This is a genomic window from Sphingomonas ginsengisoli An et al. 2013, from assembly GCF_009363895.1.
Lineage (GTDB): Bacteria > Pseudomonadota > Alphaproteobacteria > Sphingomonadales > Sphingomonadaceae > Sphingomicrobium > Sphingomicrobium ginsengisoli.
The window spans coordinates 843745-897666 of the sequence record NZ_CP045434.1 but is presented as its reverse complement, the minus strand read 5'-3'; the positions used below and the strand labels follow the sequence as shown (position 1 = coordinate 897666).

Annotated in this window: 57 protein-coding genes, 1 tRNA gene and 1 pseudogene (2 of these 59 cut by a window edge); 27 read left to right on the top strand and 32 right to left on the bottom strand. The window is 67.7% G+C overall.

Annotation, left to right across the window (positions count from 1 at the left end):
- The 7 genes in view from ccmC to GCU42_RS04290 are tightly spaced (at most 26 nt apart) and all read left to right on the top strand, a layout consistent with a single transcriptional unit that may run on beyond the window.
- Positions 1–494, top strand: partial view of a heme ABC transporter permease CcmC gene (gene ccmC, locus GCU42_RS04315; protein ID WP_114226389.1) — the 3' portion only. It extends 253 nt beyond the left edge of the window; 494 of the gene's 747 nt are visible here — the last part of the coding sequence; its start codon lies off the left edge, out of view; its stop codon occupies positions 492–494.
- Positions 491–619 (top strand): hypothetical protein, encoded by a 129-nt coding sequence (locus GCU42_RS15500; protein WP_275887899.1) that lies wholly within the window; start codon positions 491–493, stop codon positions 617–619. Before ccmC ends, GCU42_RS15500 begins: the two co-directional genes overlap by 4 nt.
- Entirely contained in the window at positions 620–1069 is a 450-nt protein-coding gene (ccmE, locus tag GCU42_RS04310) for a cytochrome c maturation protein CcmE (protein ID WP_114226388.1), read from the top strand. It abuts the gene before it with no gap.
- Positions 1066–2985, top strand: a complete 1920-nt coding sequence (locus GCU42_RS04305; RefSeq protein WP_114226387.1) for a heme lyase CcmF/NrfE family subunit — start codon at positions 1066–1068, stop codon at positions 2983–2985. The genes ccmE and GCU42_RS04305 overlap by 4 nt, the downstream gene beginning before the upstream one ends.
- On the top strand, positions 2982–3515 hold the full coding sequence (locus GCU42_RS04300; protein ID WP_240309333.1) for a DsbE family thiol:disulfide interchange protein: 534 nt from the start codon (positions 2982–2984) through the stop codon (positions 3513–3515). Before GCU42_RS04305 ends, GCU42_RS04300 begins: the two co-directional genes overlap by 4 nt.
- A 26-nt stretch (positions 3516–3541) precedes the next feature.
- Positions 3542–3925, top strand: coding sequence for a cytochrome c-type biogenesis protein (locus tag GCU42_RS04295; protein ID WP_240309443.1), 384 nt, complete (start codon positions 3542–3544; stop codon positions 3923–3925).
- The gene (locus tag GCU42_RS04290) at positions 3925–4545 is read left to right on the top strand and encodes a tetratricopeptide repeat protein (RefSeq protein WP_152569441.1); all 621 of its coding nucleotides are present in this window, start codon (positions 3925–3927) and stop codon (positions 4543–4545) included. The genes GCU42_RS04295 and GCU42_RS04290 overlap by 1 nt, the downstream gene beginning before the upstream one ends.
- On the opposite strand, the gene GCU42_RS04285 is transcribed toward GCU42_RS04290, so the two are convergent.
- Both GCU42_RS04285 and ald read right to left on the bottom strand, forming a co-directional pair.
- On the bottom strand, positions 4542–4766 hold the full coding sequence (locus GCU42_RS04285; protein WP_114226385.1) for a DUF3072 domain-containing protein: 225 nt from the start codon (positions 4764–4766) through the stop codon (positions 4542–4544). The genes GCU42_RS04290 and GCU42_RS04285 overlap by 4 nt on opposite strands.
- A 62-nt stretch (positions 4767–4828) precedes the next feature.
- Positions 4829–5935 (bottom strand): alanine dehydrogenase, encoded by a 1107-nt coding sequence (gene ald, locus GCU42_RS04280; protein WP_114226384.1) that lies wholly within the window; start codon positions 5933–5935, stop codon positions 4829–4831.
- A gap of 138 nt (positions 5936–6073) precedes the next feature.
- Here ald and GCU42_RS04275 point away from each other — a divergent pair, with 138 nt between their 5' ends.
- Genes GCU42_RS04275 through GCU42_RS04265 form a run of 3 tightly spaced genes read left to right on the top strand, consistent with a single transcriptional unit; the run spans position 6074 to position 9146 of the window.
- Positions 6074–8026, top strand: a complete 1953-nt coding sequence (locus GCU42_RS04275; protein WP_114227720.1) for a potassium transporter Kup — start codon at positions 6074–6076, stop codon at positions 8024–8026.
- Between the two features lie 56 nt (positions 8027–8082).
- Positions 8083–8649: a PRC-barrel domain-containing protein gene (locus tag GCU42_RS04270; protein WP_114226383.1), complete on the top strand. Its 567-nt coding sequence runs from the start codon at positions 8083–8085 to the stop codon at positions 8647–8649.
- Positions 8646–9146, top strand: a complete 501-nt coding sequence (locus GCU42_RS04265) for a 2'-5' RNA ligase family protein (RefSeq protein WP_114227719.1) — start codon at positions 8646–8648, stop codon at positions 9144–9146. Before GCU42_RS04270 ends, GCU42_RS04265 begins: the two co-directional genes overlap by 4 nt.
- A gap of 15 nt (positions 9147–9161) precedes the next feature.
- On the opposite strand, the gene GCU42_RS04260 is transcribed toward GCU42_RS04265, so the two are convergent.
- Positions 9162–9581, bottom strand: a complete 420-nt coding sequence (locus GCU42_RS04260; RefSeq protein WP_162789126.1) for a DUF3775 domain-containing protein — start codon at positions 9579–9581, stop codon at positions 9162–9164.
- 109 nt (positions 9582–9690) lie between these two features.
- Between GCU42_RS04260 and GCU42_RS04255 the strand changes: the two genes are divergently transcribed.
- Together GCU42_RS04255 and GCU42_RS04250 are read left to right on the top strand one after the other, a co-directional pair.
- Complete coding sequence (locus GCU42_RS04255; protein WP_114226381.1) at positions 9691–10338, top strand: methyltransferase family protein; 648 nt, start codon at positions 9691–9693, stop codon at positions 10336–10338.
- 93 nt (positions 10339–10431) lie between these two features.
- A tRNA-Met gene (locus tag GCU42_RS04250) sits at positions 10432–10508 on the top strand.
- 31 nt (positions 10509–10539) lie between these two features.
- Here GCU42_RS04250 and GCU42_RS04245 read toward each other — a convergent pair.
- From GCU42_RS04245 to GCU42_RS04235, 3 genes are read right to left on the bottom strand one after another with little or no spacing between them, the layout of a single operon-like run.
- Positions 10540–11406: a DUF4886 domain-containing protein gene (locus GCU42_RS04245; RefSeq protein ID WP_240309442.1), complete on the bottom strand. Its 867-nt coding sequence runs from the start codon at positions 11404–11406 to the stop codon at positions 10540–10542.
- 5 nt (positions 11407–11411) lie between these two features.
- On the bottom strand, positions 11412–14546 hold the full coding sequence (locus GCU42_RS04240) for a TonB-dependent receptor domain-containing protein (protein WP_114226380.1): 3135 nt from the start codon (positions 14544–14546) through the stop codon (positions 11412–11414).
- Between the two features lie 17 nt (positions 14547–14563).
- On the bottom strand, positions 14564–15934 hold the full coding sequence (locus GCU42_RS04235) for a dicarboxylate/amino acid:cation symporter (protein WP_114227717.1): 1371 nt from the start codon (positions 15932–15934) through the stop codon (positions 14564–14566).
- 197 nt (positions 15935–16131) lie between these two features.
- On the opposite strand from GCU42_RS04235, the gene GCU42_RS04230 reads away from it, so the two are divergent.
- Together GCU42_RS04230 and GCU42_RS04225 are read left to right on the top strand one after the other, a co-directional pair.
- Positions 16132–17916 carry a sensor histidine kinase gene (locus GCU42_RS04230; protein WP_114226379.1) on the top strand — a complete coding sequence of 595 codons (1785 nt, stop codon included), beginning with the start codon at positions 16132–16134 and terminating at the stop codon, positions 17914–17916.
- The gene (locus GCU42_RS04225) at positions 17913–19271 is read left to right on the top strand and encodes a sigma-54-dependent transcriptional regulator (RefSeq protein WP_240309332.1); all 1359 of its coding nucleotides are present in this window, start codon (positions 17913–17915) and stop codon (positions 19269–19271) included. Before GCU42_RS04230 ends, GCU42_RS04225 begins: the two co-directional genes overlap by 4 nt.
- An 84-nt stretch (positions 19272–19355) precedes the next feature.
- Here the strand turns inward: GCU42_RS04225 and GCU42_RS04220 are convergent, their stop codons facing one another.
- The 8 genes from GCU42_RS04220 to pspA are packed head-to-tail and all read right to left on the bottom strand — an operon-like array spanning position 19356 to position 22236.
- The gene (locus GCU42_RS04220; RefSeq protein ID WP_114226378.1) at positions 19356–19649 is read right to left on the bottom strand and encodes a hypothetical protein; all 294 of its coding nucleotides are present in this window, start codon (positions 19647–19649) and stop codon (positions 19356–19358) included.
- 20 nt (positions 19650–19669) lie between these two features.
- Entirely contained in the window at positions 19670–19945 is a 276-nt protein-coding gene (locus GCU42_RS04215) for a hypothetical protein (protein ID WP_114226377.1), read from the bottom strand.
- Complete coding sequence (locus tag GCU42_RS04210) at positions 19942–20226, bottom strand: hypothetical protein (RefSeq protein ID WP_114226376.1); 285 nt, start codon at positions 20224–20226, stop codon at positions 19942–19944. The genes GCU42_RS04215 and GCU42_RS04210 overlap by 4 nt, the downstream gene beginning before the upstream one ends.
- The gene (locus GCU42_RS04205) at positions 20219–20485 is read right to left on the bottom strand and encodes a hypothetical protein (protein WP_114226375.1); all 267 of its coding nucleotides are present in this window, start codon (positions 20483–20485) and stop codon (positions 20219–20221) included. Before GCU42_RS04205 ends, GCU42_RS04210 begins: the two co-directional genes overlap by 8 nt.
- A 6-nt stretch (positions 20486–20491) precedes the next feature.
- Entirely contained in the window at positions 20492–20827 is a 336-nt protein-coding gene (locus tag GCU42_RS04200; RefSeq protein WP_114226374.1) for a hypothetical protein, read from the bottom strand.
- A gap of 27 nt (positions 20828–20854) precedes the next feature.
- Positions 20855–21244 carry an envelope stress response membrane protein PspC gene (gene pspC / locus GCU42_RS04195; RefSeq protein WP_114226373.1) on the bottom strand — a complete coding sequence of 130 codons (390 nt, stop codon included), beginning with the start codon at positions 21242–21244 and terminating at the stop codon, positions 20855–20857.
- Complete coding sequence (gene pspB / locus GCU42_RS04190; protein ID WP_114227715.1) at positions 21244–21558, bottom strand: envelope stress response membrane protein PspB; 315 nt, start codon at positions 21556–21558, stop codon at positions 21244–21246. Before pspB ends, pspC begins: the two co-directional genes overlap by 1 nt.
- A 9-nt stretch (positions 21559–21567) precedes the next feature.
- Positions 21568–22236 (bottom strand): phage shock protein PspA, encoded by a 669-nt coding sequence (pspA, locus tag GCU42_RS04185; protein WP_114226372.1) that lies wholly within the window; start codon positions 22234–22236, stop codon positions 21568–21570.
- Positions 22237–22399: 163 nt separating this feature from the next.
- Between pspA and pspF the strand changes: the two genes are divergently transcribed.
- On the top strand, positions 22400–23458 hold the full coding sequence (gene pspF, locus GCU42_RS04180) for a phage shock protein operon transcriptional activator (RefSeq protein WP_114226371.1): 1059 nt from the start codon (positions 22400–22402) through the stop codon (positions 23456–23458).
- Between the two features lie 156 nt (positions 23459–23614).
- Entirely contained in the window at positions 23615–24223 is a 609-nt protein-coding gene (locus GCU42_RS04175; RefSeq protein WP_114226370.1) for a superoxide dismutase, read from the top strand.
- Positions 24224–24330: 107 nt separating this feature from the next.
- On the opposite strand, the gene GCU42_RS04170 is transcribed toward GCU42_RS04175, so the two are convergent.
- The 5 genes from GCU42_RS04170 to dapF all read right to left on the bottom strand — a co-directional run bounded on the left by GCU42_RS04170 (position 24331) and on the right by dapF (position 28503).
- The gene (locus tag GCU42_RS04170; RefSeq protein WP_114226369.1) at positions 24331–25092 is read right to left on the bottom strand and encodes an ABC transporter permease; all 762 of its coding nucleotides are present in this window, start codon (positions 25090–25092) and stop codon (positions 24331–24333) included.
- A gap of 124 nt (positions 25093–25216) precedes the next feature.
- A complete protein-coding gene (locus tag GCU42_RS04165; RefSeq protein ID WP_114226368.1) occupies positions 25217–26152 on the bottom strand; it encodes an ABC transporter ATP-binding protein in 936 nt (311 codons plus the stop codon).
- A complete protein-coding gene (locus GCU42_RS04160; RefSeq protein ID WP_114226367.1) occupies positions 26149–26769 on the bottom strand; it encodes a septation protein A in 621 nt (206 codons plus the stop codon). The genes GCU42_RS04165 and GCU42_RS04160 overlap by 4 nt, the downstream gene beginning before the upstream one ends.
- Positions 26766–27680 (bottom strand): signal recognition particle-docking protein FtsY, encoded by a 915-nt coding sequence (gene ftsY / locus GCU42_RS04155; RefSeq protein ID WP_114226366.1) that lies wholly within the window; start codon positions 27678–27680, stop codon positions 26766–26768. The genes GCU42_RS04160 and ftsY overlap by 4 nt, the downstream gene beginning before the upstream one ends.
- Positions 27681–27699: 19 nt before the next feature.
- Positions 27700–28503, bottom strand: coding sequence for a diaminopimelate epimerase (dapF, locus tag GCU42_RS04150; RefSeq protein ID WP_114226365.1), 804 nt, complete (start codon positions 28501–28503; stop codon positions 27700–27702).
- A 61-nt stretch (positions 28504–28564) separates the two neighbouring features.
- On the opposite strand from dapF, the gene GCU42_RS04145 reads away from it, so the two are divergent.
- From GCU42_RS04145 to rimM, 4 genes and pseudogenes are all read left to right on the top strand, one after another.
- Positions 28565–29005: a hypothetical protein gene (locus GCU42_RS04145; protein WP_152569440.1), complete on the top strand. Its 441-nt coding sequence runs from the start codon at positions 28565–28567 to the stop codon at positions 29003–29005.
- A 138-nt stretch (positions 29006–29143) separates the two neighbouring features.
- Positions 29144–30607 carry a signal recognition particle protein gene (ffh, locus tag GCU42_RS04140; protein ID WP_114228898.1) on the top strand — a complete coding sequence of 488 codons (1464 nt, stop codon included), beginning with the start codon at positions 29144–29146 and terminating at the stop codon, positions 30605–30607.
- A 29-nt stretch (positions 30608–30636) separates the two neighbouring features.
- Positions 30637–31086 (top strand): annotated as a pseudogene (rpsP, locus tag GCU42_RS04135) (30S ribosomal protein S16); the annotation flags it as partial.
- Between the two features lie 134 nt (positions 31087–31220).
- Entirely contained in the window at positions 31221–31700 is a 480-nt protein-coding gene (gene rimM / locus GCU42_RS04130; RefSeq protein WP_114228900.1) for a ribosome maturation factor RimM, read from the top strand.
- A 107-nt stretch (positions 31701–31807) separates the two neighbouring features.
- On the opposite strand, the gene GCU42_RS04125 is transcribed toward rimM, so the two are convergent.
- Positions 31808–32785, bottom strand: a complete 978-nt coding sequence (locus GCU42_RS04125) for an NAD(P)/FAD-dependent oxidoreductase (RefSeq protein WP_114228901.1) — start codon at positions 32783–32785, stop codon at positions 31808–31810.
- A gap of 60 nt (positions 32786–32845) precedes the next feature.
- On the opposite strand from GCU42_RS04125, the gene trmD reads away from it, so the two are divergent.
- Positions 32846–33568 carry a tRNA (guanosine(37)-N1)-methyltransferase TrmD gene (gene trmD / locus GCU42_RS04120; protein WP_114228902.1) on the top strand — a complete coding sequence of 241 codons (723 nt, stop codon included), beginning with the start codon at positions 32846–32848 and terminating at the stop codon, positions 33566–33568.
- Positions 33569–33581: 13 nt separating this feature from the next.
- Positions 33582–33998, top strand: a complete 417-nt coding sequence (rplS, locus tag GCU42_RS04115; protein WP_114228903.1) for a 50S ribosomal protein L19 — start codon at positions 33582–33584, stop codon at positions 33996–33998.
- A gap of 153 nt (positions 33999–34151) precedes the next feature.
- Here the strand turns inward: rplS and GCU42_RS04110 are convergent, their stop codons facing one another.
- Entirely contained in the window at positions 34152–36368 is a 2217-nt protein-coding gene (locus GCU42_RS04110) for a M20/M25/M40 family metallo-hydrolase (RefSeq protein WP_162789341.1), read from the bottom strand.
- Positions 36369–36446: 78 nt separating this feature from the next.
- Between GCU42_RS04110 and GCU42_RS04105 the strand changes: the two genes are divergently transcribed.
- From GCU42_RS04105 to GCU42_RS04095, 3 genes are all read left to right on the top strand, one after another.
- Complete coding sequence (locus tag GCU42_RS04105) at positions 36447–38681, top strand: S9 family peptidase (protein ID WP_114228905.1); 2235 nt, start codon at positions 36447–36449, stop codon at positions 38679–38681.
- Between the two features lie 80 nt (positions 38682–38761).
- The gene (locus tag GCU42_RS04100; RefSeq protein ID WP_114229039.1) at positions 38762–39787 is read left to right on the top strand and encodes an aspartate-semialdehyde dehydrogenase; all 1026 of its coding nucleotides are present in this window, start codon (positions 38762–38764) and stop codon (positions 39785–39787) included.
- Positions 39788–39791: 4 nt separating this feature from the next.
- Positions 39792–40244 carry a GFA family protein gene (locus GCU42_RS04095; RefSeq protein WP_114228906.1) on the top strand — a complete coding sequence of 151 codons (453 nt, stop codon included), beginning with the start codon at positions 39792–39794 and terminating at the stop codon, positions 40242–40244.
- Here GCU42_RS04095 and flgH read toward each other — a convergent pair.
- The 3 genes from flgH to GCU42_RS15590 are packed head-to-tail and all read right to left on the bottom strand — an operon-like array spanning position 40241 to position 41468.
- A complete protein-coding gene (gene flgH / locus GCU42_RS04090) occupies positions 40241–41017 on the bottom strand; it encodes a flagellar basal body L-ring protein FlgH (RefSeq protein ID WP_335341025.1) in 777 nt (258 codons plus the stop codon). The two genes, GCU42_RS04095 and flgH, sit on opposite strands and share 4 nt — an antisense overlap.
- A complete protein-coding gene (gene flgA / locus GCU42_RS04085; protein ID WP_114228907.1) occupies positions 41017–41421 on the bottom strand; it encodes a flagellar basal body P-ring formation chaperone FlgA in 405 nt (134 codons plus the stop codon). The genes flgH and flgA overlap by 1 nt, the downstream gene beginning before the upstream one ends.
- Positions 41421–41468: a hypothetical protein gene (locus GCU42_RS15590; protein WP_425505006.1), complete on the bottom strand. Its 48-nt coding sequence runs from the start codon at positions 41466–41468 to the stop codon at positions 41421–41423. Before GCU42_RS15590 ends, flgA begins: the two co-directional genes overlap by 1 nt.
- A 276-nt stretch (positions 41469–41744) precedes the next feature.
- Here GCU42_RS15590 and GCU42_RS04080 point away from each other — a divergent pair, with 276 nt between their 5' ends.
- On the top strand, positions 41745–42116 hold the full coding sequence (locus GCU42_RS04080; RefSeq protein WP_114228909.1) for a hypothetical protein: 372 nt from the start codon (positions 41745–41747) through the stop codon (positions 42114–42116).
- Between the two features lie 123 nt (positions 42117–42239).
- Here the strand turns inward: GCU42_RS04080 and GCU42_RS04075 are convergent, their stop codons facing one another.
- The 8 genes from GCU42_RS04075 to GCU42_RS04040 form a co-directional block, all read right to left on the bottom strand.
- Positions 42240–43160: a cation diffusion facilitator family transporter gene (locus GCU42_RS04075; RefSeq protein WP_114228910.1), complete on the bottom strand. Its 921-nt coding sequence runs from the start codon at positions 43158–43160 to the stop codon at positions 42240–42242.
- A gap of 52 nt (positions 43161–43212) precedes the next feature.
- Positions 43213–44274 (bottom strand): LacI family DNA-binding transcriptional regulator, encoded by a 1062-nt coding sequence (locus GCU42_RS04070; RefSeq protein WP_114228911.1) that lies wholly within the window; start codon positions 44272–44274, stop codon positions 43213–43215.
- A gap of 15 nt (positions 44275–44289) precedes the next feature.
- Entirely contained in the window at positions 44290–45168 is an 879-nt protein-coding gene (locus GCU42_RS04065) for a glycoside hydrolase family 16 protein (RefSeq protein WP_114228912.1), read from the bottom strand.
- Entirely contained in the window at positions 45165–46682 is a 1518-nt protein-coding gene (locus GCU42_RS04060) for a tryptophan halogenase family protein (protein ID WP_114228913.1), read from the bottom strand. Before GCU42_RS04060 ends, GCU42_RS04065 begins: the two co-directional genes overlap by 4 nt.
- Entirely contained in the window at positions 46679–47710 is a 1032-nt protein-coding gene (locus GCU42_RS04055) for a cupin-like domain-containing protein (protein WP_114228914.1), read from the bottom strand. Before GCU42_RS04055 ends, GCU42_RS04060 begins: the two co-directional genes overlap by 4 nt.
- A complete protein-coding gene (locus tag GCU42_RS04050) occupies positions 47703–48422 on the bottom strand; it encodes a SapC family protein (protein ID WP_114228915.1) in 720 nt (239 codons plus the stop codon). The genes GCU42_RS04055 and GCU42_RS04050 overlap by 8 nt, the downstream gene beginning before the upstream one ends.
- Positions 48419–49987, bottom strand: a complete 1569-nt coding sequence (locus tag GCU42_RS04045) for a tryptophan halogenase family protein (protein WP_114228916.1) — start codon at positions 49985–49987, stop codon at positions 48419–48421. Before GCU42_RS04045 ends, GCU42_RS04050 begins: the two co-directional genes overlap by 4 nt.
- Positions 49988–50087: 100 nt before the next feature.
- Complete coding sequence (locus GCU42_RS04040) at positions 50088–53069, bottom strand: TonB-dependent receptor (protein ID WP_240309563.1); 2982 nt, start codon at positions 53067–53069, stop codon at positions 50088–50090.
- A 236-nt stretch (positions 53070–53305) separates the two neighbouring features.
- On the opposite strand from GCU42_RS04040, the gene GCU42_RS04035 reads away from it, so the two are divergent.
- Positions 53306–53922: the 5' portion of an MFS transporter gene (locus tag GCU42_RS04035; RefSeq protein ID WP_162789343.1), read on the top strand. Its footprint extends 559 nt past the window's final position; 617 of the gene's 1176 nt are visible here — the first part of the coding sequence; the start codon lies at positions 53306–53308; its stop codon lies off the right edge, out of view.

Genomic DNA, 53922 nt, shown 5'->3' with positions numbered 1-53922 from the left:
CAGGGGTCGCGGGCCGCGCGATCGCTCCGGTCGGCGCGACCTTCGCCTTCCTGTGCCTCGTCACCGGCTCGATCTGGGGGCGGCCGACCTGGGGTACTTGGTGGGAGTGGGACGGGCGGCTGACCTCGATGCTGATTCTGTTCTTCCTCTACCTCGGCTATATCGGGCTGGCAGCGGCCGAGCAGGAGCGCGGCCCCGAGGGGCGCGCCGCGGCAATTTTCGGCATCGTCGGGATCGTCAATCTGCCGATCATCCACTTCTCGGTCCAATGGTGGCGGACACTGCACCAGGGGCAGAGCATCTCGCTGCAGGGGTCGACCATCGCGCCCGAGTTGCTGTGGCCATTGCCGCTGACCTTGCTCGGCTTCTCGGCGCTGTTCGGAGCGGCGGTGCTGATGCGGATGCGCGCCGAGCTGGCCGAGACCAAGGTCGAGGCACGGCTGCGCCGGCTGGCGGCACCCGAGCGCGCCGAACCCGAGGCAGTGCCGGCATGAGCCAGTGGGCCTTTGTCATCGCTGCCTTCGCGGTGGTGCTGGGCGGGACCGCGCTGCTGCTGGTCCTGAGCTGGGCCCGGATGCGCACCGCCGAGGCCAAGGCCGACGCGCTGAGCCGTCGCTAGGTGAGCGCCAGTCCCAAGAATCAGCGGCTGGTGCTCGTCGCGGTCGCGATCGTCGCGCTGGTCGGCGCGACTCTGCTCGCGATGTGGGGGCTGGCGGGCAAGGCGGCCTATTTCCGCACGCCGCAGGACATCGCCGCCGGCCGCGCCGAGGTGGGCCAGCCGCTGCGGCTGGGCGGGATGGTCAAGGCGGGCTCGATCGTGAAGCAGCCCGACGGGGTGTCGATCCGTTTCACGGTCACCGATGGGCCGGCCGACGTGCCGGTGCTGTTTCGCGGGATCGTCCCCGACCTGTTCAAGGAACGCGGCGGGGTGGTCGCCGAGGGGCGGCTGCAGGCGAACGGTCTGTTCGTCGCCGACAATATCCTCGCCAAGCATGACGAGCGCTACATGCCGCCGCAGATGGGCAATCTGCAGGCCGAGCAGAAGACGCGGGAGACGGTGGAGAAGTGATCGCCGAGGCGGGCCTTGCCGCGTTGTGGCTGGCGGCGGCGCTGGCGCTGCTCCAGCTCGGGGTGGCGGTGGCGGGGCCGCGGATCGGCGACGTGCGCGGAATCGCCGTGCCGGCGGCGGTGGCGCAGGGATTGCTGACCTTGTTCGCCTTCGCGGCGTTGATCGCGCTGTTCGTCCGCACCGACCTGTCGGTCCAGCTGGTCGCTGCCAACAGCCATAGCCTCAAGCCATTCATCTATCGGTTCTCGGGCGCGTGGGGGAACCATGAGGGGTCGATGCTGCTGTGGGTCACCGTGCTGGCGGTGGCCGGGGCGGCGCTGGCGCTGCTCGAGCGGCGGCTGCCGGCCGAGACGATCCGCGCGACGCTGGGCGCGCAGGCGGCGCTGGCGCTGGGCTTCTTCGCCTTCCTGCTGATCGCCTCCAATCCGTTCGCGCGGCTGTATCCGGCACCGGCGGAGGGGCAGGGTTTGAACCCGCTGCTGCAGGACCCCGGCCTCGCCTTCCACCCGCCAACGCTCTACCTCGGCTATGTCGGGCTCTCGGTCGCCTTCAGCCTTGCGGTCGGCGCGCTGATTACCCGTGATGTCGGCCCCGCGCTGGCCCGGGCGATGCGGCCGTGGGTGCTCGGCGCGTGGGTGCTGCTGACGCTAGGGATCACCGCGGGCAGCTATTGGGCCTATTACGAATTGGGCTGGGGCGGCTGGTGGTTCTGGGACCCGGTCGAGAATGCCTCGCTAATGCCGTGGCTCGCCGCCACCGCCTTGCTGCACAGCGTCAACGTGCTCGCCGCGCGTGGAGGGCTGCGGGCGTGGACCATCATGCTGGCGGTGGTCGCTTTCTCGATGTCGATGGTCGGCACCTTCCTGGTCCGCTCGGGCATCCTGACCAGCGTCCACAGCTTCGCCATCGATCCCAGGCGCGGGACGTTCATTCTCGGTTTGCTGGTGCTTTACGTCGGTGGCGCGCTGGCGCTGTTCGCGTGGCGCATCGGCACCGTCCGCGAAGGCGCGCGGTTCAACCTCGTCAGCCGCGAAGGCGCGCTGGTCGCCAATAACCTGCTGCTCAGCGTAATCTTGGGCACGGTGTTCGTCGGCACGCTCTACCCGATCTTCGTCGAGGGGCTGACCGGCGACAAGATTTCGGTCGGGCCGCCTTATTTCAACGCGGTGAGCGGGCCGATCGTGCTGCTGCTCGCGCTGTTGCTGTTCATTGGGCCGTTGCTCAACTGGCGGTTCGACCGGCGGCCGAACCTCCGGCGGATAGCGCTGCCGCTCTGTGTGGCGGTGCTGGCGTTGGTCGCGACCTTCATTTGGGCGGGAACGATCGGCCTGTTGCCGCGGCTGGGGCTTGCGATGGCGGCGGGGCTGGCGGTCGCGGCCTTTTTGCCGTTGGTGGGGCGCCATCTGGGGCGGACGCCACTGGCGACCTGGGGAATGGTGATCAGCCACTTGGGCGTAGCGGTGGCGATCGCCGGGGCGGCATCGGACAGCGCCTTCACCCGCGAGACGCTGACCGCGGTGCGGGTGGGGGAGAGCGCGTCGGTCGGGCCGTGGAGCGTGCGATTTGCCGGGGTCGAGCCGGTCGCCGGGCCAAATTGGACGGCGGTCGAGGGGCATCTGGTCGCCACCCGCGGCGATGCGCGCGAGACCTTCGCGCCGCAGAGCCGGGCCTTCTCCGATCCGCCGACCGAGACCAATGAGGCGGCGATCCGCACCTTCGTCGACGGCCAGCTCTATACCGTGCTCGGGCGGCAGGAGAGCGACGGGCGGTGGCAGCTGCGGCTGTGGTGGAAGCCGATGGTGACGCTGATCTGGCTCGGCGGCTTCCTGATCGCGTTCGGTGGCGCGCTGGCGCTGGTCGGGCGCTGGTGGCGCGAGCGACGCCAGCGGATCCGCGCTGAGGAGGCGTTCGCGTGAGCCGGCGGATCTGGCTGGCGGTGCCGCTGCTGATGTTCGCTTTGTTCGTCGGCGCGGCGCTGTGGCGGCTCGGCGATCCGCCGCGCACCACGATCGAGAGCAAGCTGGTCGGCCAGCCGCTGCCGCCGTTCGCCACCGCCGCAATCGTGCCGGGCAAGTCGCCGGTGTCGTCGGCGGTGCTCGCGGCCGAGCGCCAGCCGCGGCTGGTCAATCTGTTCGCGAGCTGGTGCGTGCCGTGCATCGCCGAGGCGCCGGTGCTCGCCGAGCTCAAGCGGCAGGGGGTGCGGATCGACGGCATCGCGGTTCGCGACAGCGCGGCCGACCTCACGAAATTCCTTAGCCAGCATGGCGACGGCTACGAGCGGATCGGTAGCGATCCGGCCGGGCAGGCGCAGATCGCGCTCGGCGCGTCGGGGGTGCCCGAGACCTTCCTGGTCGATGGGGGCGGGGTGATCCGTTACCATCATGTCGGGCCGATCATGCCCCAGGATATCGGCGACGTGCTGGCGGCGTGGCGGGGGCTTCGGTGAGGTCGGTTCGGCACGCCTTGGCGCTCGTGATCGGCTTGTTGCCGGTCGCCGCTTATGCCGATTCCAGTCAGCCGCCCGCGCCTTATGCCTATCGCCAGCTGCCCAATCCGCGGCAGGAAGCGCAGGCCAAGGCGCTGATGGAAGAGTTGCGCTGCCTCGTCTGCCAGGGGCAGTCGATCGCCGACAGCGATGCCGAGCTAGCCGGGGACATGCGCAGCCTGGTGCGGCAGCGGATCCAGGCGGGGGAGCGGCCCGAGGCGGTCAAGGCGTGGCTGGTCGCGCGCTACGGCAGCTGGGTGAGCTATGCGCCGGTGCTGGGGCCCGACACCTTGCTGCTTTATGCCGCGCCGGTGCTGCTGTTGCTGGTCGGCGGATGGCTCGCCGCGCGGCGGTTGCGGGGAGGGCGCTGATGGGGCTTGCACTGTTGCTGCTGCTGGTGCTGCTTACCGCCGCCGGGCTTTGGTGGTTCGGAAAATTGCGGGGGGCGGCCTTCCAGTTGGCGCTGGCGGCGTTGATGATCGGCAGCGCCGGCTATGCGCTGCAGGGCCGGCCCGAATTGGCTGGGGCGCCCAAGGCGGCCGGGCAGCGGGCGGCGCCCTTGCCGCTGACCAAGCCGCGGCAGGCGATGTTCGGGCAGTTCAACGCCGCCGACCGCTGGCTGATCATCGCCGACGGGTACGAGAGCCGCGGCGAAACCGCCGACGCGGTCGGCATCATTCGCGCCGGGCTTCGCGCGCATCCCAATGACCCCGCGCTGTGGGTGGGGATGGGCAATGCGCTGGTCGACCATGCCGGGATGCTGACCCCGGCGGCGACCATCGCCTTCGAGCGGGCGCGGGCGGCGGCGCCGAACCACCCCGCGCCCTTGTTCTTCCAGGGACTGGCGCTCGCCCGCAGCGGGCAGAACGAGCAGGCGCTAGCGCTGTGGCAGCAGGCGCTCAAGCTCACCCCGCCCACTACGAGTTATCGGCCGTTCATCGCCGAGGGGATCGCGGCGCTCGGCGCGGCCCCACCGGCGACTGGGCGCTAGTCACCGCGGCCGGTCTGCTCCTGCAGCGCGTCGATCTTCTTCGACGCATCGGCCTTGGTGAGGTCGGGATCGAAGGCCTCGCCGGCTTCCTCGGACAGGGTCTGGAGATAGCTCGCCTGCGCGCCGGTCATCGGCTCATCGCCAGTGGTCCACTGATCGGGATCCTTGACCGCATTGCCGGTCGGATGCGCCTTGGGATTGTCGTCAGGAGTGTCGGTCATTGTCCTGCCTTCTCAAAAGCTTGAGGTTGGCAGGACAACGCCGATGTTCCCCTTGTGTTCCGTCAGGCGACCAGCGGCTCGAACGGCAGGTCGAGCGCTTCGGCGACCGCCTGGTGGCGGATCTTGCCGTCCGACACGTTGAGCCCGTTGGCGAGGTGCGGATCCTGCCGCATCGCCTCGGCCGCGCCGAGCGAGGCGAGCTTCATCGCGAAGGGCAAGGTGGCGTTGTTGAGCGCGAAGGCGCTGGTCCGCGACACCGCGCCGGGCATGTTGGCGACGCAATAATGGATCACGCCGTCGACCTCGAAGACGGGGTCGTCGTGGGTGGTCGCATGGCTGGTCTCGAAGCAGCCGCCCTGGTCGATCGCGATGTCGACCAGCACGCTACCGCGCTTCATCGTCTTGAGCATGTCGCGGGTGACGAGCTTGGGGGCGGCGGCGCCGGGGACGAGCACCGCGCCGATCACCAGCTCGGCCTCCTCGACCGCCTTGGCGATGGTCGCCTTGGTCGCATAAGCGGTCTTGATCTGGCTCGAGAAGAACATGTCGAGCTCGGCCAGCCGTTCCATCGAAATGTCGTAGATGGTGACGTCGGCGCGCATGCCGACCGCCATCTGCGCGGCGTTGACGCCGCTGACGCCGCCACCGAGGATCGCGACCTTGGCTGGGGCGACGCCGGGGACGCCGCCGAGCAGGACGCCGCGGCCGCCCTGTTCCTTTTCGAGGTAGTGCGCGCCGACTTGGACCGACATGCGGCCGGCGACTTCGCTCATCGGCTTCAACAGCGGCAGCGCGCCGGTGCGGCTGGTGACCGTCTCATAGGCGATGCAGGTCGCGCCCGACTTCATCAGCCCCTCGGCCTGCGCCTTGTCGGCGGCGAGGTGGAGGTAGGTGAAGAGGAGATGGTGCGGCTTCAGCAGCGCGATCTCGGAGGGCTGGGGTTCCTTGACCTTGACGATCATCTCGGCCGCGTCGAACACTTCCTGCGGGCCAGCGAGGATGGTGGCGCCGGCTTTCTGGTAGGCGCTGTCGGGGCAGTCGATCCCGCTGCCGGCCTTGGTCTCGACGAACAGCTCGTGCCCCGCCGCCACCAGCTCCTTGACCGAAGCGGGGGTCAGGCCGACCCGATATTCGTGATTCTTGATCTCTTTGGGCACGCCGATGCGCATGGAACTGTCGCTTTCCCGAAGCTGTTGAGATGATGTGATCGCGCGCGCCTATAGCCCGGCTCTGCCGCAACATGCCAGCGGTCTTGGCGAGCGATTGCCGGAGCTCGACGGGCTTGCTAGCCACGGCGTCTCACAATGATGACAAATGCCGACGCCGCCGCCGAACCCGTCAACGAGGAAGGCGTCAGCGAAGCGCTCCAAAGCCATTCGCATGCTCCGCAGGGATCGCTCGCCAAGCTGGCGCTCGGAGCGGTCGGCATCGTCTTCGGAGACATCGGCACCTCGCCGATCTACGCCTTTCGCGAGACGTTCGCCGGGCATCACAAGCTCGCCCCCGACGCGCTGCATATCTATGGCGTGCTCAGCCTGATCTTCTGGTCGATGATGATCATCGTCACGCTGAAATATGTGACGATCATCATGCGCGCCGACAATAAGGGAGAAGGCGGCAGCCTCGCCCTGCTGGCGCTGATCAACCGCACCGCGGGAACCAAGCGACGCTGGACCGCGGGGATCGTCATGCTCGGGGTCTTCGCCACCGCCCTGTTCTACGGCGACAGCATGATCACGCCGGCGATCTCGGTGCTGTCGGCGGTCGAGGGACTGACCACGGTCAGCCCGGTGTTCACGCCGCTGGTGTTGCCGCTGGCGATCGGCATCCTGATCGGCCTGTTCTGGATCCAGAGCAGGGGTACTGGCGCCGTCGGCACACTGTTCGGACCGGTGATGCTGGTCTATTTCGGCGTTCTGGCGGTGCTGGGCATCGTCCACATCATGGCCTTCCCGACGATCATCCTGCGGATGATCAATCCGCTCGACGCCGTCTATTTCTTCGTGGCCGAGCCGACCCGTGCCTTTCTGGCGATGGGGTCGGTGGTGCTGGCGGTGACCGGCGCCGAGGCGCTCTACGCCGACATGGGGCATTTCGGGCGCAAGCCGATCCGCGCCGCCTGGTTCCTGGTGCTGGGCTGCCTGCTGCTCAATTATCTCGGGCAGGGCGCGATGCTGCTCGCCCAGACGCCGGCGCAAGCGCTCGAGACGGTCAAGAACCCATTCTTCTACCTCGCGCCCGAGGGTCTTCGCCTGCCGCTGGTACTGCTCGCCACCGCCGCCACCATCATCGCCAGCCAGGCGGTGATCAGCGGCGCTTTCTCGGTCACGCAGCAGGCGATCCAGCTTGGCTTCATCCCGCGCCTCAAGATCACCCACACCAGCGAGACCGCCGCCGGGCAGATCTACATCCCGGCGATCAACTGGGCGCTGATGATCATGGTGGTGCTGCTGGTGGTGACCTTCCGTAGCTCGTCCAACCTCGCGGCGGCCTACGGGATCGCGGTGACCGGGGCGATGGCGATCGACACGCTGCTGATCGCGGTGGTGTTCGGAACGCTGTGGAAGTGGCCGGCGTGGAAGGCGTGGCCGCTGGTCGCGCTATTCCTGCTGGTCGACACGACCTACTTCGGCGCCAACCTGCTCAAGGTGCCCGCCGGCGGCTGGTTCCCGCTGCTGATTGGCGCGATCGCTTTCACCCTCCTTACCACCTGGGCGAAGGGTAGGCAGCTGATGCTGAACCGGATGGCCGAGGCGAGCCTGCCGATGGAGGTGTTCATCAAGTCGGCGGCGGTGAGCGCCACCCGCGTGCCCGGGACGGCGGTGTTCATGACCAGCTCGGCCAATGGTGTGCCGCACGCGCTGCTGCACAATCTCAAGCATAACAAGATCCTCCACGAGCGGGTGATGCTGCTGACCGTGCGGATCGAGGACGTCCCGTTCGTCACTGCCGAGAAGCGGCTGACCCACGAGGATTATGGCGCGGGCTTCTTCCGGGTGATGCTGCGCTACGGCTTCATGGAGGAGATCGACGTGCCCGCCGACCTCCAGAAGCTCCAGGGCTGCGGGCCAAAGGCGAAGATGATGGACACCAGCTTCTTCCTTGCCCGCCAGACGCTGATCGCCTCGTCGCGGCCAGGGATGGCAATCTGGCGCGAGAAATTGTTCAGCTGGATGCTGCGCAACGCGGAAAGCGCGATGGAATTCTTCAAGCTGCCGACCAATCGGGTGGTCGAGCTGGGGAGCCAGGTCGAGATCTGAGCGTGCCCGCAAGCCAGCAGTCGGATACGAATCGCTTGCCCCGGCATTGCGGGTAGATGGATCAACTTGCCTCTTGGGTCGCGACCGGCACGACCATCCTCGCCGCCTGCCTGACCGCCTCCAACCTCGGCAGCCGGATCACCGGCTATGGCTTCGTCATTTTTACCATCGGCTCGATCGGCTGGTTCCTGACTGGGCTCCTGACCGGCCAGCCGGCGCTGATGTGGACCAACGTCGTGATGACCTTGCTCAACCTGTTCGGCGTCTACCGCTGGCTCGGGCGCCAGGCCAAGGTCGAGGACGGCGCCGCCAGGGCCACGGAGAAGAGCGCGACGCTGCCCGGCGAGGATCTGTTCGCCGCTTCCGCGCTCGCCTCGGCCAAGTTGCTCGGCCGCGCGGGGGAGGAGCTTGGTGCCTGCGTCGACGCGATGATCGGCTGCGGCTCGGGCCGGCTTCATTATCTGGTGGTGGCGGAAGGCGGAGTGGCCGGGGTGGGCGAGACGTTTCGCCGGGTCGACTGGCGGCAGGCGCGGATGCACGAGGGCGCGATGACTGTGCCGCTCGACCGGGGCGGACTTGAGGCGCTGCCGACACTTACCAAGAACGATTGGCCGGGCCGGTGAGCGGGGCACTGATCGTCACCGCCGAGCTCGGCAAGGCCGACTTCGCCTGGCTCGACGGCGAGCGGCGGCGCTTCTTCCCGCCCGAGCGCAACCAGCTATCGGCGCATCTGACGATGTTCCACGCGTTGCCGCCCTCGGCCGAGGAGGAAGCCCGGCGCGAGCTCAAGCGCCACACGCTTGGCCCGGTGCCGGCGGCGACCGTCGCCGGGCTGATGAACCTCGGCGGCGGGGTCGCCTATCGGATCGTGTCCGACGAGCTGGAAGCGATCCGCCGCGATCTTGCCAATCATTTCCACGGGCTGCTGACCGCACAGGACGGGCAGGGCTGGCGGCCGCACGTGACGATCATGAACAAGGCTGAGCCCAAGGCCGCCAAGGCATTGCTCGACGCGTTGCAGGCGAGCTTCCGCCCGCGCCCACTGCAGATCGCGGGGCTGGGGCTGCACCGCTATCTGGGCGGGCCGTGGGAGAAGATGCTGGTCAGCAACTTCCGCTGACCAGTCGCGCATCAATCAGCTCAGGTCGCCGACGCCCTCGCAGGTGAGGTCGAATGCCGCCATGCCGCTTTCGAGCACGCTCGCCAGCATCGGCATCTCCATCAGCGAATCGATGGCGCTCTTGGCGCGGACTTCGGTCAGGGCCTCGTCATAGGCCTCGTCCCAGTCGCCGGTGTCGTAGGTGCCCTGGCCGACCCAGCAGAAGGCGAGCACTTCGGCGAGTTGGTCTTCGCCCAGGTCGTCGAACGCCGCCTGCAATTCCTCCTCGACCCCGTCGTTCAACTCGTCGTCGAGGACCGAGAGCGAGCCTTCCTCCTCGTCGTCGACATTATCGGCATCCTCGCCGGGGTCGTAGTCGCTCGGCGTCTGCGCCTCATATTCGCGGGCGCGCAGGATGATCCGGCACAGGGTGTCGAGCGGCGTCAGCGGGTCCATCGGTGTCATTCTCCTATCGCCGGCCCAACGGCAGGCGACGGGCGCGGTTCCGTTGTCGCGGGGAAGCCGCTAAACCCGGCGGTAACCATTCCCGTGCAAGGGGTGCCACATGACAGCGAACACGGCCGAGATCGCGCCCCCCAGCCCGCGCGGACGCTCCTACAACGTCAGGGTCGGGCTCGACATCGCCGAACGGGTCTGCCTGATCCTCGCGGCGGCGCCGTTCCTGATGCGCTTCTCGACCGCGCTGCAGCAGGACCCGTGGATCCTCGGCCTGATCCTGGGCGAGATGATGACCGTCGGGTTGCTGCTGATCCGCCGGCCGGGGCCGATGGCTGGGCATCCGTGGGCGATCTTCGTCGCGCTGGTCGGCACCTTCACGCCCTTGTTCGTCCGCGCCCCCAACATCCCGGCCTATATCGAGGCCGGCAAGGTGCTGATGTGGGTCGGCTTCGCGATGAGCCTCGGCGCCAAGCTGAGCCTCAACCGCAGCTTCGGAATGATCGCCGCCAACCGCGGGGTCCGCCGCGGCGGCGTCTACGCGTTAATCCGCCACCCGATGTACATGGGCTATGCGATCACCCACGTCGGCTTCATCATGGTCTATCCGAGCCTGGTGAACGCGCTGATGTACCTGTTCACCTGGACCTTCCAGCTGCTCCGCATCCGCGAGGAGGAGAAATGGCTGATGCAGGACCCGGCCTATGCCGAATATGCCGCGCACGTCCGTTATCGGCTGATCCCCGGCGTCTACTGAGCGCGGGCCCAAGAAGGCGCGTTGACCGGGGAGGGCGCTTGCGCATATAGGCCCGCCCGCACCGCCGGTTCGGCGGCAGCCTCAGCGCACTGGGGCGGAGTAGCTCAGCTGGTTAGAGCAGCGGAATCATAATCCGCGTGTCGGGGGTTCAAGTCCCTCCTCCGCTACCATCCCTGTTTTCGCCATTTCCGGGTCGCCAGACTAATTGGCCTCCGCGATCAAGGTCGCTTCGGCAACTTTTTGAAGTGCCGTGGCCTGTTCCGGCAACAGGCCGAGTTCGTCGGCCGCCTTTTCCTGAGCGCCGAGTTTGGTCGGCTTCACGCCTGTGATCTTTCCGAACACGACGAGCGCCTCGAGGTAATAGCCGGCGACGCTCGCATGATATTGGTCGTACGACCACAGATCGAGCTGCCCGAAGCTCACCCCGTCGTAGGGATTAGGATCGGCCACCCGCTCGGCAAAGGCGCGGTTGAAGGCTTGCCCGACCGGCAGCACGCCGACGACGTTCGGTGTCCGGGCGCGCGCCCGGTCGGCGGCGGCGCGCAGGTCCAGCGCCATGGTGGTCACCGGCTTGCCGTACCAATGGCCGCCGGGACGATAGGTCTGGTCGGCGCGGGTCCAGGTCGCCATCAGCTCGAGCCGCACGGCCGGATTGCGCGCCCGGAAGAGGGTTGCGAACCGGCCCACGTCGCGAAGGTAGTTGGTCGGGTCGCCGGGCCGCTTCCCATCGAGCACGCTCAACTCCTGGAGCACTACCACGTCCCACGGCTGGTCGACGCGCTGGCGGCGCTCGTCATAATGAAAGCCGAGTGTCTTGCCGCCTTCGGTTTCGAGGCTGACATCATAGTTCAGCCCGGCCTCGGCCGTGAACATCTTGAACAGCGCCGGGACGCCGCCATAGCCCGCACGATTGAGGTCGGCGACGCTGTCGGCGCGCCAGTTGCGGACCGCCGAGTGCGCGCCCTGGGTGAAGCTGTTGCCGATGAACAGGATCCGCGTCGGCCCGGCGGCATGAGCCGGGACTGCGGCGGACAGCAAGGCGGCAACGGCCACCAGTATGCGTCGGATCACGATCAGAACTCCGTCTGGACGCTGGTGTACCAGTAGCGCGCGTAGGGTTGATAGAGGCTGCCGAGATAACCGGTCGAGGTCAGCGGCGGCTGCGCGTTGGTCAGGTTGCGCACCCCAACTCGCCAGCGCAGCGAACCCGGATAGAGCTCGCCTTTCTTGAATGTCACCTGCGCATAGAGGTTGGCGGTCAGCTGGTCGTGGACCCGGTAGGGCACGCCGTTGGCGTCGACGAAGCCGGTCTCGTTGACCGCGCCGGTGTAGCGGGCGAAGCCGCCGACCTGAAAGCGATCGATCGACCAGGTCAGCGACGCGGTCGCGCGCCATTTGGGGCGGCCGTTGGATTCGATGAGGTTCTGGGTTTCCGGCAGGGGCGTGGCCGGGTTGATCTGGCCGGCGGCGCGGGCGGCGACGAGCTGGTCGACCGTGTCGCCCGGCGGCCGCGAGAATTTGAGCAGCCGGGTCGTGTTGACCGAGAGATCGAAGCGACCGATCGAAGTCCGCGGCGTGGTCCAATAATAGCCCAGGTCAATTCCGCGCACGGTCTGCGGCAGCAGGTTGATGAACTGGTCGCGGACGGTGGTGATCTGCCCGGCGGGCGCGATCCCCGTCCCGGCGAAGAAAGCGACATCGTCGGCATTGGGCGCGCTGCGGATGACGTTCGGATTGGACGAGCCCTGCAGCCGCAGCAGATAGTCGAGCGCCAGCGCGGTGTCCGCGCCGAGGATGCCGACGATGCCCTTTTGCTTGATCGACCAATAATCGGCGGTGAAGGTCATCCGGCCGAGGCCGTGCGGGATGAACTTGGGTTCGATCACCGTGCCGAGATTATAATTAGTGCTCTTTTCCGGCTTGAGGTCGGGATTGCCCGACACCCGGCGGGAGAAGCCGACGTTGTTGCCACAGGCAGTGAAGCTGGTGATGCGCCCGGCGTTCAAGTCGGCTTGGCAGCGGATGAGATCCTGCCCGGTCGCCAGCCGCGCATATTCGACCGCATTGACCTGCTCGAGGTTGGGGGCGCGGAAGCCTTTCGAATAAGAGCCGCGAAAGCGCAAGCCGTCGATCACGTCCCAGGCGGCGGCGATCTTGGGCCGCGCGACGCTGCCGAAGTCGCTGTAATGCTCGAAACGACCGGCCAATTGCAGGTCGAGGCTGCGAACCAGCGGCACGTGCATTTCCGGCGAAATGACCGGCACCGCCAATTCGGCGTAGGCGGCGGCAACTGTGCGGCTGCCGTGGGTATCGGGATTGTCGCTGACCGCCGCGGCATCGCTGATGGTCACCGCGCCCGAAACCGCGTCGACGAAGGGCGACGAGCCATCGACGGCGCTATCGCGGTCGTCGCGCTGGGTTTCGCGACGGACCTCGCCGCCGATGGCGAGCCCGACATTGCCGCCCGGCAGGCTGAACAGTCGCGAGTTGGAGGCGCGGAAGTCGGCCATCGCCAGGGACGTCGTCGAACGGCGCTTGAGCTGGAAGCCGATCGCGTCGATCGCGGCTTGCGAGCTGGGCGTGCAGTCGCCGTAGCTGAGCGTGTCGAGGCAGCCGCCGTTGAACGGGTTGTAGGCATCGGGCGTCGACAGCGCGAGGCTCCGCTGCAGCGCCGAACTGCGCACGGCGAACGAACTGTCGACCGTCCGGGCGCGCGAATAGGTCAGCGCGCTGTCCCACTTGAAGCCCATGGTCTCGCCCTTGAGGCCGACGAGTGCGCGCAGCTGCGAGCTCTTGACGTCCACGGTCTGCGGACCGGTGTCGACGTAGCGGTAGGTGGTGAGCAGCACCGGCAGCCCCGCGGCCGGCACGTTGACCAGACCCGGCAGGCGATTGGGGTTCGGCTGGCCGTTGATCGTGGTCGGTCCGAACGGGTTGTAATAGTTGGAGGCCGGGATCCAGATCTGGTTGAGGTTGATGACCGGTGGCTGGATGTTGAGCGAGTGGGAGCGATAGTAGCCCAATTCGCTGAACAGCGTCAGCGAGTTGGTCAGGCCGTAGTGCCCGTTGGCGAAAGCGTTGATGCGATCGATCCGGGGCAGCACCGTGGTCCCGACCGCCGTGTCGTAGCGCAGGTTGCGGAAGGCGCCGGTGGTCGCCAGCGCGGTGTTGACCAGGCACAGGTCCGGGGTCAGCGCGCGGGTGCAGCCGCCCAGGCTGGTTGGCCGGATGGTGAACGAGCCGGCCGCCGAGGTGAGGTTGGTGGTGCCTATCCGCGGCCGTCCGCCCGTCACCGGAACCTGCAGCGCCGGCCACGTGCCGCGCGTCGCGCGTCCGTCGGGCGTGGTCGAGCCGGCGAAATCGGGATCGTCGGCGAACAGTGGGCGCAGGTCGGCCGAGGCCGTGAAATCCTGGTCCTCGGCAAGCAACGGGCGGCGGTGAGTATATTCGACCGAGGCGGTGATGTTGCCGCGCGCTAGGTTGATCCCGAACAGCCCGCCCGCCTGGAATTCGCGCAGGTGCGTGCCCTCGGCGCCGCCATATTGCGCCTGCAACCGGATGCCGCTGTAATTGTCGCGCAGCACGGTGTTGACCACGCCCGCGACCGCGTCTGACCCGTAAAGCGCCGCACCGCCGTCGAGCAGCACTTCGAGCCGTTGCAGGCCGAGCGTCGGGATCGCGTTGCTGTTGTAGCTCAGCACGGGAACGGTGCCGGTGTCCGAGAGCCCTTGGCTGGCCGGGTGAGTCACAACGCGGCGGCCATTGAGCAGCACCAGCGTGTTGCCGACGCCAAGCGAGCGCAGGTCGACCGAGCCGACGTCGCCGCGCGCCGCGTTGCTGGTCTGCGGATTGTTGCTGGGGTTGAAGCTGACGTCGCCCATCTGCGGGATGCTGCGGATGAGTTCGTCGCCGCTGACCGCGCCGATGCTGTCGAGCTTGTCGCGGCCGACCACCACGACCGGCAGCGCTTCATTGACCTTGGCGCCCGCGATCCGCGATCCCACCACGACCACGTCCGCGCCGCTGTTGCCGGCCGGTGCGGTGGTGACCGAAGGCGCCGCCGGGTCGGCGACGATGTTACCCGTCGGTGTGATCGCGACCGTCCCTTCGGTCGGTGCGGGCGGTGGCGCGCTCGGTGCGGCCTGCGCGCGCAGGGCGGCGGGCGCCGCCAGCGCCGCGCCGGCAAGAAGCAGTGATCTGGCACGCATGATGTTTCCCCTCTCGATCAGTCCTGCGGCCGCGCGCTGCTGGCAGCGGGGCCCTCCTCCGTGATGATGGTTTGCGGCGCGAACGGCGCGGGCACCGGCGCCTTGCCGGACAGCGCGAGGGCAAGCCGGTCGCGGTCGAGCGCGCCTTCCCAGCGCGCGACGACGATGGTCGCGACGGCATTGCCGATGAAGTTGGTGAGGCTGCGGCACTCGCTCATGAAGCGGTCGATGCCGAGGATCAGCGCCATCCCCGCGACCGGCACCGAGGGCACGATCGACAGGGTCGCGGCCAGCGTGATGAACCCCGCGCCGGTGACTCCGGCGGCGCCCTTGGAACTTAGCATCGCCACCAGCAGCAGGGCGACCTGCTCACCCAGCGTGAGGTGCACGCCCGTCGCCTGGGCGATGAACAGCGCGGCAAGCGTCATGTAGATGTTGGTGCCGTCGAGATTGAAGGAATAGCCGGTCGGCACCACCATGCCGACCACGCTGCGCGCGCAGCCGGCTCGCTCCATCTTGTCGATCAGTGCTGGCAAGGCGGCTTCGGACGATGAGGTGCCGAGCACGAGCAGGAGTTCGGCCCTGAGGTAGCGGATCAGGCGGAGGATCGAGAAGCCATTGAGCCGCGCGACGGTGCCGAGCACCACCAGCACGAAGATCAGCGAGGTGAGGTAGAAGGTCAGCAGCAAGGCGCCGAGGTTGGCGAGCGTGCCGATGCCATAGGCGCCGATGGTGAAGGCGATCGCCCCGAACGCCCCGATCGGCGCGGCGCGCATCAGGATGCCGACGACGCGGAAGACGACCAGGCTGATCCGCTCGAGCAAGTCGAGGACGGGCTGCGCCGGCGCTCCGACCAGCGACAAGGCGATGCCGAACAGGATGGCGACGAACAGGGTCTGCAGGATCGACCCTTCGGTCAGCGCCGAGACCATGGTGGTCGGGATGATCTCCAGGATGAAGCCGGTAATGGTGGTCGCGTGCGCCTGGGCCGAATAACTGGCCACCGCCCCGGCGTTGAGGGTGGCGGGGTCGACATTCATCCCGGCGCCCGGCTGCACGACGTTGGCGACAATCAGGCCGACGATCAGCGCAAGGGTCGAGAAGAAGAGGAAATAGGCCAGCGCCTTGGCGGCGACGCGGCCGACCGCGGCCATCTCGCGCATGTGGCCGATGCCGGTCGCCAGGGTCAGGAAGATGACCGGCGCGATGATCATCTTCACCAGCTTGATGAAGCCGTCGCCGAGTGGCTTGAGCGCTTCGCCGGTCTTCGGCCAGAAATGGCCGACTAGCACGCCGAGCGCGATGGCGATTAGCACCTGCACATACAGGTGATGGGTGAGCGGACGGCGTGGTGCCGTGCTCGCCCCGGGCGCGACGATGATCGAAATCTCAACTCTCCTCCACGAAACCGGCTGGCCTTGCCACCCGGTGCCGCTCGTGCATCCTATGGTTCGATGAAGCCAGTTCCAAAATTGCTGCGTAAGACCGCTAAGCGCCTGGAATCCGGCGAGTTTGTCGCGGTGCTCGCAAATTCCTCTCTCATCGGGAAATTCGGCAATCGCACGATTTGTGTGGAAATCCACACATGATGAGCGGTCGCCGCGGCTGGCGAATCACGGCCGTCGCCGGGGCCGCGGCGTTGCTGCTCGCAGCGCTCGCCTGGGGCGTGCTCACGTGGGCGGATTCGCGGGCGCGGCGGGTTGCCGACGATGCTGCGGCACAAACCGCGCAGGTCCATGTCGGACTGCTCGGCAGCGAGTTGCAGAAGTTCCGCCTGCTTCCGCTCGCGCTCGCCGAATTTCCCGACGCGGTGCGGGTGCTGACGTCGGGCGACGCGGCCGCGCGGCTGCGCCTCGACCGCCAACTCGAACTGCTCGCGAAGCGGACCGACGCCGCAGCCATCTATCTGATCGACGCGCAAGGGATCACGCGCGTCGCCAGCAATTGGCGATTGCCGACCAGCTTCGTCGGACAGAATTACGGCTTCCGGCCTTACTTCCAGGATGCGATGCGCCGCGGCTCGGCGGAGCTATTCGCACTCGGCACCGTGAGCGGGCGGCCCGGTCTATACCTCGCGCGCCGCATCGACCAGGACGGGCGCGCGGTGGGAGCGATCATCGTCAAGGTCGAGTTCGACCGGGTCGAAGCGACCTGGCGGCGCAGCGAGGGGATCAGCTTTGTCACCGATCCGCATGGCGTCATCCTGGTGACGAGCGTGCCCGGCTGGCGTTTTGGCGCGACCGCGGCGCTCGATCCCGCCACGCTCGTTAGCGCTCAGCGGTCGCTGCAGTTCGGCGCCCGGCCGCCTCAGCTGGTGCCGCTGAGGATCGCCGGTGCCGATGCCACCGTGGTCAGCCGCGGCGACGACCAGCGCTTCCGCCTTGCCAGCGTGCCGGCGCCGCTCGCCGGTGGCCGTCTCTATCACCTGTCCCCACTGGCGGCCCCGCTGGCGGCCGCGCGCAGCGAGGCCGTCACCTGGGCGCTGGCCGCGTTGCTGTTCGTGGGCGCCTTGCTGGGGATCGCCTTTCGGCAGCGCGAAAAGCAGCGCCTCCTCGCCCGGGTCGGCGAACGGCTCGAAAGAGAGGTGCGCGAGCGGACGGCGGAGCTTCAGGAAGCGAACGAACAATTGCGGATCCAGTCGGAGGAGCGCGAGGAAGCAAATGCCCGCTACCAATCAGCGCGTGAGGACCTGGCCCATGCCAATCGGCTCGGCACGCTGGGCCAGATCACCGCGGGCGTCGCCCACGAGATCAATCAGCCGGTCGCCGCCATCCGCACCTTCGCCGAGAATGGCGCGGCGCTGATCGACCGCCAGAATGCCCGCGCGGCACGCGAAAACCTCTTGCGCATCGTCGCGCTGACCGGTCGGATCGGGACGATCACCTCCGAGCTGCGCGACTTCACCCGCCGCAAGATGCCGACCCCGGTCCATGCCGAGCTGGGATCAATGCTGGACGGCGCGATGCTGCTGATCGGCAAAAGGGGGCGCGGCCGGATCACCGTCGACGCCCCGCGCACGGTGCGCAAACGAGTGCTCGTCGGCGACCGCGTCCGGCACGAGCAGGTGCTCATCAACCTCCTGCGCAACGCGCTCGACGAGGTCGAGGGAAGGGAAAGCGGCGCCGTCACCGTCACCGCGACGGAACGCGCCGATACGGTCGAGATCCGCGTCGCCGACAATGGCGGCGGCGTCGACCCCGCCTTTGAGACCAGCCTGTTCGAACCCTTTGAAAGTGGCAAGCCCGGCGGTCTTGGCCTCGGTTTGGCAATTGCCCGTACGATCGCGCGCGAAACGGGCGGCGATTTAACCCTCGACTCGTCCGCGAGAAGCGGCGCCTGCTTCATCCTGACCTTGCCGTTCGTGCCATGAGTGTCATCGACCAGCCGGTCTTCGTCGTCGAGGACGACCCCGAGCTTTGCGCCGCGGTTCTGCAAGCGCTCGACCTGGCTGGCCTGCCTGCTCAAGCCTTTCCCAATGCCGAGGCCGCGCTCGGCGCACTCACCGGATTGTTCGACGGCGTGGTGGTTTCCGACGTCCGGATGCCGGGCATGGACGGGCTGCAATTGCTCGGCCGCGTCCACTCGATCGATCGCGACATCCCGCTTATCCTGATGACCGGTCATGGCGACGTTCCCATGGCGGTGCAGGCACTCAAGCTCGGCGCTTACGACTTCATCACCAAGCCCTTCGCGATCGATCATCTGCTGGCGGTGATCGGGCGCGCGCTGGAAAAGCGCGCCCTGCAGATCGAGAATCGCCGCCTGCGAGCTGCCGCCGAGGCCAGCGATGCCAGCAGTCCGCTGATCGGCGCCAGCCTGGTCATGGCGCGGCTGCGGTCGCTGGTACGCGAGCTCGCGGCGGCCGACATCGACGTGCTGGTCGAGGGGGAGACCGGCGTCGGCAAGGAGGTCGTGGCCCAGTTGCTCCACCGGCTCGGTCCGCGCGCCGGTCGTCCGTTCATTCCGGTCAATTGCGCTGCGGACGACGAGACCCGGCTCGGGCAAGCGCTGTTCGGCGTCTCGTCGGCGACCGGCGCAGGCCTGCCCCGCAGCCAGGGCCAGATCGCCGCGGCCAACAGCGGCACCTTGTTGCTCGACGAGATCGAAGGCCTGCCCCTGCCGTTGCAGGCGCGGCTGCTGCGCGTGATGGAAGAGGGCGAGCTGCAATTGCCCGGTGCCGAACGTCCGGACATCATCAACGTGCGCGTGGTCGCGACCGCCAAGCCCGGCCTCGAACAGACGGTGGAGCGCGGTGCGTTCCGGGCCGACCTTTATCACCGGCTGACGTCGGCCCGGCTGCGCATTCCTCCGCTGCGCGAGCGCCAGGAAGATGCCCTGCTGCTGTTCGACCTGTTCGTTCGTGAAGCGCGCGAGCGTCGCGCCGATTCAAATTTTGTTGCCGATGCGGCGATGCTCGAGCACGTCAGGCAACACCCTTGGCCCGGCAATGTCCGCGAACTGCGCAATTTCGCGATGGCCGCCGTCTTTGGGCACGGCGACGATCCGCACGCCGTCGATGGAAGCACTGCCGATCGCTCGTTGAAGAGCCGGCTCGCAACCTTCGAACGAAGCGAGATCGTCGCGGCTATACGTCAAGCCGGCGGCAATATCGGATTGGCGATCAAACGCCTCGGCCTGGCACGGAAGACATTTTATGACCGTGTCGAACGGCTGGGAATTGATCTTACGTCGGAACGTCGGAAATCCCGCGATACTCAACGCTAGAACAGGAAAGCGACCCTCATCGCGACATCATGATCCGCGTGTCAGGGGTGAACGTCGCTCTTCCGCAATCATTCCTGTTCCCGATCAGGCCCGGTCTCGCAGCAACTCGATCTCGCGCGCGAGCGAGCCTTCGCGATCGACGGTGATCCGCTCGAGCACTTTGATGCGCTCCTTCAGTTCGGCGATCTGCGGATCGGGCTGGGCCGGTAGCACTTGCGGCGGCGCGGGCGGGAGCGGCGCCGCGGGCGCGAACTGGGCGAGGCGGAGCTTGCGCAGCTTGCGCTTCAGCCGCCAGTTGCGGAACATCAGCCACATCGTGCTGGCGAAGAAGATCAGCGAACAGATCATCGCCACGGTGAATTCGTCTTCCGGAACCATCACAAACTCCCCTGTCGTGCTTAGCGGTCGCGCAGGTCGTCGATCTGGCGCGCCAGGCTGCTTTCCTTTTCTACGGTGATCCGCTCGAGCACCTGAATGCGCTCCTTGAGCGCGCGCACTTCCTCGCTCAGCCGCGCGGCTTCGGCCTGGCCGCGATCGTCGTCGCGGTCGTCGATGAAGCCGCGGCGGCGGTCGCGCCAATGCGAGCGGATCGGCGGCAGACCCATTCGGCCGCGAATGATGCTGAACACGCCGACGATGATCAGGATCGTGATTATGAATTCGGGAGGATTCATCGGACTCTTTCGCTCACGCTACTGGACGAGGGGACGTCACGCAGCGCCTCGATCTGCGCGGCGGTCTGGACCCCGCCGTCGGTCATGATCCGCTCGAGCACACGGACGCGCTGTTCGAGCTCGGATACGCGGGTGGCATATTGCGCGGCTTTCTCGGCCGCGAGACCCGACTGGCTGTCGAGCTGCCGCTCCTTCATCCGCAGCCACATCTTGAACGGGGCGATGCCGATGGCGGCGAGCGGGATCAGCACCCAGATCCAACTGGCGATATGGTCATGCATGGATGTCGTCCGGCTTGGCGAGGGTGGGGCGGCGAAGTGCCTCGATCTGCGCGGCAGTCTCATAGCCGCCGTCGGTGACGATCCGCTCGACCACCTTGAGCCGCTCCTCGAGCTCATGGACGCGGCTGACATATTGCGCGGCCTTCTCGGCGGCGAGGCCGCTGTTCCGGTCGAGCTGCTTTTCCTTGATCTTCATCCAGTACATCAGCGGCCCCAAGAGGATCGCGAGGATCGGGATGAGGAAGACGATCTGGTCCATCGCGCGTCAGTTCCTCGTGATCTGGAGGTTGTCGATTTCGCGGGCGAGGCGGGCGCCATCGTCGGTGACAATCCGCTCGACGGTGACCAGGCGGTCCTTGATCGCGCTGACCTCGGCACGAAGCTGGGCGTTTTCCTGGGTCAGCAGGCGGATACGCTCCTGCGCCTCGTTATCCTTCTTGGGGTGCAGCGGCAGGCCCCAGCTGCTGGTCAGCGGATAGCCGTTCTTGATCTTGAGCCAGGTGTGCAGCAACGACCCGCCGACGCCGATCGCCACGATCATGATCACCATCGGCAAGATTTTGGTCAGGAAGCCGAACACCTCGATCACTTCAGGATCCATCGGAAAAGTCCCCCTTTGTCGTGTGGATCAGCGCAGCCGCTCAATCTCGTTGGCGAGACTGCGGTTGTTGCTGAGCGTGTAGCTCTCGACGTCGGCAAGCCGGCGATCGATCTCGCGGAAGCGGGCGTGGATGTCGCGCGCGGTGCGGGCCGGCGACTGACGCACGCCCTGCCAGAAGCGGCGCTCGTCGGCACTTTCCAGCGCGACCTCGCGCGGGGTGTCGTCGGCGATCCACCCGGCGATGAAATAGACCGGCAGGATGCTGAACCCGCTCAGCCACAGCGCGAGGAACATCCCGATCCGGACGACGGTGACGTCGAGCCCGGTATAGTCGGCGATGCCGGCGCACACGCCCATCACCTTGCCGTCACGCTTGTTCTTGTAGAATTTGGTCCGAAGGGGCGGCTGCGAGGCCATCAGCGGGACTCCCGTTCACGAGTGCGGGCCGAGAGACGGGCGAGCTCGGCGTCGAGGTCGAACTCACTGGTCGTGCTGCTCAGGCGCGGCGCCTCGGGCGTGCACTTGGCTTTCCAGTTGGGATCGTCGGCGGTCATGATCCGCTCGATCGAGCAAAGCCGGTCATCGAGCCGGCGGGCGAGTTCATACAGCTCGTCGAGCAGCTTCTCGTCCGAGCCAGTGAGGGTAGCGGCGGTCTTCCACTTGGTGATGTAATGGAAAATCAGCCACGGCAGTCCGATGAACAGGACGCACAGGGCGACGACCGGAACGATATCCACTGATTAATTCCCCTTGCCTGCGAGCCGCGCCTTCAGGGCCTCGAGTTCGGCGTCGACCGCGTCCTCGGCCTTCAGGTCGGCAATCTCTTCTTCCAGGCTCTTGGGCCCGGTCATCCCCAGTGCCTCGGCGCGACCTTCGGCGAAGTCGGCGCGCCGCTCGAGCAGCTCGAACCGGCTGAACGCGTCTTCGGTGCGGCTGCCGTTGAGGAGCTCGCGGGCGCGGGCGCGGGTGACCGCGCTCTCGATCCGGGTGGAGATGCTGTTCTGGCGGGCGCGAGCTTCGCGCAGCTTGCCCTGGAGCTTGGCGATGTCCGCCTCGTAACCCTTGAGGGTATCCTCGACGACCGCGATCTCCTCCTCGAGGCCCTTGGACATGTCGGCCGCCTTCTGGCGCTCGACCAGCGCGGCCTTGGCGAGGTCCTCGCGGCCCTTCGACAGCGCCAGCTCGGCCTTTTCGGTCCAGCCGTCCTTGAGGCCGTCGAGGCGGACCATCGCCCGGCGCATTTCCTTGGCGTCGGCGATGCAGCGCGCGGCGGTGGCGCGGACCTCGACCAGCGTTTCTTCCATTTCGAGAATGATCATCCGGATCATCCGTCCGGGGTCTTCGGCCCGGTCGAGCAGCTCGGCGAAGTTCGCTGCCATGATGTCCCGGGTACGGGAAAAGATGCTCATCGATTACCCTCGTGAACCAGAATATGCCCTGTCATGCCCCATACTATGCAGGGGCCGTGCCAAATTCGACGAATCTGCAGAACCCTCATATTCGTCTGCCAAGGGCGGGGTGGCCGAGTTGAAATGGCTTGCCAAGCTTGCGTGAAATCCACCAACTGATGGGGTGCAGCGGACGCAGAACTTCATCGGCTCGAGCCTCGCTTTCCTCGACGCGGTCGAGCGGGCCAGCCGCGCTGCTCCGCTCAACCGTCCGGTGCTTGTGATCGGTGAGCGCGGAACGGGCAAGGAATTGATCGCCGAGCGCCTGCACCATCTGTCGTCGCGCTGGGCCGGGCCGCTGGTGACGATGAACTGCGCCGCGCTGCCCGAGAACCTCATCGAGGCCGAGCTGTTCGGGCACGAAGCGGGGAGCTTCACCGGGGCCGGCAAGACCCGCCACGGGCGGTTCGAGGAGGCCGACGGCGGGACGCTGTTCCTCGACGAGCTGGCGACGCTGAGCTCCCCCGCGCAGGACCGGCTGCTGCGCGCGGTCGAATATGGCGAGATTACCCGGATCGGCGCGTCCAAGCCGATCAAGGTCGACGTCAGGATCGTCGCCGCCACCAACGAGCATCTGCCGCGGCTGGTCGACGAGGGGCGGTTCCGCGCCGATTTGCTCGACCGGCTGAGCTTCGAGGTCATCACCTTGCCGCCTCTGCGGCTGCGCCAGGGCGACGTGCCCCTGCTCGCCGAGCATTTCGGGCGGCGGATGGCGGTGGAGCTCGATTGGCCGGGCTGGCCGGGCTTCGCGCCGGGCGCGCAAGCCGAACTCGAGCGCTATCCGTGGCCGGGCAATGTTCGCGAATTGCGCAACGTGGTCGAACGCGCGGTCTACCGCTGGGAGGATCCCGAGCGGCCGATCGGCGCGATCCAGTTCGATCCGTTCGCCTCGCCCTGGTCGCCGGGCGAAGGGCCGATGGCGCCGGTTGCGGCGGTTGCCGCGCCGCCGGCGCCGGCCGGGCCCGTCGAACCGGCGGCCGAAGTGACGCCGGTGCCGGCGCCAAGTGCGGTCACCGGCGATTTCCGCGCGGCGGTGACGAGCTACGAGCGCGCGTTGCTCGAGGAGGCGCTGCGGACCAACCGCTACAACCAGCGTGCGACCGCGGCGGCGCTGTCGTTGAGCTACGACCAGCTCCGCCATGCGCTGAAGCGGCACAAGCTGCTCGAGGGCGAGGCGGCGTAGTTTTCCTCGTCATTGCGAGCCGCAGGCGAAGCAATCCACTCTGCGACGTCGTGCACTGGATTGCTTCGCTAGGCTCGCAATGACGACGGTGGCGTCGTTGACTTGCCCCACCGCGCAAACCACATGCGCCTCATCCATTCATCCAGGAGAAACCTCATGGCCTTCGAAGTCGCCCCGCTGCCCTACGCCTATGATGCGCTGGAGCCGTACATCGACGCGCAGACCATGCAGCTTCACCACGACAAGCATCACCAGGCCTATGTCGACAATCTGAACAAGGCGGTCGAGGCGGACCCCAGCCTCCAGGGCAAGAGCCTCGAGGAGATCGTCAAGAATGCGGGTTCGGCCAAGCCGGTCGTCCGCAACAATGGCGGCGGGCACTGGAACCACAGCTTCTTCTGGGAGATCATGGGGCCGGGCAACGGCTCGGGTCCGCAGGGCGCGCTGGCCGAGGCGATCAACGCTAAGTTCGGCGGGATCGAACAGCTGCAGGAGCAGTTCAACGCCGCCGGCGCCGGCCGCTTCGGCTCGGGCTGGGTATGGCTGATCGCGGTGCCGGGCGAGGGCGTCGACGTCGTCTCGACCCCCAATCAGGACAATCCGCTGATGGACGTCGCCGAGCGCAAGGGCACGCCGATCCTCGGCAACGACGTGTGGGAGCACGCTTACTATCTCAAGTATCAGAACCGCCGGCCGGAATATCTCAAGGCGTGGTGGAACGTGGTCAACTGGGACAAGGTGCAGGAGCGGTTCAGCGCGATCTGACCGCTTTCCGCTCGTTCTGAGCGGAGCGAAGCGACGTCGAAGGGCGTGCCGCGAGGCGCCCTTCGACTACAGCCCTGCAGGCTTCCGCTCAGGACGAGCGGATCGCGTTACGCCTTGAGCCGGTAGCCCGTCCGGAAGATCCACCAGATGCCCGCCAGGCAGGCGAGCGCGAAGGCCGCGGTGGCGGCGAGCGCGGTGCCGAACGCCACGTCGGCGGTGCCGAAGAAGGTCCAGCGGAAGCCGTTGATCAGATAGACGACCGGGTTGAACAGCGTGATCTGCCGCCACGTCGGGGGCAGCATGTCGATCGAGTAGAAGGCGCCGCCGAGGAAGGTGAGCGGGGTCACCACCAGCAGCGGGATCACCTGCAGCTGCTCGAACCCCTTGGCCCAGATGCCGATGATGAAGCCGAACATGCAGAAGGTGAAGGCGACCAGCGCGAGGAACAACAGCGCGTAGAGCGGGTGGATGACGATCACCGGCACGAACAGGTGTGCGGTGAGGAAGATCACCAGCGCGACGCTCATCGCCTTGGTCGCCGCCGCGCCGACGTAGCCGAGCACCGTCTCAAACGCCGACAAGGGGGCCGAGAGGATTTCGTAGATGGTGCCGGTGAAGCGCGGCATGTGGATGCCGAAACTCGCGTTGAAGATGCTCTCGGTGAACAGGCTCAGCATCATCAGGCCGGGGACGATGAAAGCGCCATAGGGAACGCCGCCGATCTCGGTCATCCGGCTGCCGATCGCGCTGCCGAAAACGATGAAGTAGAGGCTGGTGGTGATCACCGGGACCGCGAGGCCGGTCCACAGCGTCCGCCGAAACCGGTGCATCTCGAATTTATAGATTGCCCAGACGCCGCGCAGGTTCATCGTGCAAGGTCCTTGCAGAGGGTCACGCTCGTCCCGAGCGACGTCGAGAGGCGCGGTGCGAGACGCCCCTCGACTGCGGCGCTGCGCGCCTCCGCTCGGGGCGAGCGGAGATGGGGGCCGTGGGTCACTTGGCATTCCCCTGGTGGATGAGCCCGACAAAGATGTCCTCGAGGCTGCTGCTCTTGGTGTCGAGGTCCTTGAAGGTGACGCCGGCGTCGCGGACGGCGGCGAGCAGGCTCGGCACGCCGGTCCGCTCGGCCTTGCCGTCGAAGACGTAGGTGAGTTGGGTGCCGTCGTGGTCGAGGCTGAGGTTCCAGTCGCCCAGCGCCGGGGGGATGGCGTCGAGCGGTTCGGCGAGCTGGAGGTGAAGCTCCTTGCGGCCGAGCTTCTTCATCAACTCGTCCTTGTCCTCGACCAGGATCAGCTCGCCGTGGTTGATGACGCCGACGCGGTCGGCCATTTCCTCGGCTTCCTCGATATAGTGCGTGGTGAGGATGATGGTGGTGCCGCGGTCGCGCAGGCGACGGACCATCGCCCACATATCCTTGCGCAGGTCGACGTCGACCCCGGCGGTCGGCTCGTCGAGGAAGAGGATGTCGGGATCGTGCGCCAGCGCCTTGGCGATCATCACCCGGCGCTTCATGCCGCCCGAGAGGTCTTTCAGGATGCTCTTGCGCTTGTCCCACAGCGACAGGTCGCGGAGGATCTGCTCGATCTTGGCGGGGTCGGCGGGCTTGCCGAACAGTTCGCGGCTGAAGCTGACGGTCGAGAGCAAAGGCTCGAACACGTCCATGGTCAGTTCCTGCGGGACCAGGCCGATGCGGGTGCGCGCGTGGCGGTAGTCGTCGCGCCAATGCTTGCCATCGACCAGCACGGTGCCGTCGGTGGCGGTGACCAGCCCGCAGACGATCGAGATCAGCGTGGTCTTGCCGGCGCCGTTGGGGCCGAGGAGCGCGAAGATCTCGCCATGCTTGATGTCGAGGTCGACACTTTTGAGCGCCTCGGTGCCGCTGGCGTAGGCTTTGCGCAGGCCGCGGATCGAAAGGGCGAATTCACTCATTCGACGGGTCCCGGTTCGGTCGGCTCGGCCGTCTCATTATTGAGCCCGTGCTTCAGGAGCATGGGCACGTTGAGGGCGGCGAACAGGAAGGTGAGGGGGATGGCGCCCCAGATTTTGAAGCCGACCCAGAAATTGGTGCTGCTGTGCCGCCAGACAAGCTCGTTGAGCACCGCCATGCCAAGAAAGAAGAACGCCCAGTTGCGCGTGAGCTTGCGCCAGCCCTCGGCATCGAGCCCCGGATAGGCGCTGCCGAGCACCAGCTTGAGCAGCGGCCGACCGGTCCACAGGCCGAAGCCGAGCAGCCCCGCGACGAGCAGATAGTAGAGCGTCGGCTTCATCTTGATGAAGGTCTCGTCGTGCAGCCACAGGGTGAGGCCGCCGAGGATCACCACGGTAACGCCCGAGAACCACAGCAATGGAGAGATCGAGCGGAAGCGGATCGCCGAGTAGATCATCGCCACCACCATCGCGACCATGAAGGCACCGGTGGCGACGAAGATCTTCACCAGCGGATCGACCGGCGCGAAAAAGTTGACGAGGAAGAAGACCAGCAGTGGCCCTAAGTCGATCAGCAGCTTGGAAGCGCCCTGCGGCTCGGCTTTGGTCTTGCCGCTCATTCGTAAAGCCCCGCGATGGCGCGGGCGACCGCGCGGGGATCGAACGGACGGAGGTCCTCGACCCCTTCGCCCACGCCGATCGCGTGGATGGGCAGGCCGAATTTTTCGGCCGCCGCGACCAGCACGCCGCCGCGCGCGGTGCCGTCCAATTTGGTCATCACCAGTCCGGTCACTCCTGCCAGGTCGCGGAACACCTCGATCTGGTTGAGCGCGTTCTGGCCGGTGGTGGCGTCGAGCACCAGCACCACGTCGTGCGGCGCCTCGGGATTGAGGCGGCCGAGCACGCGGCGGACCTTGGCGAGCTCTTCCATCAGGTGGGTCTTGTTCTGCAGCCGGCCGGCGGTGTCGACGATCAGCGCGTCGATGCCGGTGGCGGTCGCCTGCTTGACCCCGTCGTAGACGATCCCGGCGGCGTCGCCGCCTTCCTTGCCGGCGATGACCGGCGCACCGATCCGCTCGCCCCAGATCTTCAATTGCTCGATGGCGGCGGCGCGAAAGGTGTCGCCGGCGGCGAGCGTCACGCCATAGTCCTGCTCCTTGAGCAGGTGGCCGAGCTTGCCGATGGTGGTGGTCTTGCCGCTTCCGTTGACCCCGATCACAAGGATGACGTGCGGGCGGGGGAAACCCCACACGTCGAGCGGCTTGGCGACGGGGGCGAGGATCGCCTCGATCTCCTCGGCGAGGATGGTGCGCAGGCCGCGTTCGTCGAGCTGCTCGAAGCGACGCGCGGCGATCGCGGCGCGGATGCGCTTCGACGCTTCGGGGCCGAGGTCGGAGGCAATCAACGCTTCCTCGATGTCGTCGAGGGTCGAGGTGTCGAGCGCGGCCTTGCTGGTCAGCCCCGACAGATTGTCGCCGAGCCGGTCCGCGGTCTTCTTGAAGCCGCCGGTCAGGCGGTCGAGCCAACTCATTGCTGCAAACTTTCCAGGATCATGCGCCGAAGCGGGCGAGGTCGATCTCGCCTTTGAAGACATAAGTGGCGTCGCCGATCATCCGCACCGGCTGGCCGGGGGTCCAGGCGACCATCAGGCTGCCGCCGGGCATGGTTACCGTGACCGGCGACGTGACGCGCTTCGAGCGGATCGCAGCGACCGCGGTGGCGCAGGCGCCGGTGCCGCAGGCGAGGGTTAGGCCGGCGCCGCGCTCCCACGTCCGCAGCCGGATCGCGCCGCCCGTCACTTGCGCGACGTTGACGTTGATCCGCTCGGGGAAGGCGGGGTCGTGCTCGATGCTCGGGCCGAGGCGGGCGAGGTCGATGGCGTCGAGATCGTCGACGAAGAAGATCAGGTGCGGATTGCCGACGTTGACCGCCATCGGCTTTTCGAGCGGACCCCAGCCCATCGATACCGCCGCGGTGTCCATCGGATAGGTGATCGGGATCTCGTCCCAGGCGAACTTGGGTATGATGAGGTCGACCGCGACCTGGTCGCCGTCGGCCGCGCCGTTGATGACCCCGCCGGCGGTCTCGATGGTGGCGGCGCCGGTCAGCGCGACGACGCAGCGGCTGGCGTTGCCGCAGCTCTGCACTTCGCCGCCATCGTGATTGAAGATGCGCATCCGCAAGTCGGCGACGGCGCTGCGGTCGAGGAGGATGAGCTGGTCGCAGCCGATCCCGGTGCGGCGGTCGGCGAGCGCGCGGGCGAGCGGTTCGGTCACCGTCAGCGGCTCCTCGCGACCATCGAGGATCACGAAGTCGTTGCCGAGACCGTGCATCTTGTGGAAGGGGCGCGCCATGGGTCCGCGCGACTTAGGGACGCGCGGAACCTTAGTCCACCTGCCAGGAGTTTGAGGGGCAATGCCCAGAGCCGCCACCGACGTGATGCAGTCCGTGATCTTTTCCGCGGTGCTCGACGCCATTGCGGCGATCAAGGCCGCGAGCGGTGGGCTGCCCAACAATCTGCTGCGGCAGGTGCAGGCGATCCACGGCAACGTCACCCTCGCCGACCTGCCCAAGGAATTGCAGGACGCGATCGCGGCGAGCACGCGGACGGCGTTCACCGCCTTGCTCAAGGAGGGCTATTCGGTCGCCCCGCGCGATGCCGCGCCGGTGCGGACCGCGCCGCGACAGGGCGAACTGGTCGACCGCGGCGGGCGCAATCCGCGTGGGGCGCGACCGGGCGGCACCGGCGGCCGGCCTGGCGGGCGTCCGGGCGGCCCGGGCGGCGCACCGCGCGGCGGTCGGCCTGGTGGTGGCGGGCCCAGCCGCGGTCCGCGCGGGCCGCGCAAGCCCGACTGAGGTTGAGTTACGCGCGGCGATACGCTAAGCGCCGCGCCGTCTTTACGACAAACCATCATTGAGCGCTCTGCGGAGCACGCTGGCCGGCGAGGTTTCGCCCGCCGGCGTTTTTCGCTTGGCGCTTGGGAGTTCGAGTTGATGTTCGACACGCTGAGCGATCGGCTTTCCGGCGTTTTCGACCGGCTGCGGGGGCGCGGTGCGCTGACCGAGGCGGACGTGCGCGCGGCAATGCGCGAAGTCCGCGTGGCGCTGCTCGAAGCCGACGTCGCGCTCCCCGTTGCGCGCGAATTCGTCGACAAGGCGACCGAGGCCGCGGTCGGGCAGGAAGTGCTCCGCTCGGTTACCCCTGGCCAGCAGGTCGTCAAGATCGTCCACGACGCGCTGGTGGCGATGCTAGGGCCCGATACAGCCGAGCTCAACACCAATGTCGCGCCGCCCGCCGTGATCATGATGGTCGGCCTCCAGGGCTCGGGTAAGACCACGACCACCGCCAAGCTTGCCAAGCGGCTGACCGAGAAGGACCGGAAGAAGGTCCTGATGGCTTCGCTCGACGTCGCCCGCCCGGCGGCGCAGGAGCAGCTCGCAGTGCTCGGGCGCCAGGCGAGCGTCGACACGCTGCCGATCGTCGCCGGCCAGACCCCGGTCCAGATCGCCGAGCGCGCGCTCAATTCGGCGCGCCTCCAAGGCTATGACGTCCTCCTACTCGACACCGCCGGCCGCCTTCACGTCGACGATGCGCTGATGGCCGAGATGAAGGCGGTCAGCGCTGCCTCGAAGCCGGCCGAGACGCTGCTGGTGGTCGACAGCCTGACCGGGCAGGACGCGGTCAACGTCGCCAAGGGCTTCGCCGGCCAGGTCGAGCTCACGGGCGTGGTGCTGACCCGGATGGACGGCGATGCGCGCGGCGGCGCAGCGCTGTCGATGCGCGCGGTCACCGGCAAGCCGATCAAGTTTGCCGGCACCGGCGAGGGCCTGGACGCGATCGAGCCGTTCCACCCGCAACGGGTCGCCGGCCGCATCCTCGGCATGGGCGACGTCGTCAGCCTGGTCGAGCGTGCCGCCGAAACCATCCAGGTCGAGGATGCCGAGAAGCTCGCGGCCAAGATGGCCAAGGGCAAGTTCGACCTCGATGACCTGCGCATGCAGCTCCAGCAGATGCAGCGCATGGGCGGGCTCGGCGCGCTCGCCGGGATGATGCCCGGCTTGAAGGGCGTGAAAGGGGCGATGGAGAAGGCGCAGGACGGCAAGGCGCTGCTCCACCTCGACGCCATGCTGACCTCGATGACGCCCAAGGAGCGGGCGGTCCCGAACCTCATCAACGCCAAGCGCAAGATCCGCATCGCCAAAGGCAGCGGGCGCACGGTCCAGGAAGTGAACAAGCTGCTCAAGATGCACCAGGAAATGGAAGGCATGATGAAGCGGCTCAAGAAGATGGGCGGCCTCGGCAAGTTGGCGGCGATGTTCGGCAAGGGCGGGCTCGAAGGCGCGATGGGCGGCCTGATGGGCGGCGGCGGTGCCGGCGGCCTCGGCGGTGGCAGCGGCGGTCTTCCCGGGCTGCCTGGCGGCCTTCCGCCCGGTGCTCACAAATTTGGCAAGAAATAACAGCAACTCAACGTAAGGAACTGAACAGCATGGCACTTTCCATTCGTCTCGCCCGCGGCGGCGCCAAGAAGCGTCCCTACTACCGCATTGTCGTGGCCGACAGCCGTTCCCCTCGTGACGGCCGCTTCATCGAGAAGCTGGGCACCTACAACCCGCTGCTCGCCAAGGATTCGCCCGAGCGGGTGAAGATGGACGCCGAGCGCGTGTCGCACTGGCTCAAGGTTGGTGCGCAGCCGTCGGACCGCGTCGCTCGCTTCCTCGACGCCGCTGGCGTTCGTGAGCGCGCCGCGCGCAACAACCCGAACAAGGGCAAGCCGGGCGAGAAGGCGACCGAGCGCGCCGAGGAGCGCGCGAGCAAGCAGGCCGAGGCCGCCGAGGCTGCCGCTGCCGCCGCCGCTGCGCCGGCCGAGCCGGAAGTGACCGAGGCGCCCGCCGCCGAGACCGAGGCTCCCGCCGCTGAGACCGCGACCGAAGAGTCGGCCCCGACCCAGCCCGAGCCGGCCGAAGGCGCCGCCGAGGGTGAAGCCGAAGGTTCGGGCGCGCCGACCCAGCCCGAGCCCGCCGAGGGCAGCGACGAGGCCGCTCCGGCCGAAGGCGCCGAAAAGGCCGAGTAATGACCAAGGTTGCCCTCGCTGCGATCGCCGGTGCCCACGGCGTCCGCGGCGAGGTCCGCCTCAAGCTCTTCACCGACACGGTGGCGAGCCTCGCCCGGCACAAAGCGGTGCTCGTCGGCGGGCAGCCGATGACGCTCGAAAAAGCCGCGGGGACGGCCAAGTCGCCGACCGCGCGGCTGGCCGGGGTCGGTAGCCGCGAGGCCGCCGAGGCGCTGCGCGGTCAGCTCATCGAGGTCGAGCGCGCGGCGCTGCCGCCGCTCGAAGAGGGCGAATATTATCATGCCGACCTGCTCGGGCTGGCGGTCGTCGATGGCGAGGGGAGCAGCCTCGGCACCGTTGTCGCGGTCGAGAATTTCGGCGCGGGCGACCTGCTCGAGGTCGCGGATACCGCGGGCAAGCGCGCGCTGGTCCCGTTCCGCCCGGGAATCGCCGACCTCGTCGACGGCAAGGTCGTGATCGACCCGGCCTTTTTGGCTTGAGCTAATTCCGCTCGTCCTGAGCGGAGGCCTGCAAGGCCGAAGTCGAAGGGCGTTTCACAAGACGCCCTTCGACTCGGCTTCGCTCCGCTCAGGACGAGCGACGCGCCTCAACCTCCCGCTTCGATCTTCTCCCGCGCGGTCTCGTCGTCCGCGGGGACGACCGGCTCGCGCAGGAGCGGGCGCTTTTCCGCCAGGTCGTTGCGGATGGTGGTTGCCGCCTGACCGCCTTCGCCCATCGCGTGGCTGATCTGGTCGAGGCCGTGGACCACGTCGCCCGCGGCGTAGAAGCCTTCGACCGAGCTGCGCATCTTCTCGTCGCACAGGACGCAGCCGTCGTCGGCGAGCTTGGCCCCGATCATCTCGGCGAGCTGGGTGTGGGTGTCCGAGCCGAGCGCCGGATAGATGCTGTCGAAGGTCATGAGCCCCGCGGCGCTGTCGACCGTAATGCAGTCGCCGGTGACCCCGATCGCCTCGGCCGGCCCGTTGACCAACGTCACGCCCGCTTCCTCGAGCTTGCGGCGGTCGTCGGTGGCGACGTCGAGCGCTTTGTCGGGCGCGATCAGCGTGACGTCGGCGGTGAAGCTGCGCAGAAACAACGCCTCGCCGACCCCGTTCTTGCCCGAGCCGATAATCCCGACGCGCTTGTCGGTGACCTCATAGCCGTCGCAGATCGGGCAGTAGCGGATGAGGCCGCGGGCCATCGCGTCGTCGTGCAGCTCCATGTCCATCGGCGGTTTGCGGTTGGTGAGGCCGGTCGCGAGCAGCACGGTGCGCGCCTGTACGGGACCGGCGCCCCAATCGGCGGAGAAGAGGTCGCCCTCGCGGTCGAGCCGGTGGACGCGCCCATTCTCCACCCGAGTGCCGTATTTCTGCGCCTGCTCGCGCATCAGGCGGAGCAGCTCGCTGCCCGCGATCCCGTCGGGATAGCCGGCGTGGTTGTGGCTGCACGGAATCCAGCTGGCGCGGCTGTTGCCTTCGTCGACAACGACGATGTCGAGGTGGAAGCGCGACAAATAGATGGCCGCGGTCAGCCCGGCGGGGCCGCCGCCGATGATCAGGCAATCGAGGGGCGGGTGGTTGTCCATGCGGCGGCAATGGCGGGCGGGGATGGTTGTTCCCTCGGGCTGCGACTAGAGCGACTTGCAATGACCTTTCGCGCCACCGTCCTCACCCTCTATCCCGAGATGTTTCCCGGGCCGCTCGGCGTCAGCCTTGCCGGGCGGGCGATGGGCGAGGGGAAGTGGGCGCTCGACACCCGCAACATCCGCGACTTCGCGACCGACAAGCATCGCAGCGTCGACGATACGCCGGCGGGCGGCGGAGCGGGGATGGTGCTCAAGGCCGATGTGCTCGCTGCCGCGCTGGATAGCGTCGCCGACGGCCGACCTATGCTGGCGATGAGCCCGCGCGGGGCGCCGCTGACCCAGGGCAAGGTGCGCGAACTGGCGGCGGGGGAGGGGGCGATCATCCTGTGCGGGCGGTTCGAGGGCTTCGACGAGCGGATCTTCGAGGGCCGCCCGCTCGAGCCGGTGTCGATCGGCGACTATGTCCTGTCGGGCGGCGAGCTTGGCGCGCTGGTGCTGCTCGACGCTTGCGTTCGGCTGCTTCCCGGCGTAATGGGCGCGGCCTCCAGCGGTGAGGAAGAGAGCTTCGAGAAGGGGCTGCTCGAATATCCGCATTATACCCGACCAGTCGACTGGGAAGGGCGCACGATCCCCGAAGTGCTGCGATCGGGGGATCATGCGAAGATTGCCGCGTGGCGACACGCACAGGCGGTCAACGACACACGGCTACGGCGGCCGGACCTGATCGAGCGCCATGGGGGCGCATCGCAGGCACCGCCCTCTGGCGCGCGGCACGAAGACTAGGGCTTATAGTAAGATGAACCTGATCCAGACCCTCGAGCGCGAGCAGATCGACGAGCTGACCGCTGCCCGCGCCATTCCCGAATTCCGCCCCGGCGACACCCTGCGTGTCGGCGTCAAGGTGATCGAAGGCGAGCGCGCCCGCGTCCAGAACTTCGAGGGCGTCTGCATCGCCCGCTCGAACAAGGGCATCGCCTCCAACTTCACCGTCCGCAAGATCAGCTTCGGCGAAGGTGTCGAGCGCGTGTTCCCGCTCTATTCGCCGAGCATCGACACGATCGAGGTCGTCCGCCGTGGCGCCGTCCGTCGCGCCAAGCTCTATTACCTGCGTGGTCGCACCGGTAAGTCGGCGCGTATCGCCGAGCGCCGCGACCCGCGCCGCGAGGGGGCCAAGCAGGCCGCCGCGCCGAAGGCCGAGGGCAGCGACGCGTAAGCGGATCGCTTTCTGGTTTGAAAAAAGGGGTCGCAGCGTCGTGCTGCGGCCCCTTTTTTCGTCATTGCGAGCGCAGCGAAGCAATCCATTCGTGGGCCGAGCACTCGACCGGGGTTGGATTGCTTCGCCTTCGGCTCGCAATGACGATGAGGGTCACAGCTTCAAGCGGCTCACCACGACCGTCGCATCCGGCAGATATTGCGCCCGGGCAAACGCCGGTTGGGCTGCCTTGAGCGGGGCGGCGGCGGGGGGAAGTGCCCAGCGGGTGGCGAGGATCGTCAGCACCACGGGCTTGGGCCCGACCAGCAGCTCGACCACTTGCCCATCGCAGCTGCGTCCGGTGCAGGTGAGCGAATAGCTGCCTTTGCTCTGGCGCGGATCGATACGGCGGAGTTGGCCGGGGGCGCCGAGCCCGAGCACCGTTGCTTTCTCGTCGGCGGTGACCGTGACGCTGTCCGCGCCATTCGCCTGGAGCCGCAGCCGGAGGCGGCGTCCGCCGGGCACGGCGGCCTGCTCGACCGGAATGGCGCTGGCCGGAAGGAGACCTGAGACTGCGGGGGCGGGGGCGACCCAACGCTGGCGGTTGCCGAGCGCGGGGATCGTCTCCAACCGCCAGTGGCCGAACCGGCGCCAGCTCGTCGGCAGCGGCTTGCGGTCGCCGACCACCGACCACACCGGCTGCCGCTCGGCCGGATCGACGACATATTGCAGCGTCCATTGCTGCTGGCGGTCGGCCGAATAGGCCGGGACGAATAGCGCGGGCAGCCAGGCCAGCACGATCAGAGCCGCCGCCGCGCCGAGGGCCGAGCGACGCGTGAGCCCGGCGAGCAGCGGCTTGGCCTCGATCAGCCACGGCAGCAGGACCAGCGCGCCGAACAGCGCGAACAGCCACAGCGGGCCGCCGTTGAGCAAGTCCTGCAACAGCCCGAGCATCGCACCCAGCGTGAAGTAGCAGACCAGTGCCGCGACCAGCGCTGCCGCCGTCTCCCATCCCTTGCCCAGTCGGCCAAGGAGAACTCCGAGCGCCATGATCGCCGGCGGCAGCAGGAAGTAGATCAGCGCCCCGCTGGCGAACCAGGTGAGGATGCAGCCGAGCCCGAGGAACAGCAGCCAGAAGGCGACCCGCGCCCGCTCGACCGACACCCGGCCGGCGAGCGCGAGGAAGCAGAGGCCGGTGGCGACGACCCCGGCGTAGATCGCCAGCTCGCTCCACTGGGGCGCAGCGCGCCAGAATTGCCCTTCGCGCATCGCGCCGACGACGCCCAAGCCGAGGTAGGCGACGGCCGTACCGCAAAGGATCGCGAACAGCAGCGGCAGCGCGAACAGCCCGCGGCGGGCGCTGGCGGCGATCAGCAATGCGAAGGTCAGGCCGGCAGCAACCAGTCCGACCCATAGTGGCAGGACCGCGAGCCCGAAGCCCGGCACGGTCATGAACAGGAGTTCGCCTTCGGTGACTGTCGGGCTTGGCGCACCGGCGAGCCTGGTGGCAACGCTCAAGACCTGGTCGCCCATGTGCTGCAGCGTACGCGGGTCGAGCGCGGCGAGGTCGTCGCCGGGGGAATGGTAGCGGGTCTCGTTGCCGATGGCGGCGAAGTTGAGGGTCAGCCAGTGGCGATCCTCGAAGGTGTTGACGTCGGTGTAATTGGGGATTTGGCGGTAGGCGCTGACCGCCAGGCTGCTCGCGACCGGACCCGCGACCGCGGCCTTGAACAGGCGGACGGGGGCGGCGTTGGGGAGCGAGGTCTCGAACATGTTGACGGGGCCGGTGGTGCCGCGCGCTTCGAGGTTGATCAGGCTGTCGACATTGGCCGCGGCCGGATCGGCATCGATGAACGAGCGGGCGCCGACCAGGCCCAGCTCCTCGCCTTCGTTGAAGAGCAGGATCACCGGGCGCTGGAGCGGACGGTCCTTGAGCAGGCTGGCGACCTCGAGCATGGTCGCGACGCCGATGCCCGCGTCGCTGGCACCCGGCCCGACCGGCACGCTGTCGTAATGCGAGTTGATCAGCAGCGCCTTGCCCGTCGCCGGCCCGAGCGTGACGATGAGGTTGCGGACGCGCGCACAGCCGACGCCGCGCTGCTTGAACAGGCCGTTGCAGGCGAAGCGATCCTGCACCCGCGGCCGGAGGCCCATCGCCTGCAGTTGCGCGATCAGCCGCGCGCGGACGGCGTCGCTGGCGGCGCTGTCGGCGGGATGCGGCCGCTGGTCGCCGAGCACCCGCGCCAGCCGATCCTTGGCGCGGAGGGCGTCGAACTGGCCGGCGGCGCTGGCCGTGCGCAGCGCGGGCGGCTGGCTCAACGAGCGCAGCGCCGCCATGCCGAGCAACAGTCCCGCGACGATCAGCGCCAGGAGGATCCACCGCTGCCGCATGCCTTGCTCCCCCGCCCGTCGAAAAGCCGACGCTTTTGCTTTGCTACCCGCGGGCACGCGGTTTAGCCACCGCACACGATGCATGCTTCCCTCCTCGGCCTTGCCGCCGCTCTCGCCGCCCAGACCGCTCCACAAGCCCCGGCGATGCCGCCGCCGACGCTGACGCTCGAACGGGTCTTCGCCAGCCCGTCGCTCAACGGCACGGTGCCGCGGCTGCCCAAGCTGTCACCCGACGGCAAGCTCGTCACCCTGCTGCGCAACCGACCCGACGATCTCGAGCGCTACGACCTGTGGGCGATCGATCCGGCGACGGGCGCGGCGCGGATGCTGGTCGACAGCACCAAGTTCGGCTCGGGTGCCGCGCTGACCGAAGAGGAGCGGATGCAGCGCGAGCGGGCGCGGATCGGCAGCCTCAAGGGCATCGTCGCTTATGACTGGGCGCCCGACGGCAAGTCGCTGATCGTGCCCCTCGACGGTGACGTCTATCTCGCCGGGCTCGACGGCAACGTCCGCCGGCTGACCAGCACCAAGCAGCCCGAACTCGATTCCACGGTCAGCGAGAAAGGACGCTACGTCAGCTTCGTGCGCGATAAGGCGCTGCACGTGCTCGACCTGACGAGCGGTACCGACAAGCAGGTCACGCCGAACGGTAGCGACACACTGAGCTGGGGGCTGGCCGAGTTCATCGCCGGCGAGGAGTTGGCTCGTTTCCGCGGACACTGGTGGTCACCGACCGAAGGCCGCATCGCGGTGGCGCGGGTCGACGAGAGCCCGGTCGAGCTAACCACCCGCACTGCGATCGGGGCGGAGAAGACCACCACGGTGCAGCAGCGTTATCCGCGCGCCGGGACGGCCAATGCGATTGTCGACCTCTATCTCGTCGATCCCGACGGCAGCGGATTGGTGAAGGCCGACCTCGGCAGCAATCCCGATGTCTATCTCGCCCGGGTCGACTGGTTGCCCGACGGCAGCGGCCTGATCGTCCAGCGAGAAAGCCGCGACCAGAAGACGCTCGACTACCTTCGCGTCGACGCGCGTTCCGGCGCGTCGACCAAGCTTTTCAGCGACACTTCCGACATCTGGGTCAACCTCAGCGATGATTTGAAGCCACTGAAATCGGGTGGCTTTCTGTTCAGCTCCGAACGCTCGGGCTTCCGCCACCTCTATCGCTGGCAAAATGGCAAGGTGACGCAACTCACCCGCGGTCCGTGGGTGGTCGACGGCGTGGCGGGCGTCGATGAGCAGGCGCACCGCGTCTACTTCACCGCCAACCGCGAGCGCAGCTACGAGAAGCAGCTCTATGCGCTCGCCTACACCCGCAGCAGCGGTCAGCCGGTGCAGCTCACCCGAACGGGGAGCAGTAATTCGGTCAAGATGAACAAGACCGGCAAGCTTGCGCTGATCACCACCAGCGCGCCCGGGCAGCCGCCGCAGGTGTGGCTGGCGGACGGTGCAGGCAAGCGGCTCGCCTGGGCCGAAGAGAATAGGGTCGCGGGCGCGCACCCTTACGCGCCCTATATCGCCGGTGACGCCAGACCCGAATTCGGCCGGTTGCCGGCGGCGGATGGCACGACCATGCTCGACTATCGTATCCTTCGCCCGGCGATTGCGGCGGGCCAGAAGGCGCCGGTGTTCTTCCGGGTCTATGGCGGCCCACAGGCGCAGGACGTCCAGCAGGGCTGGGTCAGCCCGCTCGACCAGTGGCTGGTCCGCCAGGGCTTCATCGTTTTCGCGGTCGGCAACCGTGGGCAGGAGGGCCGGGGCACCGCCTTCCAGAAACCGGCCTATCACAAGCTCGGCGGGGTCGACGTTGCCGACCAGCTCGCCGGGCTTGCCTGGCTCAAGCGCCAGCCGGGGGTCGATCCGAACCGGGTGGTCGTCCACGGCTGGTCCTACGGCGGTTACATGACCTTGAAGCTGCTCGAGGCCGCGCCGCACGCCTTTGCCGCGGGGATCGCGGGCGCGCCGGTGACGCGGTGGGATCTCTACGACACCCATTATAGCGAGCATTACATGGGTGATCCGCGGACCGGCCGGGCCGACTATGACCAGGCCGACGCGCTGCACGATGCGACCAAGATCGCCGACCCGCTCTTGCTGGTCCACGGCCTGAGCGACGACAACGTCCTGTTCGCCAACTCCACCGCCTTCATGGCCAAGATGGAGGAGGCGCGGGTGCCGTTCGAGATGGCGGTCTATCCGGGCAAGACCCACAGCTTCGGCGGGCCCAACATCCAGACCGACCTGTGGCAGCGCATGATGGACTTCCTCGCCCGCCGCGACATCATCGCGCCGCGCTCAGCCGGAAGATAGCGCTCCGCCCTTGTCCGCGGGCGAAGCGTATGCATATCGCGGAGCAAGGGGCGGTCGCGCCCGCTCAGCGGAGAAGTTTCATGGGGTATCGGGTCGCCGTCGTCGGCGCGACGGGCAGCGTCGGGCGCGAAATGCTGCAGATCCTGTCCGAGCGGCAGTTCCCGCTCGACGAGGTGGCGGCGCTCGCTTCCTCGCGCAGCCAAGGCGACATCATCGATTTCGGCGATACGGGCGAGACGCTCAAGGTCAACAACCTCGAGCATTTCGACTTCGAAGGCTGGGACATGGCGCTGTTCGCCGCGGGCGGTGAGGTCAGCAAGGTCCACGCGCCACGCGCCGCCGCGGCCGGCTGCACCGTCATCGACAACAGCAGCTACTTCCGGATGGACCCCGACGTGCCGCTGATCGTGCCCGAGGTGAACCCCCAGGCGATCGCGGGCTATCACGCGAAGAACATCATCGCTAACCCCAATTGCTCGACGGCGCAGATGGTGGTGGCCCTGAAGCCGCTCCACGACGCGGCGCGGATCAAGCGGGTGGTCGTGGCGACCTACCAGTCGGTGTCGGGCACCGGCAAGGCGGGGATGGACGAGCTGTTCAACCAGTCGCGCAACATCTTCGTCGGCGATAGCGCCGAGCCGCACGTCTATCCCAAGCAGATCGCCTTCAACGTCATTCCCCACGCCGGCGATTTCCTCGACGATGGCTCGACCACCGAGGAATGGAAGCTGGTGGTCGAGACCAAGAAAATCCTCGACCCGCGCATCAAGGTTAGCGCGACCTGTGTCCGCGTGCCGGTGTTCGTGGGTCATTCGGAAGCGATCAACATCGAGTTTGAGGACGAGATCTCAGCCGCCCAGGCGCAGGAAATCCTGCGCGAGGCGCCCGGCATCATGCTCGTCGATAAGCGCGAGCCGGGCGGCTACGTCACCCCGGTCGAGTGCGTCGGCGACTACGCGACCTTCGTCAGCCGGGTCCGCGAGGACCCGACGATCGAGAACGGGCTCAGCCTGTGGGTCGTCAGCGACAACCTCCGCAAGGGCGCGGCGCTGAACGCGGTGCAGATCGCCGAACTGCTCGGCCGCAAGCATTTGCAGAAGGCTTGACGCGGTGGCGCTGGAGGGAGGCTGCCGCTGCGGCGCCGTCCGTTACACGCTGGCGGTTGATGAATTGCCGCCCGCTTATGCCTGCCACTGCCACCAATGCCAGCGCTGGTCGGGGAGCGCGTTCAGCCTGAACATGCTGGTTCCTGAAAGCGTCCTGACGCTCGATGGGCCTGTCATCACCTTCGAAAAGGTCACCGCCGACAGCGCAGGCGAGCGAACCTCGACCCAGCGCTTCTGCGAGACTTGTCATACGCGCTTGTTCAACACCAACACGCGCCGCCCGGGGATCGCAGTAGTCCGCGCAGGCACGCTCGACCGGTCGGAAGAGCTGCGCTGCGTCGGTCACATCTTCACCGCCAATCGGCAGCGCTGGCTGGCCGTGCCCGAGGATGTCCCGAGCTGGCCGGAAGCGCCGCCGATGGCGGAGTTCATGGCGCTCTTCCAGCCGCCCGCTTAGAAGGGGAATAGCGCGTCGTAGAGCTGCTGGCCCCAGCGCGCCTGCTGCGCGCTGGTGAGCTGGCCGCGGCCGCCGTAGAGCACGCGCGCCTCGGCGATCTGCGTATGCTTGATGCTGTTGTCGCGGGCGATGTCCTGCGGGCGCACGAGGCCGGTGATGACCAGCTCGCGAAGCTCGTTGTCGACCCGCATTTCCTGCCGGCCGCGGATCATCAGATTGCCGTTGGGCAGCACGTCGGTGACCACCGCGGCGAGCGTCAGGTTGATCGTCTCCGAGCGCGCGATGCTGCCGCTGCCCTGGCTACCCGACTTGCTGTTGCCGGTGACCGAGGCGCTGCTGTTCTTTCCCGGCAGGATCTTGTCGATCAGTTTGTCGACGCCGAGCAGCCCGGCGATCCCGGCGGTCTCGCTGCCGGTGCGGTTGCGGGTGGTGGTGTTGTCCATCGCCGCCTTATCGGCGACCTGGACCTTGATGGTCAGGATGTCGCCGCGGGCATAGGCGCGGTTGTCGCGGAACAGGCCCGCCGCGCCGGGGCGGAACAGCGAAGCGCTCTGGACCGGGACGGCGGTCTCGACCGGGGCCGGGGCCGGCGTGGGGGCGACCGGCACACGGTCGCTGCGGCCGCTCGACGCGAGGCTGCCTTCGATCGCCGGGGCCGGGACCTCGGTCGGCTTGGAGAAGCGCGGCGGCCGGCCAACGTTGCCGACGGCGTCCGCCACCGCGCAGCCACCTAGCGCCGCGCAGCCGGCCAGCAGAAGAATATGACGCATCATCACTCACCCCCCAGGCGCACCGCGCCGCTGCCTTCGACCATTCCATCGAGCGTCCGGTTGGTCGGCGTCGCCACCACCCGGACCAGATCACCCTTGCGCCCGTCGCCGAGCGCGCGGCCCTGCGCGCGGATGAGCAGCGAACCCGAACGGATCACCAGCGTCACCGGCTCACCGCGCTTGACCAGCCGCGGCTCGGCGACGTCGCTTGCCTTGACGACACTCCCCGCCGCGAGGTGGCGCAGCGCTTCCTTGCCGAGCACCTGGCCCGGCCCGGCAATCGGACCGACCGGGGTCGGCCGCTCGTCGAGCACGAAGTCGCTCGCCGACAGGAGGTCGCCGCGCTCGACGTCGTGCGCCAGCACAGGCAACGGGGTGCCAAGCAGCGTGAGGAGGAGCCCCAACATCAGCGCATCTGGCTCGAAGTGGCGAGCATCTCGTCGACGGTCTTCACCACCCGGCTGTTCATTTCGTACGACCCGACCAAGGCGCAGTTCACCACCTTCATGAATTGGCAGATCCGCGGCGAGCTGCAGTCGCTCCGCTTCGCCTGATGACCGACCAGCGACCGAGCGCCTAGAAGGTCGAGGCGATCACCATCTCGCTGCACCAGGTTGAGGTCGGCCCAGAGCGCGAGGAGAAGTCGCTCGAATCGACGCTGGTCGACGAGGAGAGCTGGACGCTGACCGAGAGCGACGCGTCCGACTACCTTGCCCGTGCCGCGACCGAAGTGCTGATCGAGGAATTCGTCAAGAAGGGCCTGGCGCCGCGATTGAGCAGCTCCGCCGCCAGCAGCCCAAGCGCCAGCTCGCCAAGCTGCGCGCCGCCAGCGGGATGGCGCTCAAGCGATCTGCTCGGGATCGACCCGGCCGAGGTCGAGAAGATCGAGCAGAAGTTTGCCCGCGACCGCGAAATCCTGCTGACCCGCGTGTTCGGTGATGGCGAGGCGACCGAGGAACTTGCCGATCCGGGCATCAGCAAGGAGCGCATCCGCCAGATCGGCAAGCGCGCTGCCAAGGGGATGGCCGAACTGGCCGAGACCCAGTCGCGGTTCACGGTGATGGCCGAGTATCATGCCAAGCCAAGCCGTCTCGCCGCCTGAGCGATCGGCCGGTACACATTAAGAGGACCGCGGCAGCGATGCCGCGGCCCTTTTTCTAGGTTCGCCAAACTACGTGCGGAATCCGCGCCAATCGTCGACGGGCAGGGTCAGCGCGAAAATCCGTCAGTGGGCTTGCGCGGGCGCGGCCTCGGGGCGGATGAAGATGCGGTAGACTTCGGGATGCTCGGCCTGGATCTGCGTCTCGAGCCGTTCGATCAGTTGCTCGACCTCGGGCACCCGCAGCCCGTCCTCGATGTCGATGCCGATGGTCGCAATCACCTGCTCGGGCGACAATTGCGAGGTGGTCACCGAGATCACCCGGGTGACGCAGCTTTCGGCAGTGGCGATGCGCTTGATCGCCTTGGCCAGCTCGGGCGCGGCGCGCTCGCCGATTAGCAGCGCCTTGCTTTCGCGCGCCAGCACCACCGCGACCACCGCCAGCAGCACCCCGATCAGGATCGAGCCGGTGCCGTCGATCCACGGCGCCTCGAAATACAGCGACAGCGCGGTCGCCGCCGCGGCGATGACGATGCCGATCAGCGCCGCACTGTCCTCGAACAGCACCATGAAGCTGGTCGGGTCCTTGCTCGACTTGAAGTCCGCCCACACCCCGCGTCCGGCGCGGGTGGCGTCGAAGCTCTTCCACCCGAACCACCAGCTGACGCCTTCGAACAGGAAGGAGAGGCCGAACACGGTGAAATTGATCCACGCCTGCTCGATCTGCTCGGGATGGAGGATGTGGATGACGCCCTCGTAGAGCGACACGCCGGCGCCGAGCGCGAAGATCAGTAGCGCCACCACGAACGACCAGAAATAGAGCTCGCGGCCGTAGCCGTAGGGGTGGATCTCGTCGGGCGGCTTTTGCGAACGGTGCTGGCCGTAGAGCAGGAGCACCTCGTTGCCGGTGTCGACCAGCGAGTGCACGGCTTCGCTGAGCATCGCCGAGCTGCCGCTGATCGCTGCGGCAATGCCCTTGGTCACGGCGATGCACAGGTTGCCGATCAGCGCGGCGATGATGGCGGTACGCGATTCTGGTTGAGCCATGTGCGGGCCTAACCGGTCAGACGGTCGATCGTTGCAGCCAGAGGGCTGTGGCTCAGACGCCGGGGTCCGCCGGGGCGGCGGTCGAGTCCCGCTCGACCAGCGCGGCGGCGATCACCAGCGGCGCCGACGGCCGATCCGAGCGATGCTGGTCGGCGACGATCAGCTCGACCGCCTTGGCAGCGATTTCGGCGATCGGCTGGTCGATCGCGGTCAGCGGCGGCTGGACGAAACGCACCACCGGCGTGTTGTCGAAGCTGATCAACGACAATTGCGCCGGGATCGACAGGCCGCGCTCCTGGGCGACGGCGAGGGTGGCGAGCGCCATCTGGTCGTTGCTGGCGATGATCGCGGTCGGCGGATGGGCGAGGTCGAGGAGCTGCGTTGCGGCCTGCTCGCCCGAGGCGTAGCTGAAATCGCCCTCGGCGAGCAGCGCGTCGTCGGCTCCGCCGACGGCCTCCATCGCCCGGCGCCAGCCTTCGACCCGGCGCGCGCTCAACGAATATTCGGGGGAGCCGGCGATAAAGCCGATGCGGCGGTGGCCGAGGTCGAGCAAGTGGCGGGTGGCGAGTGCGGCCGCGCCTTCCTCGTCCATCAGCAGCGCAAGCCCGGTGTCGGTGTCGGTCGAGCCGATCCGCGCGAAGCTGATCCTCTGCTCGTCGAGCAGGTGGGTGATGAGCGGATTGTCGCTGTGCGGCGGGGTTAGGATGACGCCGTCGGGCTGCAACGCGGCGATGGTTGAACGCAATTCACGCTCGACATGATCGTTGTGGGTATCGACCAGTTCCAGCAGCAGCCGATAGCCCGCGCCGGCCGCGGCGGTCATCCCGCCGAGCAGCATCTGGTCGACCCAGTCGCGGCCCTCGCGGCTGCGCCAATCGGCGATGGTGCGGTCGCGGTCGTTGAGTGCGAGGATAAGGTAGGAGCGCGACCCGCTCAGCCGCTGCGCGGCGATCGATGGGACGTAGTGCAGGCGATCGATCGCCTCCTGCACGCGCTGCTTCATTTCGGGGCGGACGCCGGCCTCATTATTGATGACCCGGCTGACGGTCTGCAGCGACACGCCCGCGTCGGCCGCCACATGCTTGATCGTTACTGCCTGCCGTCGCCGCCCCATTGCCCGCTTCCTGCCTCAACCTTGCGCGCGTTGCCAGACGCGCACCCAATCGACCTGCATCGTGCGCGGGAAGCCGGCCTTGCTCACACCCTTGCGGTTGCGGCCCTCGGGCAGGTGACCGCCGATCGCGAGGTTGAGGATCAGGTGGAACGGCTGGTCGAACGGCGCGTGGGCATCGGCCGAGGCAGGGGTCGACCACTCGCCGATCCGGCGGTGCGCATAGGGCCGGCCGTCGACGAACCAGTCGATCGCCTCGGGCGTCCAGTCGACGCGGTAGGTGTGAAAGCCGTCGATCGCGCCGGGCATTTGCGTGTCGGTCGAGAGATATTTGTTGTTGGGCGCGCGGGGGCCGAAGTGGATCGTGCCGAGCACATGGTTCTCGCGCCCGCCGACGCACGCCGCGCAAGGCTCGCCGAGGTTGACCGCTTCCATGATGTCGATCTCGCCCGACAGTGGCCACGGCCCGTAACGCCATTGCTCGGGCAGCATCCAGATCGCGGGCCAGCTCCCTTGCCCGAGCGGTAGGCGGGCCCGGACCTCGATCCGGCCGTAGCGCCAGGCGGCCTTGCCGCGAGTCACCAGCCGCGCCGAGGTATATTCCTTGGTTGCCTGTGGCTGCGGACCCTCGTCCGACTGGCCGGCCATGGTCGCGCGCCCGCTCGACCGCTCGCGCCGCGCGGTGATCGTCAGCAGCCCGTTGCCGACCGCGGCATTGGCCGGCCGCGCGGTGTAGCACTGGCGTTCCTCGTTGCCGCCGCCTGCGCAATCGACATCGAAGTCCCATTTGCTGCGGTCGATGCGGTCGCCGTCGAACTCGTCCGACCACACCAGCCGATAGCCGTCGGCGTTAGTAACGGCAGGCGCCGCGGCGGCGAGCAGTAGCGCTACGATCATGCGGCGTTCGAGCGTGCGGCGGGCTGTGCGGCGCCGCAGTAGCGCGCGACATAGTCGGCGTGGGCGGGCAGGCTGGCGACCGTCCGCGCGACCGTGCCGCGGATGTTTTCGAACAGGCGCCGCAGCTCATCGTCGGACAGTTTGGTCGCGAGCGGGTGCCAGCTCTTCGGAACGATGCCCTGGCCGAGCATGACCTGCACCCAGCTGTTCTCAGCGAACAATTCCTCATTCTTGCGAAAGACGCGCCCGGTCTCGCGGAACAGCTCGATCTTCTGCTCGAGCGAGTCGGGGATCGGCATGTCGGCGCAGCGTCGCCAGAAGGCGCTGTCGCGGCGGTCGGTGGCTTTGTAGTGGAGGATTAGGAAGTCGCGGATCTGCAGCATGTCGGTCATCTGCTGATCGTTGAACTCGGCGACGTCGCGCGCGCTGATCGCGTCCATCGGCAGCATTCGCAGGAAGCGCAGAACGGCGCGCTGGATGAGGTGGATGCTGGTCGATTCGAGCGGCTCCATGAAGCCGCCGGACAGGCCGATCGCGACGCAGTTGCGGTGCCACTGCTTCTGGCGGGCGCCGGCCTTGAAGCGGATCCGGTTGGGCTCGGTCAGCCGCTCGCCGTTCAGTGCCGCGTAGAAGCGCTCGAGCGCGGCATCATGGTCGAGATAGTCGCTGCAATAGACGATGCCGTTACCGGTGCGGTGCTGGAGCGGGATGCGCCACTGCCAGCCGGCGTCGTGCGCGGTGGCGCGGGTGAAGGGGACCGCCGGCTCGACCGAGCGGGTCTGCGCGGCGATTGCCGAATCGCACGGCAGGTGATGGGTCCAATCGTCGAACCCGACTCCGAGCGCGCCGCCCATCAGCATTGCGCGGAAGCCGGTGCAGTCGAGGAACAGGTCGCCCTCGAGGCGGGTGCCGTCCTCGAGCTCGAGCGCGGCGATGTCGCCGCTTTCGCCGTCGAGCGCGACCATGGCGATCTTGCCCTCGACCCGGCGGCAGCCGTCGCGCTCGGCCATCGCGCGCAGGAAGCGCGCGTAAAGCCCGCTGTCGAGCTGGTAGGCGTAATTCATCTTGTCGTTGGGAAGGTGCGCGAACTTGCCGGCGTGCGCGGCCACCAGCTCGAGGCAGCAGCTGTCATAATCGCCGGCCATGCCGCGCCCCTGCGCTTCGAGCCAGAAGTGCTGGAAGCCCGCCGACCAATGGTCGGTGCCGGTGGCGCCGAACGAATGGAAATAGCCTTCGCCGGGCACGCGCCAATTGTCGAACTGGATGCCAAGCTTGAAGGTCGCCTGGGTTGCCCGCATGAATTCAGCTTCGTCGATGCCGAGCAGGCGGTTGTAGGCGACCAGCGGGGGGATGGTGCTTTCGCCGACCCCGATGGTGCCGATGTCGTCGGACTCGACCAGCGTCAGCTCGACCGCATCGCCGAGCGTGCGGGCGATCGCCGCCGCCGCCATCCACCCGGCGGTGCCGCCGCCGGCAATCACGATCCGCTTCATCGGCCAGCCGCGGCTGCTCATCGGGACAGGCTCCTCAGGATGTTGGCGCGCAGGCTGCCCGCGGTCTCGGGAGTCAGCGGGTCAAGCACGCCGCGCGCGCCGGCGGGAATGTGGGCGGTGAGACCTTCGTCATTGTCGAACACATAATGGTCGAACAATGCGCGCCAGTGGGCCTTTGCCGCCGGCGGCAGGTCGCGGATCGCGAGCATCGCATGGTGCAGCGCGTCCTGCGGCATTCCGAGATAGGGACGCGTCTCGCGCCACCAGTAATTGACCAGCACGTTGAACGGATCGAGCGCCTCGACATGGTGCCACCACAGCGAGGGGATGAACAAGGCGTCGCCGGGTCCGAGCTCGGCGACCTGCGCGGTGGCGAGCGCCTCGCGGAAGCGGGGGAAGGCCGCGAAGTCGGGACGCTTCAGGTCGACCATGCTGACCGTCCGACCGGCCGGAGTATGGTCGATCGGCCCGAGGTAAAGGTTGGCGAACTGCTCGGGCGGGAAAAGGGTGAAGCGGCGATGGCCGACCGCGCAGACCGCCAGATTGTCGGGCACGTCATTGTGCGCGGCGATCCGCGTCGGCGTGCCGATCCAGATGCTGGCGAGCGGGCGGCGCTCGCCCAGGTCGATCCGATTGGCCTCGTCGAGCCCGTCGAAATAGGACTGCATATCGATCGAGGCGAGGTAGATGGCGGGGCCGTCGGCCTGTCCCTCGGTGGCGTCGATCGCGCCGAACACTTCGGGCAGGCTGCCCTTCAGGGTGCGAAAATTCATCGCCATCGCATCGTCGTAGAACAATCGCTCGCCAGCGCCGGCGGCGCCGAGCGAGAAGGTGAAGGCGCGTTCGCGACGATGCTGGAGAAGATACTCACGCGCCGCTCCGCCAGAGCGTTGCCCGGCCCTGACCAGCGGCCAGTCTGCGGCGAGCCCGCGGACGACGAACGGGGTGTCCGCCCCGCGCAGCCGCGCGTCGAGCGCTGCCGCGTCGCCGATCGCTTCCTCGTCGACAGCCGGCAACGCTTCGAGCGCGAGCGCTTCCGCCTCAGCCATGACCGAGCCGGCGGTTCTTGCGTGCGATCAGGCCGGGCAGGTTGGACAGCGAGGCCAGCGCCATGAAGATCGGCATCAGGTGGCCGCCGCTGTGCAAGTCGCCGAGCGCCGCCGCGTCGAGCGCGCGCAACTTTTCCTCGTCGATGAGGTGATAGCCGACCATTCGCTGGGTCGACCCGTCGCTCAAATCAACGTCGAGCGAGAAAGGCTCGAGCAGATCGTAGCGTGCCAGCGCGGCGAAGAAGTCGGCCGAGCGCCGATAGCCGTCGTCGAGCTGGCCGAGCTGGTCGACCACCCGCTCGAGGTAAGGCGTCGGCGACCCCTGGTCGTCGAACACCCGTGTGCCCTCGCCATCATGGGCGATGCGCGGGTGGGCGAGGTCGATATGGACCTGGCCCGGGCCGTCGCCGTCGGCGGAGCGGCCGACCAGGAACGGCTGGATGGCGAGGGCGAGCGGGCGATAGGGGGCGTCCCAGCGACCGTCCTCGAAGAACAGATTCTCGTCGCCCTCGAACCCCATCAGCGCCAGCGCCGAGACCGTCCCCCGCTCGAGGTCGCGGCGGAACAGGATCGGGAAGCTGTTCTGCAGGTTACGGAACTCGCTCGGCACCGCGAGGCAGGCCATCACCCCGTCGCCGAGCGCCGGGTCGGGCTGGGCATGGATGCGGAGGTCGCGGTGGGCGTGGGTGTCGAGGATCTGGTGCTGGCTCATGCGCAATGGGCTTCCTGGCTGGGGGACGCTGCCGTGCGCAAGGCGTCGAGATAGGTGCGGTTGGCCGGCATCGCTGCCGCGAGCGTGCGGGCGCGCTGACGGATCGCGGGGTCGAGCCGGGCCGCAGTGCCGGGGGCTAAGTCGGTTGTCCCGCCAAGCCCGTAATAGACATATTGATAGCTCGCGGCGGGAAACATCTCTTCGGCGAGCGGGAGGTCGTAGCGCGACGGCGGCTGGTCGCGCCACAGCGTTGCGAGGTCGTGAAGCCGGGGCGGGACGCTGGCGGGATCGCGGTGGGCCAGCCAGTAAGGCTCGGTCCGCTCGCTCAGCAGATAATGGAGCTTGAGGAATTCGACGATGCGCTCCCACCGCTCGCGGAATAGCGCGTCGAAGCGGCGCGCGTGGATCGGCAGCGCGGCGGCGTGCGCGGGGAAATTGTCGCACAAGGCGCTGAGCGATAGCTCGATCAGCACGATCGCCGAGGCTTCGAGCGGCTCGATGAATCCCGCCGACAGCCCGAGCGCGAGGCAATTGCCGACCCAGAAGCGCTCGCGATGTCCGGTCGGGAAGGCCAGCCGGCGCGGCGCCAGCGTGGCCAGGTCGGCGAAGGGCGCGGTGCGCGCGACATAATCGCGCAGGATCGCCTCGGCGCGCGCGTCGTCGAGAAAGCGCGAGGAATAGACGCAGCCGATCCCGCGCCGGGTCGGCAGGCCGATGTCCCACAGCCAACCGCCCTCGTGCGCGGTGCCGATCGTCTGCGACGCGATCGGCGACCCGGCGGGCACGGGGACCTGCAACGCGAGCGCGCGATCGTTGAACAGCACATCGCCGCGGTCGACCCAGCCGACCCCATGATGGCCGCCGATCAGCAGCGCGGCATGCCCGGTGCAATCAAGGAACAGGTCGCCCGCGATCCGCCCCCGCTCGCGGGTGAGGACCGCCGCGATCGCCTCGCCGGGGCCCGGCTCGACGCCTTCGACATGGTCCTCGACATGGATAACACCCAACCGCTCGGTCGCGTGGCGGCGGAGCAGCGCGGCGAGCTTGGCGGCGTCGAGGTGGTAGCCGTAGTTCGCGGCGCCGGCATAGTCCGGCATGTTGCGCTGGCGCGGGGCGAGGTCGTGCGCGCACAGTTCGGCCTGCGCGGTCACCGCGTCGGCGAAGCTCAAATCGGGTGCATCGGCCCGCCAGGAGGCCACGAGGTCGCTCGGCTCGAGCGGGGCGGGGGGTGAGAAGGGGTGGAGGTAGCGGTCTTCGGCCGCGCCGCTGCGCCAGCCGTCGAAGCGCGACCCCTGCTTGAACGAGGCGTCGCAGGCAGTCAGGAATTCGGCCTCGCCGATGCCGATGGCGGCGAGCGTCGCGCGCATCGTCGGCCAGGTGCCTTCGCCGACGCCGATGGTGGCGATGTCGGGGGATTCGATCAGCGTGACCGACTTGGCGCCTGCGCTGCCGGCGGGGAAGCGCGCGGCGATCACCGCGGCGGCGAGCCAGCCCGCGGTCCCGCCGCCGACGATCACCACGCGCTCAAGCGGCTGATTATCGGTGGGCTGATCTGGCCGCTGCATCACTCTTCAACATTACCAAGCCTGCCGGGCGAAGCGAGCGCCGCCCTGCTTGCGCAAGGGCGACTCTCGTTCACTGGCCAGGCCGGCGCAAGCCTGCGGATCAGAAGCTGAATCGCACCCCGGCGTTGTAGCGGCTGTAGCCGGGCTGGGCGAAGAACACCGCCTGGTTGGCGCGCTCATGCCCGCGGCGGTCCGCCTTGGTGATGTTGATGCCCTCGACGAAGGCGGTGATGCCCTTGCGGAACTCGTAGCTCGCACTGGCATCCACCTGTCCATAGGAGTCGACGTAGAAGGGGTCAGACCCGTAGCCGGACAGGAAGCCCTGGCGCCAGTTATAGGCGACGCGCGCCTGCAACCCGTTCTTGTCGTAGAACAGCACCGCGTTGGCGCTGTTGCTGATACCGGTGATCGCGAACTGCGGCTCGGTGTAGCGCAGCGTGTTCTGATAGCCGGTGTCGCTCTTGACGATCGTGTAGTTCAGGATCGCGCCGAAGCCGGTGTTCCAGAAGCTGTGCTGAATGTTGAATTCGAAGCCGTGCAGGTGCCCGACCTGGTCACTGTTGATCGGCGAGGTGACGGTGAAGACCAGCGCCGGATCGCCCGGCAGTCCGCGGATGCCGGGAACGGCGCCGCCGACATAAGCCGCCGGATAATTGGTCTGGATGTAGCTCAGCACCTGGGCGAACGATGCGTCGGGACCGAGCGCAGCGCGCGCTGCCAGGAAGGCGGCGCCCTGACCGGGGTTGGTCAGCCCGAAGCGCGGGCTCTGGGTCGTGGTGTCGCCGATGAAATTGCTGACGGTCTTGTGGAAATAGCCGACCGAAATGTAGCTGAGCGGATTGTAATACCACTCGGCCGACAGATCGATGTTCTTCGACTTGTAAGGCAGCAGGCCCGGATCGCCCTGCTGACCGGTGCTACCGCCGTTTGGCCGCGCCGGCGAGTTGACCGTCAGACCGCCCTGCAGGCGGCCGTAGTCGGCGCGGGTGATCGTGTGGCTGTATGAGGCGCGCAGCTTGAAGTCGCGCATCGGCGACATGTCGAAATCGACCGCCGGCAGCCAGTTGTGATACTCGCCCTTGAGCGTCGTGAACGTGCTCGAGTTCTGCGGCTGGACAACGGTGATCTCGTTGAAAGAGACGAGCGTCGTGCCGGTTGGCAGGGGCACCAGCGCCGTGCTGTTGACCTTGGTCCGCTCGTAGCGGACGCCAAGGCGCAGGTTGGCCGGATTGTTGAAGAGCTTGAACCGGTGCGTCGTTTGCAGATAGGGCGCGAGCGACTTCTCGGTGATGCGCCGGTCGGCGGTGTAGGCCGCGATGCAAGCCCCGGGGACGATCGAGGCGGCGCACACGTTGAGCTGCGATTGCAGCAGGTTGATCAGCCCGACCGTGTTGATCTGGAAATAGTTGGGGATGATCGCGCTGCTCTGCGAGCCATCCATGCCGGCGAGATTGTGTGGCAGGTTGGTCAGCGTGAACAGGTCGTCGGGGGTCTGCGCCGCTGACAGCGTGCCGCCCCACGTGTCGTTCTGAATAAAGCCGTAGGCCGAGCGAACCTTGTTCTCGGTGTAGGTCGCGCCGAAATCGATGCTCTTGATGAACGAGCTGTCGAAATCATAGCCCGCGCGGAGCGTCGCTTCGTTGATCTGGTCCTTCATGTAAGCCGTGCGGAAGGCGTTGCCAGACGGCCGGATGTTCGAGGCGGCGATCTCCGAACCCGGATACATGCTGACTGAGATGACCGGCATGTCGGTGGTGAAGTCGACCCGCTGATTCTGCACGCCAAAGATGGCGGTCCCGACCGCGATGCTGCTGCCGTACGGTGTCGTCGGCTTGCTTTCGGCGGTCGAGTGATGCGCGTCGAGCTCGAGCCGCGCGCCGCCCCAGCCCTTCCAGGCGAGGTTGCCGCCGAGTGACTTGTTGATTGAGCGGTTGGCGGCATAGGCGCCGGTGATCGCGAGGTCCTTGGCTTCGCCGGCGGTAAAGCTCTCGGCATAGAAGTTGGGGCCGGCGACCGGGCCGTCGGTCCAGCTGCTGCTGGTGTTATTGTGGTTGAACCACACGCCGATGCTGTTGGTGCGCGCGTCGACCGTGTTCTGCGAGAAGGTGTAGTCGACGGTGGCGGTCAGATTGTCGGTCGGGCGCGCCTGCAGGACGAGCTGGCCGTTGATGCGCTTGCGGTCGACATCGATGAAGTCATAGGCGGCGTTCTGCGGCACCTGATAGATGTCGGTCGCGTCGGGCCGATTCTGGATGTTCGCGTAACGCGGGTCGCCCGGCATGGCGAGCGAGCCCCAATTGTTCTCATTGCCGAGATAACCCTCGCGCCAGCCCGCCGAAAATTGCGCCTGGCTCGACCGACGGCGCTGATAGGAGCCGCTGACCAGGATGCCGATGCGGTTGTCGGCGAAGGTGTCGCTGACGATCCCCGAAATCTCGGGCGACAGCTTGCTGCCCTCGAACCGCGAGGTGTCGTAGACCGCCTTGAAGCCGACGCTGCCGCGCAGGCCCGGTCGATCGAGCGGCCGCGGGGTGCGGATGTTGATGACCGAACCGATGCCGCCAGTCGGCAGCGTCGCGCGGCCCGACTTGTAGACCTCGACCGCGGCGATGCCCTCGGAGGCGAGGTTGGCGAAGTCGAAGCTGCGCGAGGTCGGCGCGCTGGCACCGTCGCCGAGGCCCGAGGCGGGCATCTGGCGGCCATTGAGGAGGACGAGGTTGAAGTCCGGGCCGAAGCCGCGGACGGTGACCTTGGAGCCTTCACCGTTGGTGCGGTCGATCGACACGCCGGTGATGCGCTGCAGCGACTCGGCGAGGTTGGTGTCGGGGAACTTGCCGATGTCCTCGGCCGAGATCGCGTCAACGACACCCTGCGAATCGCGCTTGATGTTGCGCGAGGAGCGAAGGCTGGCACGGATGCCGGTGACGACGACGTCGGTCCCCTGAGCTTCCTGCGCGGTGGCGGGCGGGGCGGGGTTGGCGACCGTGCCATCCTGCGCCAGCGCCTGGCTCGGCAGCGTGATCGCGAGCAGCGATCCTCCGGCCATCAGCAAGGCCATGAAATGGTCGCGGCTGTTCGTCATGCACCCCTCCTGCCAAGCGAGCCGCGAACACGCAGCTTCCTCCCGCTTGATTCATGGAAGCTGAATGTGAACGTTCACTTTGTCAAGCGACGCTTGGCGCGGATGCGCTCGCTCGGCGATTGTCACTTTCCTGCCACAGCGCCGCTCGCCATTCGCGCGCTCCATGCTAGGCCGGGCGGCGCCAGCTTTCGTTCGGGGGAATCGTCATCACCGCCAGCACGTCGCCCGCGGCCCAGTTGCAGCCACGCTCGTTTCTCGCCGCTTATGCGCTGGCGTGGGCCGGCGGAGCGATTGCCTACACCCCATTCCTGACGCTGTTGCTGCCATTGCGCTTCACCCAGCTCGCGGGGGCAGGCGACGTCGGCTGGCTGGCGTTGTGCGCGACCTTCGGGGCAATCGCGGCCGGGCTGTCGAACATCCTGTGGGGCTGGGCGAGCGACCGCTGGCCCCGCGCCGCCGAGCGCCAACGCCGCCGCTGGGCGGCGGTCGGGCTGCTCGCGACGGCGGTTGGCGTGGTCGCGATCGTCCGCGCGGGCGACCCGCGCGCCCTGATCGTGGCGGTGGTCGGCTGGCAGGTCGCGCTCAACCTCCTGTTGGCGCCGCTGTCTGCCTATGCCGCCGACAGCGTCGCCGACACGCAGAAGGGGGCGCTCGGCGGCTATCTGTCGTTCGCGCCCGCGCTGGCGGCAATGTCGATCATCGGCGTGGCGTTGCTGCCCGGGGCGTTCGGCATGCAGATGGGTCTGGTGCTGCTGATCGTCGCGCTGGCGGTCGCGCCGCTGCTGCTGCGCCGCGCGGTTCCCGCCTACGGCCGGACGACTCGTGTCGAGGAAGGAGAGGCGAAGGCCCGGCT

What these genes read in the sequence shown, in the direction of transcription:
- GCU42_RS04220 (WP_114226378.1), bottom strand. Translation starts at nt 19,649, where the DNA reads ATGGTTCCGGAAGACGAATTCACCGTGGCGATGATCTGTTCGCTGATC.
- ald (WP_114226384.1), bottom strand. Translation starts at nt 5,935, where the DNA reads ATGCGCATCGGCGTGCCCAAAGAGATCAAGAATCACGAATATCGGGTC.
- GCU42_RS04070 (WP_114228911.1), bottom strand. Translation starts at nt 44,274, where the DNA reads ATGGGGCGGCGACGGCAGGCAGTAACGATCAAGCATGTGGCGGCCGAC.
- GCU42_RS04240 (WP_114226380.1), bottom strand. Translation starts at nt 14,546, where the DNA reads ATGCGTGCCAGATCACTGCTTCTTGCCGGCGCGGCGCTGGCGGCGCCC.
- GCU42_RS04055 (WP_114228914.1), bottom strand. Translation starts at nt 47,710, where the DNA reads ATGGCTGAGGCGGAAGCGCTCGCGCTCGAAGCGTTGCCGGCTGTCGAC.
- GCU42_RS04145 (WP_152569440.1), top strand. Translation starts at nt 28,565, where the DNA reads ATGCCCAGAGCCGCCACCGACGTGATGCAGTCCGTGATCTTTTCCGCG.
- GCU42_RS15500 (WP_275887899.1), top strand. Translation starts at nt 491, where the DNA reads ATGAGCCAGTGGGCCTTTGTCATCGCTGCCTTCGCGGTGGTGCTGGGC.
- GCU42_RS04210 (WP_114226376.1), bottom strand. Translation starts at nt 20,226, where the DNA reads ATGCATGACCATATCGCCAGTTGGATCTGGGTGCTGATCCCGCTCGCC.
- GCU42_RS04285 (WP_114226385.1), bottom strand. Translation starts at nt 4,766, where the DNA reads ATGACCGACACTCCTGACGACAATCCCAAGGCGCATCCGACCGGCAAT.
- GCU42_RS04050 (WP_114228915.1), bottom strand. Translation starts at nt 48,422, where the DNA reads ATGAGCCAGCACCAGATCCTCGACACCCACGCCCACCGCGACCTCCGC.
- pspA (WP_114226372.1), bottom strand. Translation starts at nt 22,236, where the DNA reads ATGAGCATCTTTTCCCGTACCCGGGACATCATGGCAGCGAACTTCGCC.
- GCU42_RS04165 (WP_114226368.1), bottom strand. Translation starts at nt 26,152, where the DNA reads ATGAGTGAATTCGCCCTTTCGATCCGCGGCCTGCGCAAAGCCTACGCC.
- GCU42_RS04105 (WP_114228905.1), top strand. Translation starts at nt 36,447, where the DNA reads ATGCATGCTTCCCTCCTCGGCCTTGCCGCCGCTCTCGCCGCCCAGACC.
- GCU42_RS04100 (WP_114229039.1), top strand. Translation starts at nt 38,762, where the DNA reads ATGGGGTATCGGGTCGCCGTCGTCGGCGCGACGGGCAGCGTCGGGCGC.
- GCU42_RS04170 (WP_114226369.1), bottom strand. Translation starts at nt 25,092, where the DNA reads ATGAACCTGCGCGGCGTCTGGGCAATCTATAAATTCGAGATGCACCGG.
- GCU42_RS04260 (WP_162789126.1), bottom strand. Translation starts at nt 9,581, where the DNA reads ATGGACCCGCTGACGCCGCTCGACACCCTGTGCCGGATCATCCTGCGC.
- trmD (WP_114228902.1), top strand. Translation starts at nt 32,846, where the DNA reads ATGACCTTTCGCGCCACCGTCCTCACCCTCTATCCCGAGATGTTTCCC.
- GCU42_RS04125 (WP_114228901.1), bottom strand. Translation starts at nt 32,785, where the DNA reads ATGGACAACCACCCGCCCCTCGATTGCCTGATCATCGGCGGCGGCCCC.
- GCU42_RS04225 (WP_240309332.1), top strand. Translation starts at nt 17,913, where the DNA reads ATGAGTGTCATCGACCAGCCGGTCTTCGTCGTCGAGGACGACCCCGAG.
- GCU42_RS04255 (WP_114226381.1), top strand. Translation starts at nt 9,691, where the DNA reads ATGACAGCGAACACGGCCGAGATCGCGCCCCCCAGCCCGCGCGGACGC.
- rimM (WP_114228900.1), top strand. Translation starts at nt 31,221, where the DNA reads ATGACCAAGGTTGCCCTCGCTGCGATCGCCGGTGCCCACGGCGTCCGC.
- pspC (WP_114226373.1), bottom strand. Translation starts at nt 21,244, where the DNA reads ATGGCCTCGCAGCCGCCCCTTCGGACCAAATTCTACAAGAACAAGCGT.
- GCU42_RS04230 (WP_114226379.1), top strand. Translation starts at nt 16,132, where the DNA reads ATGATGAGCGGTCGCCGCGGCTGGCGAATCACGGCCGTCGCCGGGGCC.
- ffh (WP_114228898.1), top strand. Translation starts at nt 29,144, where the DNA reads ATGTTCGACACGCTGAGCGATCGGCTTTCCGGCGTTTTCGACCGGCTG.
- GCU42_RS04175 (WP_114226370.1), top strand. Translation starts at nt 23,615, where the DNA reads ATGGCCTTCGAAGTCGCCCCGCTGCCCTACGCCTATGATGCGCTGGAG.
- rplS (WP_114228903.1), top strand. Translation starts at nt 33,582, where the DNA reads ATGAACCTGATCCAGACCCTCGAGCGCGAGCAGATCGACGAGCTGACC.
- ftsY (WP_114226366.1), bottom strand. Translation starts at nt 27,680, where the DNA reads ATGAGTTGGCTCGACCGCCTGACCGGCGGCTTCAAGAAGACCGCGGAC.
- dapF (WP_114226365.1), bottom strand. Translation starts at nt 28,503, where the DNA reads ATGGCGCGCCCCTTCCACAAGATGCACGGTCTCGGCAACGACTTCGTG.
- GCU42_RS04200 (WP_114226374.1), bottom strand. Translation starts at nt 20,827, where the DNA reads ATGGATCCTGAAGTGATCGAGGTGTTCGGCTTCCTGACCAAAATCTTG.
- GCU42_RS04065 (WP_114228912.1), bottom strand. Translation starts at nt 45,168, where the DNA reads ATGATCGTAGCGCTACTGCTCGCCGCCGCGGCGCCTGCCGTTACTAAC.
- GCU42_RS04160 (WP_114226367.1), bottom strand. Translation starts at nt 26,769, where the DNA reads ATGAGCGGCAAGACCAAAGCCGAGCCGCAGGGCGCTTCCAAGCTGCTG.
- GCU42_RS04290 (WP_152569441.1), top strand. Translation starts at nt 3,925, where the DNA reads ATGGGGCTTGCACTGTTGCTGCTGCTGGTGCTGCTTACCGCCGCCGGG.
- GCU42_RS04215 (WP_114226377.1), bottom strand. Translation starts at nt 19,945, where the DNA reads ATGAATCCTCCCGAATTCATAATCACGATCCTGATCATCGTCGGCGTG.
- GCU42_RS04040 (WP_240309563.1), bottom strand. Translation starts at nt 53,069, where the DNA reads ATGACGAACAGCCGCGACCATTTCATGGCCTTGCTGATGGCCGGAGGA.
- GCU42_RS04075 (WP_114228910.1), bottom strand. Translation starts at nt 43,160, where the DNA reads ATGGCTCAACCAGAATCGCGTACCGCCATCATCGCCGCGCTGATCGGC.
- GCU42_RS04110 (WP_162789341.1), bottom strand. Translation starts at nt 36,368, where the DNA reads ATGCGGCAGCGGTGGATCCTCCTGGCGCTGATCGTCGCGGGACTGTTG.
- GCU42_RS04060 (WP_114228913.1), bottom strand. Translation starts at nt 46,682, where the DNA reads ATGAGCAGCCGCGGCTGGCCGATGAAGCGGATCGTGATTGCCGGCGGC.
- GCU42_RS04275 (WP_114227720.1), top strand. Translation starts at nt 6,074, where the DNA reads ATGACAAATGCCGACGCCGCCGCCGAACCCGTCAACGAGGAAGGCGTC.
- flgA (WP_114228907.1), bottom strand. Translation starts at nt 41,421, where the DNA reads ATGTTGGGGCTCCTCCTCACGCTGCTTGGCACCCCGTTGCCTGTGCTG.
- GCU42_RS04205 (WP_114226375.1), bottom strand. Translation starts at nt 20,485, where the DNA reads ATGGACCAGATCGTCTTCCTCATCCCGATCCTCGCGATCCTCTTGGGG.
- GCU42_RS04270 (WP_114226383.1), top strand. Translation starts at nt 8,083, where the DNA reads ATGGATCAACTTGCCTCTTGGGTCGCGACCGGCACGACCATCCTCGCC.
- GCU42_RS04045 (WP_114228916.1), bottom strand. Translation starts at nt 49,987, where the DNA reads ATGCAGCGGCCAGATCAGCCCACCGATAATCAGCCGCTTGAGCGCGTG.
- flgH (WP_335341025.1), bottom strand. Translation starts at nt 41,017, where the DNA reads ATGATGCGTCATATTCTTCTGCTGGCCGGCTGCGCGGCGCTAGGTGGC.